Raw genomic sequence first — 43,826 nt, 5'->3', positions numbered from 1 at the left:
AGCTCGCACTCCACTCGGAGGTCTTCGTCTTGTCACCTCACCACGCCGTCACCAACGTCCGTGGTCAGTACAGCTAGCCGAGCAGCGCGTCTACGAAGGCGGCGGGCTCGAACGGCGCGAGGTCGTCGGCGCCCTCCCCGAGCCCGACCAGCTTGACCGGAACCCCGAGTTCCTGTTGGACCCGGAAGACGATGCCACCCTTGGCCGTTCCATCCAGCTTTGTCAGCACCGCACCGGTGATGTCGACGACCTCGGCGAACACCTTGGCCTGAGCCAGGCCATTCTGACCGATCGTTGCGTCGAGGACCAGCAGCACCTCATCGACGGCCGCACGGCGGGTGACCACGCGCTTGACCTTGCCCAGCTCGTCCATCAGGCCGACCTTGGTGTGCAGCCGGCCGGCGGTGTCGATGACGACGACGTCAGCGCCGGCCTGGATGCCCTTGTCGACGGCGTCGAACGCCACCGATGCCGGGTCGGCGCCTTCGGCACCACGCACCACTTCGGCGCCGACGCGCGATGCCCAATTTTGCAGCTGGTCGGCCGCCGCGGCCCGGAAGGTGTCGGCCGCGCCGAGCACGACGCGTCGACCGTCGGCCACCAGCACCCGGGCCAACTTGCCGACGGTGGTGGTTTTTCCGGTGCCGTTGACCCCCACCACCAGCAGCACCGAGGGGTGGTCGGCGTGCGGCAGGGCGCGTATCGACCGGTCCATCTCGGGCTGCAGTTCTTTGATCAGCACCTCGCGCAATACGGCCCGAGCATCGGCTTCATTGCGGACATTGCCGCTGGCCAAGCGGCTGCGCAGCTGGGACACGACCGCTTCGGCGACCACTGGGCCCAGGTCGGCAATCAACAGGGTGTCCTCGACGTCCTGCCAGGAGTCCTCGTCCAGGTCGCCGCCGCCGATCAGGCCCAGCATGCTGCGGCCCAGGGCGTTCTGCGAGCGGGCCAGGCGCCCGCGGAGCCGCTCCAATCGCCCTTCCGGCGGTTCGATGGCTTCGATCTCCGGTGCGGCGGGCTCCGCGGCAACCTCAGGCTCGGGCTCGAGCTCCGGTTCGGCTGCAACTTCGGGCTCGGGCAGCTGAACCTCGGAGATGGTGCGTTTGGGCGCGTCGCGCGGGATGGTCGCGTCGTCGCCGACGGCCGGCAGCCCGGTGGTGTCGACCACCGGTTCGGGTCGGTCCAGCGTCGGAGTCTGGCTGAAGGTGATGCCCGACGAAGCGGTGTAACCCCCGGAGCGGTCGACGGCATCCGGTTTCGGCCCAGGCGCCAGGCTGATGCGACGCTTGCGGTAGCGCACCAGGCCGACGACCAGCGCGGCGATAATGACCAGGGCGGCGGCGACCGCGATCGCGATCCACAGACCTTCAGACACGCTGACTATCCTTCCCCGTACTCAAACTGGTTATTCGCCGCCGTTGCGGTGGGCTACGACGGACTCGCGACCAGCCGGTCCACCTGCTGCCCCCGGATCCGCTGCGAGATGACCGCGGTGATTCCGTCGCCTTGCATCGTGACGCCGTACAGCGCGTCGGCCACCTCCATGGTGGGCTTCTGGTGGGTGATGATGATCAGCTGCGAGCGGTCCCGCAGCATTTCGAACAGGCCGATGAGCCGGCGCAGGTTGGTGTCGTCCAGTGCCGCTTCCACCTCGTCCATGATGTAGAACGGCGACGGACGGGCCCGGAAGATCGCGACCAGCATCGCCACCGCGGTCAGCGCCTTTTCACCACCGGATAGCAAAGACAGCCTAGTGACCTTCTTGCCGGGGGGACGGGCCTCCACCTCGATGCCGGTTTTGAGCATGTCGTCGGGCTGGGTCAGCCGCAGCCTTCCCTCCCCGCCCGGGAACAGCGCGGTGAACACCGTTTGGAACTCGCGTTCTACGTCGGTGAATGCGTCACTGAACACTTGCAGGATACGGGCGTCGACGTCGGCGACGACATCCAGCAGGTCCTTACGGGCGCCTTTGACATCTTCGAGCTGGGTCGACAGGAAGTTGTACCGTTCCTCCAATGCAGCAAACTCTTCCAGCGCAAGCGGGTTGACCCTGCCGAGCTCGTTCAGCTCCCGTTCGGCACGCTTGGCCCGGCGTTCCTGGGTAGTGCGGTCGAACGGCATCGGCGCCGGCGCGACCACCTGCTCCCCTCGCTCGCGGGCCTGCTCGAACTCGGCCATCTCCAGGTCGGTCGGGGGCAGCGCGACGTCGGGACCGTATTCGGCGACCAGATCCGCCGGCGCCATCCCGAACTGTTCGAGCACCATCTGCTCGAGTTGCTCGATTCGCAGCGCAGCCTGCGCATTTGCCACTTCGTCGCGGTGCAGCGAATCGGTCAGGGCGGCCACCCGCGCGCCCAGCGTGTTCGTCTCATCACGGACCGCGGCCAGTGCGGCCGACCGTTGCTGGCGTTCGGCGGTCAACTCGTCGCGCAGCTGAGAAGCCGAATCCACCACCCGGTTCAGCCGCCAGGCCAGCAGTCGCCCGGATTCGGCCACCGCCGCGGCCACCGCCGCCGCGCGCATTCGGGCGGCGCGCGCCTGTTCGGCGCGCAGACGGGCATCGCGTTCGGCCGCCGCCGCGCGCCGCAGCGAGTCGGCCCGCCCGCGCACCGCGTTGGCGCGTTCCTCGGCGGTGCGCACCGTCAGCCTGGCCTCGACCTCCAAGCTGCGCGCCATGTCGGCCGCGGCGGCGATCTCCTGCCGGTTATCGGGTTCGGCCTGCTGCACGTGTTCGCTCTGCTGGGCGTTGCGCAACCTGGTCTCGAGTTCGATCACTTCCTCGACGGTCCGCACCCGCCCGGCTTCAAGCTCCTCGCGTTGCTGCAGCAACCTGGTCCACTCGTCGTCGGCCGCGCGCGCCTCCTGCCCCAACCGGCCGAGCTGGTCGTACATGGCCGAGATCGTGGTGTCGGATTCATTGAGTGCGGCCAGTGCGTGCTCGGCCGCATCCTGTCTGGCGGCCTGTTCGGTCAGCGCGCCGGATAGCGCCGCGCTCAACTGAGCGACCTGTGTCTCGGCGGCGGCCAGGTCGTTTCGCGCCTTTTCGATCTCCGAGGCGATCTCGAGGGTGGAAACCTTGCGATCCGATCCCCCGCTGACCCAACCGGCGCCCACCAGATCGCCTTCGAGGGTGACCGCGCGCAGTGCGGGTCGGCTGGCTACCAGATCCAGCGCGTCGCCCAGGTCGTTGACCACCGCGACACCGGACAACATGGCCACCATGGCCCCGCGCAGTCGTGCCGGCGCCTCGATCAGATCCAGCGCCCACAGCGCCCCGCCGGGCAGGGCGCCGCCCGGCGGCGGCTCGGCCGGCCAGTCACTGAGCACCAGTGCGGCCCGGCCGCCGTCGGCCTGCTTGAGCGCGGCGACGGCGGCCCGCGCGGTACTCAAGCTGTCGGCGGCCAGGGCGTCGGCCGCCGAGCCCAGCACCGTGGCCAGCGCCACCTCGTAGCCTGGACGCACCCGGACCAGTTCCGCGACGGAGCCGAAAAGCCCTGTGTCACCGTGGTTTCGGGCTAACCACGCGGTCCCGTCCTTGCGTTCCAGGCTCACCGACAGCGCGTCGATACGGGCGCGCAACGACGCCACTTCGCGTTCCGCGCCGCGTTCAGCGGCCTGCAACTCGGTAACCCGTTCGTCGCTGTGGCGCAGCGCCGCCACCGTGCGTTCGTGCTGCTCGTCGAGTCCAACCTCACCCTGGTCGAGTTGGCCGACCCGGCCTTGCACGCTTTCGAACTCAGCGCGGGACTGCTGTGCTCGGGCGGCGGCATGTTCGATCCGCTCGGACAATTGCGAGACGGTGTTGTCGATCGACTCGACGCGCGCGCGCATGGTTTCCACCTGACCGGCCAACCGCGCCAGGCCTTCTCGCCGGTCGGCCTCGGCGCGGACCGCCGCGAGATGGGCTTTATCGGCCTCGACGGCTCGGCGCTCCCGTTCGGCCAGTTCCGCGCGCGCGGCATCGAGCCGGATACGCGCCTCTTCCAACTCAGCAAGCAGCTGTTCCTCGAACAGGGCCACCTGCTCGGCCTCGGCTTCCAAAGCGTCGGGATCGGTGTCGCTGGTCCGCACCGGCTCGACGTCGAGGTGATGAGCGCGTTCACTGGCGATGCGTATCGTCGCGCCGACCCGTTCGGCCAAGGCGGACAACCGAAACCAGGTCTGCTGTATCGCCTCGGCGCGCTGGGACAGCTCGGTGAGCGATTCTTCGTGCGCGGCAAGCTCTTCGGCAGCGACCGCCAGCCGGGCGGCGGCGTCGTCGTGCTCGCGGCGCATGCTGGTCTCGGTGTCGAAGATCGCCTGACGCTCGGCCCGGCGGTGCACCAGGTCGTCGGCGGCCAGGCGCAGCCGGGCGTCGCGCAGGTCGGCCTGAATGGTCTGTGCGCGACGGGCCACTTCGGCTTGCCGGCCCAACGGTTTGAGTTGACGACGCAGTTCGGTGGTCAGGTCGGTGAGGCGGGCCAGGTTTGCCGCCATCGCGTCGAGCTTGCGCAGCGCCTTTTCCTTGCGCTTGCGGTGCTTGAGCACGCCGGCGGCCTCTTCGATGAACGCGCGCCGGTCTTCGGGCCGGGACTGCAGGATTTCGTCGAGCTTGCCTTGGCCGACGATGACGTGCATTTCGCGGCCGATTCCGGAGTCGCTGAGCAATTCCTGGACATCCATCAAACGGCAACTGCTGCCGTTGATTTCGTATTCACTGGCGCCGTCGCGGAACATCCGGCGGGTGATCGACACCTCGGAGTACTCGATCGGCAGCGCGTTGTCGGAGTTGTCGATGGTGACGGTGACCTCGGCGCGGCCCAGCGGGGCACGCGAGGAGGTGCCGGCAAAGATGACGTCCTCCATCTTGCCGCCGCGCAGTGTCTTGGCCCCCTGCTCCCCCATCACCCAGGCCAGCGCGTCGACCACGTTGGATTTACCCGAACCATTGGGCCCGACGACCGCGGTGATGCCCGGCTCGAAGCGCAGAGTCGTCGGCGCCGCGAAGGACTTGAAGCCCTTGAGCGTCAGACTCTTGAGGTACACGGCGAGCCAGACTACCGCTGATCCCGGCCGCGCCGGCGCACCAAGGGGTGTCGTCGGCTGCGACATGGCCTGGTCACACACAGCCCGACCCACTGGCCACAATGACCCCATCGGTCACTGCCAGCCGGGGGCTATCAGCGTTCGACGAATCCCTGGTATTGCTCGGTGGGCTCCGACCAGTCGGCGCTCACCTTGTCCACATGACCCGGGCGGGCCGGCCACGTGTCACCGCCTTCGAGTAGCTGCAGCAGTTCCTCGGCGGCCGCGCGGGGTCCCTGAGCCACAACCTGCACGCTTCCATCGGCGCGGTTGGCCGCGTAACCGGTCAGGCCCAGTTCGAGCGCGCGACTGCGGGTCCACCAGCGAAAGCCCACGCCCTGGACTTTTCCGTGGACCGACGCCGTGAGCCGGACGTCAGGATCGGACATCTTTGACCTCGAAGTTCACTGTGGTGCCCGACTTCAGCGTCCGTCCGACGGTGCAGACAGCGTCGATCGCCCGGTTGACCACAACCAGCAGCCGTTCGGCGTCTTCCTCGGACAACCCGGACAGGTCCAACTCGAGGACCTCCTCGAGCAGCGGATAGCGCTCCTGGTCGCGGTCCGCCGCGCCGGACACCCGGATCACGGCCTGATAGTCGTCGCCCAGCCGGCGAGCCAGCGGCTGGTCGCTGGACATGCCGGAACACGCGGCCAGCGCGATCTTCATCAGCTCGCCGGGAGTGAACACTCCCTCGACGTCCTCGGAGCCGACGAGCACCTGCGCGCCCCGTGAGCTGTGTCCCGTATAGCGGCGGGTACCGGTGCGTTCGACCCACAGTTCGGTCATGGCTCATTTCTACCGGGTTCTCACCGGACCGCCGGAGGCGCCATGGACGACGGGCATACTGCGTGGCATGGCTACCGTTGTCGCCCTGCACGCCCATCCCGATGACGAAGTGATCCTCACCGGCGGGACGCTCGCGCGGGTGGCTGCAGCCGGGCACCGAGCGGTGGTCGTAACCGCGACCGACGGTCGGGTACACAACGACGAAGACGACCGCCGAATGGACGAGTTGCATTCCAGCACAGGCATTCTCGGCGTACAACGAACGGAGTGCCTGGGCTATGCCGACAGCGGCTTCGGCCCGGAGTTCTACCCGGATCCACCCGGACGGGTCCGGTTCGGGCGCGCCGATGTCGAGGAGGCAGCACAGCGCGTGGCCACCATCCTGCGCGACGAAGACGCCGACGTGCTGCTGAATTACCAGTCCAACGGTGGCTACGGCCACCGCGACCACATCCAGGTCCACCATGTCGGCAAGCGTGCCGCCGAACTCGCCGCGACTCCGCGAGTACTCGAGGTGACCATGCCGCGCGAATTGCTAACCAGGACAGCCGATCTGGCCCACTGGCTGCGGCTGCCAGCTCCTTACGAGCGGGAGGTCGCCCGCAACGCCTATGCGCCGCGCGCGACAATCACCCACCGGGTCGATGTGTTCCGGTATGCGCGACAAAAGCGTAATGCGATGGCTGCCCACCGCTCCCAGGTCGATGGAAATGGCTTGAGCAGCTTGCTGTTCGACGCGATGCTCAAAACGCCGCCGCAACTGTTCGGCCTACTGTTCGGCCGGGAGTGGTTTGTCGATCCGACGCTGCCGGCCGGCACCCGTCGCCGCGACATTTTCGACTGACTTTCTCGTCAACGACGTGGTCGCGGTTGGCATTTCGGGCAATAGAACGACGAGCGGTTCATGAACTTCTCTCGGCGCATCACCGCGCCACACCGCCGGCAGTTCTCGCCTTCCCGCCCGTAGGCGTCCAGTGACCGGTCGAAGTAGCCCGATTCGCCGTTAACGTTGACGTACAGCGAATCGAACGACGTGCCGCCCTTGCCCAGCGCCTCGCGCATCACGTCGGCTGCTGCGGACAGGATGTCGGCCAACCGCCGGCGGGAAAGCGTGTCGGCGATCCGCGCGCCGTTGACCTTGGCTCGCCACAGTGCCTCGTCGGCGTAGATGTTGCCGATCCCGGACACCACCTGCTGATCCAGCAGCTGGCGCTTGATCTCAGAATGCTTGCGGCGCAACACTTCAACCACCGCATCGGCATCGAACCGTGGGTCCAGCGGATCACGCGCCAGGTGCGCGACGGGTGCCGGGACGACGCTACCGTCCACCGTCACCAGGTCGGCGAGCAACCAGCCGCCGAAGGTCCGTTGATCGGCGAAACTCAGCACCGTCCCGTCGTCGAGCAGTGCGGAAATCCGGACGTGATCGGCGCGCGGCACCGTCCCCAGCAGCATCTGCCCGCTCATCCCCAGGTGCACGACAAGCGCGACGTCTGGATCGCCAGGCTTGTCCAACGTCAGCCATAGGTACTTGCCACGCCGATCGGTGCCGGTGATGCGCGCGTCGAGCAGCCGCGCGGTCAGGTCGGCGGGCCCGGCCTCGTGGCGTCGCACCGCCCGTGGGTGGTGGACCCGGACCGCGGTGATCGTCTTGCCCACTACGTGGGTTTGCAGACCGCGCCGCACCACCTCGACTTCCGGTAGCTCAGGCACCTAGTGATGATCGCAAGCCCGGCGAAGCCGGGCGCGGCGGGGCAAGGCGGGGCAGGGCGCGGGCAAGGCTCAGCCGGAGGACTTTCCGGCCGTGTCCAGCGCGGACGAAGTCGGCGAGCCGGCCTCGAGCGCCTTGTAGGCGGCCGAGGCCGCCTTCTGCTCGGCTTCCTTCTTGGTGCGCCCGACACCCGACCCGTATTCGGTCTCCATCACCACGACCACCGCGGTGAATTCCTTGTCATGGTCCGGACCGGTCGAGGTGACCAGGTAGGACGGCGCGCCCAGCGTCCGTGCCGCGGTGAGCTCCTGCAGGCTGGTCTTCCAATCCAAGCCGGCACCGAGCGTGGGCGCGGTGTCCAACAGCGGTCCGAACAAGCGCAAGATCGTTTCGCGCGCCACCTCGATGCCATGCTGCAGATAGATCGCACCCAGCAGCGATTCCATGCCGTCGGCCAGGATGCTGGATTTGTCGGCGCCGCCGGTGTTGGCCTCGCCACGGCCCAGCAGCACGTGTACGCCCAGGCCGTCGTCGCTCAGGTTGCGCGCGACATCGGCCAGCGCCTGGGTGTTGACGATGCTGGCCCGCAGTTTGGCCAGGTCGCCTTCCGAACGTTCCGGGTGGCGACGATAGAGCTCGTCGGTGATGGTCAGGCCGAGTACCGCGTCGCCGAGGAACTCCAAGCGCTCGTTGGTGGGCAGCCCGCCGTTCTCGTAGGCGTAGCTGCGGTGCGTCAGCGCCAATCCCAGCAGTTCGTCGGGCAGATCGACACCCAGCGCATCGAGCAGTTTCTGCCGCGATGGGGTCACCGCTCACCTCGCTGTTCGGTGTCCGCGTCGTCTTGGTTAGGCAACATCGCAGCCAGTTTGGCCCACCTGGGGTCGATCAGATCGTGCTGGTGCCCCGGTTCGGCGGCCAGCGAGACGCCACACTGCGGGCACAGACCTGGGCACTCGGACGAGCACACCGGTGAGAACGGCAGTTCCAGTCCGACGGCGTCGATGATCTGCTGCTCGAGGTTGATGGTCTGGTCGACCACGTGACCGACCTCGTCTTCCTCGGTGGTCGCCTCGGTAGCACTGTCTGGATACGCGAATAGTTCGGTCAGCTCCACCTGCACCCGGCCCTGGATGGGCGACAGACAGCGCGAGCACTCCCCGGTGGTGGGACCGCTCACCGTCCCGGTCACCAGCACCCCTTCAGAGACCGATTGCAAGATCAGGTCGAGGTCAAGTGGGGCGCCGCGTTCGATCGCGATCAGTTCCACGCCGATGCGCGACGGGCTGGGCACGGTCTCGCGCTCCGCCACCATTGCTCCCGGGCGCCGGCCCAACCGGGTTACATCAAAGGTCAACGGACCCAGCGCGGAGCCTCGGTTGGACCGGTGTGCCGTGTGGCTGTGCTGCTTGGCCATACCGGGAATCCTACGGCGCGCGGAGCGCAGATCCACGGCCTGCGGCCGCATCGGTTTGATCGAGCGCTTAACGAGTCACGTAGTCGTGGGTGCCGGCCGCCGTCCGAAGTTGGTGGCGGCCACGGCCGACGGAACGCAGGGTGCCGTTGAGGAACTCCTCGAATTCGGCGAGTTTGGCGTCGACGTAGATGTCGCATTCCCCGCGCAACCGGTCGGCCTCGGCATGCGCGGTGTCGATGAGCCGGGTTGATTCCGCGTGGGCGGCCTGCACTACCTCGTTCTGCGACACCAGCCGCTGCTGTTCTTTGATGCCTTCTTGCACGGCCTTCTCATAGGAGATGTTGCCGCTCTCGATCAGCCGGTCACATTCGGTCTTCGCGCGGCTGACGCTGGCCTCGTACTCACGCTTTGCCGACGCCGCGATGCGCATGGCCTCCTCGCGCGCCTCGCCGACCATCCGCTCGCTGTGCTGGCGCGCCTCGCTGACCATCCGGTCGGCCTGCGCTTTGGCGTCCGACAGCAGCCGGTCGGCCTCGGCGCGGGCATGGTTGACCATCGATTCCGACTCGGTCGTCGCCGAAGACACCATCGAGTCGGCGTGCGCTTTGGCGTCATGCAGCATGGAATCGCGTGCGTCGAGCACGTCCTGGGCGTCGTCGAGTTCGCCGGGGATCGCATCCTTGATGTCGTCGATCAACTCCAGCACGTCGCCGCGGGGTACCACGCACCCCGCTGTCATCGGAACGCCACGGGCTTCTTCGACGATGGCGCTCAATTCGTCGAGCGCTTCAAAGACTCGGTACACGGCCAAACCCTCCTGGCGTCTTGCAAAAATCCCTGTTGTGACCAGTGTGCCTGGTGTTACGTCTGTGACAGCGGTGATGGCGTCGGTGTGTCGGGTCCAATTTTGATGTGCAGACCGCATCTAGAGTTCGCCCGGCACCCCAGACCATCCCGATTGGCACGTGGTTTGCCTTCCACACTATCTCCGTCGCGCGGCTGTGGGCAGCCCAAGTACGCAGCCGACCAGCATCTTTGCCCGCTGCGGCGTCGATCAGCGCGGCTGGGAGTCACGTATGCTGGCTCGGTGCAGGCCAGTTCGACCAACAGCAATATAGACGAAAATCGAAATAAGCCCACGCTCTACATTTTCCCGCATGCCGGCGGAACCGCCAAAGACTATATCGCTTTCTCCAAAGAATTTTCCGGTAGCCTGGCGCGCATCGCTGTCCAATATCCCGGTCAGCGAGATGGTGCCGGTCTGCCGCCGCTTTCGAGCATTCCCGCACTGGCCAACGACATTTTCGCGATGATGAAGCCGGCCGCGCGAGTCGATGTTCCGGTCGCGTTCTTCGGCCACAGCATGGGTGGGATGTTGGCATTCGAAGTCGCGTTAAGGTTCCAGGCCGCGGGATATCAGGTGCTCGCATTTTTTGTGTCGGCATGTTCGGCGCCCGGGCATATCAGGTATAAGCAGATAAAAGAAATGTCCGATAGCGAGATGTTGAATCTGGTCGCTCAGATGACGGGCATGAACCCAGAATTTTTCGACGACGAAGAATTCTTGGTCGGCGTGCTGCCCACCTTGCGCGCGGCACGGGCAATCGCGGGTTATGACAGTCCGCCCGAGAAAAAGCTGACGTGTCCCATTTACGGCTTTATCGGGGATAAGGATTGGATAACCACCCGGGAAGACATGAACCCGTGGGGCGATCGGACGAGCTCCGAATTTGCGATGCGGGTATTTCCCGGCGACCACTTTTACCTCAACAACAATTTGCCAGAACTGGTCAACGACATCGAGACCAGAACGCTGGAGTGGTCGGACTCCTATTAGCTGGCCGGGTCGGGCCGGCTAAGCGAACCCGGTGGTCGCGCAGCCGCACTGCGCCACACGGGCGTCGACGCAGACTGGACCCCCGCACCCATACGAGACCGTCCCGAACGAGGATGCGGTGGCGTGCCAGCCCCCTGGGGTAGACCGCGCGTGCAGGCGATCCGGCGGACGCGGTCGCCGGAGGTGTTACCCTCGTCACAACGGGACGCTGGTGCCAAAAGCGGGCGGCCCCCGAGCGCACGAACCACTGGCTCAGTTCTCACACCGCCCACAGCCACCACAGATGTATCAGGAATCACAACAGTCACAGCAGCGAGCCGGCCCTTATGAGTCTTAGCGCAGATCAGGGCACTGCGCCCCCGGGCAGCGACCTCAAAGCTGGCTGTGTAAAGCATGAAAATTTTCCGATAACCCCCGCACCCCTACCGAGAGATGATTACCGTTGAACACGCGACTAGTTGTTCGGGGAGCGGGATTAGTCCAGGGTCGATCATCAAGGCGGCACACAGGCGTGCCCGGGTGGGGACGTAGGAAATCGTTAGATCGGTCTGGTCTGCACACACCTACCGGTTTCGGGGCAGCGGTCGCACCGCCCAGCGGTCCGATAAGCAACTCATCGGGTCAGCAGCAAAGAAAATGCGCATGCAGTCGAATGGGAGTTTAAACGCGATGCCGGTGACCGACGGTTCCCTCCCCGCTTTGCTCAAGCAGCGGGCCGATCAACAGGCGGACACCGCGGCATACACATTCATCGATTACGGTTTGGATCCTAAAGGGTTTGCTGAAACGCTGACTTGGTCGCAAGTATACGGTCGGGCGTGCGTTATCGCCGAGGAATTGACATTGTGCGGTGCGCCCGGCGATCGTGTGGCGATTCTGGCTCCACAGGGCTTGGAATATGTCGTTGCGTTCCTCGGTGCGCTACAGGCCGGATTTATCGCGGTTCCGCTTTCGACGCCGCAGTACGGCATTCACGACGATCGCGTCTCGGCGGTTCTGCGCGACTCCAAGCCGGTCGCCATTCTCACCACCTCGTCGGTGGCGGGTGATGTTTCGAAGTATGCGTGTGCGCAGAACGGCCAAACAGCTCCGGTCGTCATCGAAGTCGACCTGCTGGACCTCGACTCACCATGCGAGTCGACGGGTGTCCCGCGCCTGTCCAGTGGGGCCGCGTATCTGCAATACACCTCTGGATCAACGCGCACCCCGGCAGGTGTGATCGTTTCGCACAAGAACGTCATCGCAAATGTGACGCAGAGTCTCTACGGGTATTTCGGGGATCTCGCAAAAATCCCGAACGGCACCGTGGTCTCATGGCTGCCTTTGTTTCACGACATGGGTTTGATTCTCGGAATTTGCGCTCCGATGGTCGCGCAGCGAAGTGCGGTGTTGTTGAGCCCGATGGCGTTTCTACGGCGTCCCGCGTGCTGGATGCAGTTGCTCGCGACCAATCCGTCGTGCTTTTCCGCGGCGCCGAACTTCGCGTTCGAATTGGCGGTGCGCCGGACCTCCGACGATGACATGGCCGGATTGGACCTGGGCGACGTGGTGGGCATCGTCAGCGGCAGTGAGCGGATCCACGTCGCAACCGTGAAGCGTTTCACCGAGCGGTTCGCCAAATACAACCTCAGCCCCACCGCGGTTCGACCGTCCTACGGTCTGGCCGAGGCGACGCTGTACGTGGCGGCCCCCGAACCGGCAACCGCTCCAAGCACGGTTCGGTTCGACTACGAACACCTGACCGCCGGACAGGCCAAACGCTGCGGCACCGACGGTTCGGTCGGCACCGAACTCATCAGTTACGGATCGCCCAGTTCGTCTGCTGTTCGGATTGTCAACCCGGACACCATGGTTGAGAACATGTCCGGCGACGTCGGCGAGATCTGGGTGCACGGCGATCATGTGGCCCTGGGGTACTGGCAGAAGCCGGAGCAGACCAACCGCATCTTCAACGCCAAGATCGCCGATCCCGCGCCGGGAACACCGGAAGGCCCGTGGCTGCGCACCGGCGATCTGGGCGTCCTGTCCGAGGGTGAGCTGTTCATCATGGGCCGCATCAAAGACCTGTTGATCGTCGACGGCCGGAACCACTACCCCGACGACATCGAAGCAACGATCCAGGAGATCACCGGCGGCCGGGTCGCGGCGATCTCGGTGCCGGACGACATCACCGAACAGTTGGTGGCGATCATCGAACTCAAGAGACGCGGCGCGTCGGCCGAAGACGCCATGCTCAAACTGCGCTCGGTCAAACGCGAGGTCACCTCGGCGATCTCGAAATCGCACAGCCTGCGCGTCGCCGACCTGGTCCTGGTTTCTCCCGGCTCGATACCGATTACCACCAGCGGCAAGATCCGGCGTTCGGCCTGCGTGGAGCGCTACCAGAGCGACGGATTCAAGCGGCTGGACGTTGCGGTATGACGGCCAGCATCGGCGGCGAAGCCGATTTGCGCCACTGGCTGGTCGACTACCTGGTAACCAACATCGGCTGCACCCCCGACGAGGTCGATCCCAATCTGTCTTTAGCCGATTTGGGCGTGGGCTCTCGCGACGCGGTCGTGTTGTCCGGTGAGCTGACCGAACTGTTGGGCAAGACGGTGTCCCCGATCGACTTTTGGGAGCACCCAACCATCAACGACCTGGCCGCCTACCTCACCGCACCGGAACCCGACCCGGAATCTGCGGCCGCGCTCCGTCGCCCGGCGCACAACTCCCTCGAGGAGCCGATCGCCGTCATCGGAATGGGATGCCGCTTCCCGGGTGGCATATCTGGACCAGATGCGTTGTGGGACTTCCTGTGTGAGCGCCGTTCCTCGATCGGAAAGGTCCCCGACGAGCGCTGGGAGCTGTTCGACGACGGCTCGGCGGAGGTCAAGGCGGTGCTCGCCCGTACCACCCGGTGGGGCTCCTTCCTGACCGACATCGACGCGTTCGACGCGGAGTTCTTCGAAATCTCTCCCAGCGAAGCCGACAAGATGGACCCGCAGCAGCGCCTGCTGCTGGAGGTGGCGTGGGAAGCGTTGGAGCACGCGGGAATTCCGCCCAGCTCGTTGCGCCGTTCGCAGACGGGCGTGTTCGCGGGATCCTGCTTGAGCGAATACGGCGCCATCGCCTCCACCGATCTGGGGCAGATAGACGGCTGGAGCAATACCGGTGGCGCGATGAGCATCATCGCCAACCGGCTGTCGTACTTCCTTGACCTGCGCGGCCCGTCGGTGGCGGTGGACACCGCGTGCTCGTCGTCGTTGGTGGCCATCCATCTGGCCTGCCAGAGCCTTCGCACCCAGGACTCCCAGCTGGCGATCGCGGCCGGGGTCAATTTGTTGTTGTCGCCGGCGGTTTTTCGCGGTTTCGACCAGGTGGGGGCGTTGTCGCCGACGGGTCATTGCCGCGCCTTCGATGCGGCCGCCGACGGCTTTGTGCGCGGCGAGGGTGCCGGGGTGGTGGTGCTCAAGAGGTTGACCGACGCGCAGCGCGACGGCGACCGGGTGCTGGCGGTGATTTGCGGCTCGGCCGTCAACCAGGACGGCCGCTCGAACGGACTGATGGCCCCCAACCCAGCGGCGCAGATGGCGGTGCTGCGCGCCGCGTACAGCAACGCGGGCATGCAGCCCAACGAGGTCGACTACGTCGAAGCGCACGGTACCGGCACCCTGCTGGGCGACCCGATTGAGGCGCGCGCCTTGGGCACCGTCCTGGGCCGCGGACGCTCCCTCGACGCTCCCCTGCTGCTCGGCGCCGTCAAAACCAACCTCGGGCACACCGAGGCGGCGGCCGGGATCGCCGGGTTCATCAAGACGGTACTTGCGGTGCAGCGCGGCACAATTCCGCCCAACCAGCGCTTCGAGAGCCCCAACCCCCACATTCCTTTCGCCGACTTGCGGATGAAAGTCGTTGACGCGCAGACCGACTGGCCCGAAACCGGACACCCACGTCGGGCGGGTGTGTCGTCGTTCGGGTTTGGTGGCACCAATGCCCACGTCGTGATCGAACAAGGGCAGGAAGCACTTTCGCCAACCGAGCGACTTGCCGATCCGGTGTCGACGCTCGTGGTCGCGGGCAAGACGGCGCAGCGGGTTGCGGCGACGGCAGGGGTATTGGCCGATTGGTGGGAGGGTGCCGGGGCCGGGGCGGGTTTGGCGGAGGTGGCTCACACCGTTAATCACCACCGCTCCCGGCAGACCAAGTTCGCCACGGTGGTGGCGCGTGATCGTGAGCAGGCGGTGGCCGGGTTGCGCGCCCTGGCCGCCGGTCAACGGGTGCCAGGTGTTGTCGGCCCTCAGGACGGTTCGCCCGGGCCGGGCACGGTGTTCGTCTACTCCGGTCGCGGATCCCAGTGGGCCGGGATGGGTCGGCTTTTGCTGGCCGAGGAACCGGCATTTGCCGCCGCGGTCGCCGACCTGGAGCCAGATTTCGTTGCCCAGGCCGGTTTTTCGCTGCACGAGGTGCTGGCCGACGGTCGGGAACTAATCGGCATCGAGCACATCCAGCTGGGTCTGATCGGTATTCAGTTGGCGCTCACCGAACTGTGGCGCTCCTATGGCGTGCAACCAGACCTGGTCATCGGGCACTCCATGGGCGAGGTAGCCGCGGCCGTAGTCGCCGGCGCACTGACCCCCGCCCAAGGCCTACGCGTCACCGCCACCCGGGCACGGCTAATGGCCCCGCTGTCAGGCCAGGGCGCCATGGCGTTGCTCGAACTCGACGCCGCGGCCACCGAGGCACTGATCGCCGACTACCCGCAAGTGACTCTCGGCATTTACAACTCGCCACGCCAAAGCGTGATCTCCGGACCCACCACCGAGATCGAGGAGCTGATCACCGCGGTCCGCGCCCAAAACCGCTTCGCCGGCCGGGTCAATATCGAAGTGGCCCCGCATAATCCGGCCATGGACGCCCTGCAGCCGGCCATGCGCGCCGAGCTCGCCGACCTCACACCGCGCACCCCCACCATCCCGATCATCTCCACCACCTACCAAAACCCCACCGACACCCCGGTTTTCGACGCCCAACACTGGGCCACCAACATGCGCAACCCAGTACATTTCCAACACGCCATCACCCACGCGTCGGATCGCCACACCTGCCACACTTTTGTAGAAATCAGCCCCCACCCGCTACTCACCCAAGCCGTCATCGACACACTGCACGGAGCGCAGCACGGCACCAAATACATCAGCATCGGCACGCTGCACCGGGATACCGACGACACCATCACTTTTCACACCAATGTCAACACGGTGCACAGCGCCCACCCGCCGCACACTCCACACCCGCCGGAGCCGCACCCGGTCATCCCCACCACCCCCTGGCAGCACACCCGGCACTGGATCGACACCAAACGTGCTGTCAACTCCGTGGTTTCGGCCCCTGCCGCCGGCACACTGCTCGGCCAGCACAGTAGGGTTACCGCGGTAGACGGCGGCCTGCCGTCCCATCTCTGGCAGGCCCGGCTAGCACCGGACGCCAAGCCGTATCGGGGTCGGCACCGCTTTCACGGTGCCGAGGTGGTTCCCGCCTCGATCGTGCTGCGCACACTGCTCTGCGCCGCAAGAGAATTGGGCTACTCGGCGCTGTCTACGGTGCATTTCGACCAGCCCGTTTTCGCCGACCGGCCCCGACTGATTCAAGTGGTTGCCGACGACCAGTCGGTCAGCGTGGCCTCCCGCGCTGCCGACATCCCGTCGGATCGTTGGGTACGGCATGCGACCGCGCGGCTGTCGTCAGCGGAGCCTGTCCCGACTCAGACGGGCGTCGGCGGTCGGGTGTCTGCGGACGACATTCCAGACGTCACCGAACAACTCGCCATGCGCGGGGTCGACGGTCTGCCCTTCAAGTGGACATTGGACTCGTGGATCCCGACATCGACCGGCGTGCACGCGGCGGTTCAGCTGCCCGACGCGCTGCCCGACGGGTCGCTCGGGCCGCTGCTGGATGCGGCCGTTATCGTCGGGGCGCTGTCGGACGTGACCGATGGGCGCCTCTATGTTCCGGCCAGCATCGAAGCGGTGTCGCTGCACGGCGAGGCCACCGAAGCTCGCGGAAGCGTGACCCTCAGCAACATCGGCCCACACGATGACCACCGCGGTGTCGATGTCAGCGTCGCGCCACACGGCGGCTCACCGTGCTTGTCGATGCGGTCACTTCGGTATCGGGTATTGGATTTCGAAGCGGCGCCCGAGGGCCACCGCGACGTCGTGGGCCCCACGGACGCACGGAAGTTCGTGCACACACTGGACTGGCGGCCGCGCCCCGAACCGGTTGGGCTCGGAAGCGGCGCGGGTTCGCTGGCGGTTCTCGGCGCCGAGATGCTGCGAGATCGCCTCGCAGAGCGAGGTTTTGCGCCGGCGTCTGTTGCCGGGGCCCGCTACACACTTTACGTCGCCGAGTCGGCGGCCGACGACAGCCGCGAGAGCGATGTCGACTTCGCCGTGCGGGTCTGCGCCGAAATCGCCGACGTGGTACGGACGTTGGCGCAGCGCGCCGAGCCTGCCGCGCTGTGGATCGTCACGCGCGGCGTGCACGAATCAGCCACCCCCTCGGCACTGCGCCAGAGCTTTTTGTGGGGCTTGGCCGGGGTCCTGGCCAGCGAACACCCCGACCTGTGGGGCGGATTGGTTGACCTGCCCGAGGCGCAGTCCGAAGCACTTGACGAAGCCGCACCAACGCTGGCCACCCTGATACCGACTGCCAGCAAACAGATTCTGGTGCTGCGTGACGGCATCGTGCTGGCGGCGACGCTAGCGCCACTACGCGGCGAGCCAGCACGCCGGTCGGTGCAGTGCCGGCTCGACGCGGCCTACCTGGTGACCGGTGGAATGGGGGCGCTGGGCCTGCTGATGGCCGACTGGCTTGCCGACCGCGGCGCGCGCCGGCTGGTCCTGACCGGCCGAACCCCGTTGCCCGCCCGGCGCGAGTGGGATCTCGACTCGGATGATGCCGAGCTGCGTCGCAAGATCGCCGCGATCCGGGCGCTCGAAATGCGCGGTGTGACAGTCGAAGCCGTCGCTGTCGATGTCGGATGCCGCGACGAGGTACAGGCGCTACTGGACCGACGGGACCGTGACGGCGCCGCTCCCATCCGCGGCATCATCCACGCCGCGGGTGTCATCAACGATCAGCTGGTGACGACCATGACCGAGGACGCCGTTCGCGAAGTGGTGTGGTCCAAGATCGGCGGCGGCCAGGTACTGCACGAGGTGTTCCCGCCCGGCAGCGTTGACTTCTTCTTCCTGACCTCCTCGGCCGCAGCGGTTTTCGGCATCCCGGGACAGGGCTCCTACGCTGCTGCCAACGCCTACCTGGACGCCCTGGCGCGTGCCCGCCACCGACAGGGTTGCCACACCATGAGTCTGGACTGGGTGGCCTGGCGTGGACTCGGATTCGCTGCTGATGCGCAGATAGTCAGCGACGAGCTGCAGCGGATGGGCTCACGCGACATCACCCCGGCCGAAGCGTTCACCGCCTGGGAACACGTCGACGGCTACGACGTTGCGCAGGCTGTAGTCATACCGCTGCCCTCCGCAACGGACGAAACCACCACCGAGGAGAACTACCTGATCCCGACCCGGGACTGGACGCATCTGTCGGCGAGCGAGTTGGGCGCGGAGTTCGAAACTGGACTGCGCAGCATCATCGCGCGCGAACTGCGCATTCCCGAAACAGATTTGGACAGCCAGCGACCGTTTGCCGAGCTCGGGCTCAATTCCCTGATGGCAATGGCGATCCGACGTGAGGCCGAGCAGTTCGTCGGCATCGAGCTGTCGGCGACCATGCTGTTCAACCATCCGACGGTGGCGGCCCTGGCCGAGTATCTGGCCAAGCGCGTTGCACCGCAACACGATTCGCAGGAAAGCGAGATGGCCGAGCTGTCCGCCTCGGCCGGCAGTGTGTTGGACAGCCTCTTTGACCGCATCGAGTCGACGTCGTCTGACGCCAGCAAGGCCGAAAGGCCCGTTTGATGCGAACGGCTTTCAGCCGGATCTCCGGTATGAGCGCGCAGCAACGCGCCACTCTCACCAACGAATTCGAGAAGATCTCTCGAATCGCGGTAGCCGAACCAATCGCGGTGGTGGGGATCGGTTGTCGATTTCCCGGCGACGTGGTGGGACCGGAGAGCTTCTGGGATTTGTTGGTCGAGGGCCGCAACGCGATCTCGCCGGTGCCCGCCGACCGGTGGGATGCGGAGGCGTTTTACGACCCCGACCCGTTGACGCCGGGGCGGATGACTACGAAGTGGGGCGGTTTCGTCCCCGACATCGCGGGCTTCGATGCCGAGTTCTTCGGAATCACTCCCCGTGAAGCCGCGGCGATGGATCCCCAGCAGCGGATGCTGCTCGAGGTGGCGTGGGAAGCCCTCGAACATGCCGGCATCACACCGGATTCCCTGTCCGGCACCCGCGCCGGGGTGATGATGGGCGTCTACTTCAACGAGTACCAGTCCATGCTGGCCGCCAACCCGGACAACGTGGATGCCTACACCGGCACCGGAAATGCGCACAGCATCACGGTGGGCCGTATCTCCTACCTGCTCGGGCTGCGGGGCCCGGCAGTAGCGGTGGACACCGCGTGCTCATCGTCGTTGGTGGCCATCCATCTGGCCTGCCAGAGCCTGCGATTGCGGGAGACCGACCTGGCGCTGGCCGGCGGAGTGAGCGTCACACTTCGCCCGGAAACCCAAATCGCCATCTCGGCATGGGGTTTGCTGTCCCCGCAAGGCCGTTGCGCCAGTTTCGATGCGGCGGCCGACGGCTTTGTGCGCGGCGAGGGTGCCGGCGTGGTGGTGCTCAAGCGGCTCACCGATGCGGTGCGCGACGGCGACCGGGTGCTGGCTGTGGTGCGTGGTTCCGCGGTCAACCAGGACGGCCGCTCCAACGGTGTCACCGCTCCAAGTACCGCCGCCCAGCGCGACGTGATCGCCGATGCGCTGCGCTCCAGCGACGTCGCACCCGAGACCGTGCACTACGTCGAGGCCCACGGAACCGGCACGGTGCTCGGCGACCCGATCGAATTCGAAGCGCTGGCTGCCACTTACGGTCTCGCCAAAGATCAGAGCACGTGCGCACTGGGCGCGGTGAAAACCAATCTTGGTCATTTGGAAGCCGCGGCCGGGATCGCTGGGTTCATCAAGGCCGCACTGGCGGTGCAGCGTGGCCAGATCCCGCCGAATCTGCACTTCTCGCAGTGGAATCCGGCGATCGACGCGGCCGCGACCCGATTCTTCGTGCCCACCGAGAACAGCCGATGGCCGACCACCGAGGGTCCCAGGCGAGCGGCGGTGTCGTCGTTCGGGTTGGGCGGTACCAATGCCCACGTCGTGATCGAACAAGGTCCAGACCTGGCGCCGGCAACCACGGCCGACACCGACACCGTGGTTTCGACGCTGGTGATCTCCGGTAAGACAGCGCAGCGGGTTGCGGCGACGGCGGGGGTGTTGGCCGACTGGCTGGAAGTTGCGGATCTGCCGCTCGTCGACGTGGCCCACACCCTGAACCATCACCGCACCCGTCATCCCCGGTTCGGCACCGTGGTGGCTCGTGATCGTGAGCAGGCGGTGGCCGGGTTGCGCGCCCTGGCCGCCGGTCAACGGGTGCCAGGTGTCGTCGGCCCTCAGGACGGTTCGCCCGGGCCGGGCACGGTGTTCGTCTACTCCGGTCGCGGATCCCAGTGGGCCGGGATGGGTCGGCTTTTGCTGGCCGAGGAACCGGCATTTGCCGCCGCGGTCGCCGACCTGGAGCCAGATTTCGTTGCCCAGGCCGGTTTTTCGCTGCACGAGGTGCTGGCCGACGGTCGGGAACTAATCGGCATCGAGCACATCCAGCTGGGTCTGATCGGTATTCAGTTGGCGCTCACCGAACTGTGGCGCTCCTATGGCGTGCAACCAGACCTGGTCATCGGGCACTCCATGGGCGAGGTAGCCGCGGCCGTAGTCGCCGGCGCACTGACCCCCGCCCAAGGCCTACGCGTCACCGCCACCCGGGCACGGCTAATGGCCCCGCTGTCAGGCCAGGGCGCCATGGCGTTGCTCGAACTCGACGCCGCGGCCACCGAGGCACTGATCGCCGACTACCCGCAAGTGACACTGGGCATTTACAACTCGCCACGCCAAAGCGTGATCTCCGGACCCACCACCGAGATCGAGGAGCTGATCACCGCGGTCCGCGCCCAAAACCGCTTCGCCGGCCGGGTCAATATCGAAGTGGCCCCGCATAATCCGGCCATGGACGCCCTGCAGCCGGCCATGCGCGCCGAGCTCGCCGACCTCACACCGCGCACCCCCACCATCCCGATCATCTCCACCACCTACCAAAACCCCACCGACACCCCGGTTTTCGACGCCCAACACTGGGCCACCAACATGCGCAACCCAGTACATTTCCAACACGCCATCACCCACGCGTCGGATCGCCACACCTGCCACACTTTTGTAGAAATCAGCCCCCACCCGCTACTCACCCAAGCCGTCCTCGACACACTGCACGGAGCGAGCCACCGAAGCATCGGGACGCTGCACCGCGACGCCGACGACACCATCACCTTCCGCACCAACCTCTACACGCTTCGCGCCCCGGACGCACCGCACCCGCCGGAGCCGCACCCCGCCATCCCCACCACCCCCTGGCAGCACACCCGGCACTGGATCGATATCGACGAGCCATCGTCAGAACGATTGAGCCGCAATCAGATTGCAATGTCGCCACCGCCCGGCGGCGGCAATACGGTCGCCGATTGGAGTTACCAGCTGGATTGGACCGTCGACCCGGCGCCGGCTGCCGAAGAGGTCAGCGGCGCCACCTGGCTGGTGTGTGCGGACCCGGCGCTAACCGCGGCGATCGTCGATGCCGCGCCATCGGAGGTCAGGACGCTGGTCTCGCCGATAGCAGACACCGACGCTTTGCACGACGCACTGCGCGGAGTGGACAGCGTGCTCTACGCTCCGCCGGTCACCGGCGAATTGCTGGATATCGACGCGGCCTACCGGTGGTTCCACGAGGTCCGCAAGCTCGCCGCGGAGATGGTCACCACGGGCTCGTCACAAAAGCTGTTCATCGTGACCCGCAACGCCCAACCGGTCTCCGAAGGCGACCGCGCCAATCCCACCCACGCGGTGCTGTGGGGCTTCGGTCGCTCCCTGGCATTGGAACATCCCGAGATTTGGGGCGGACTTCTCGACATCGACGACTCGATGCCAGCGGAGTTGGCAGCGCAGCAGGTGCTCGCCCACGCGTCCGGGACCGCGGAGGATCAAGTCGTCTTCCGCGCGGGCAACCGCCTGGTACCCCGGTTGCACTGGCGGCCGCTGCCCGCCGCCGCTCCGGCCGAACTCAGCGGCGACACCAGCCAATTGGTCATCGGCGCCACCGGCAACATCGGACCACACCTGATCCGTCAGCTCGCGCAAATGGGGGCGAAAACGATCGTCGCGGTCGCCCGCAAGGCCGGGGCGCTGGCCGAGCTGGCCAACAGCCTCGAAGGGACTGAACTGATCGAGGTGGCCGCCGACGCCACCGACGCCGCCGCAATGAGCGCACTGTTCGACCGGTTCGGAACCGACCTTCCGCCGCTGGAGGGCATCTATCTGGCCGCCTTCGCGGGCGGCCCGGTGTTGCTCTCGGAGATGTCCGACGACGACGTGGCCGCCATGTTCGGCCCCAAGCTCGACGCGGCGGCGCTGCTACACCGACTCTCGGTGCGGCAACTGCGCAAATGCCCAGTGCGGCACTTTGTTTTGTTCTCCTCGGTCTCGGGGATTCTGGGCTCCCGCTGGCTGGCGCACTACACCGCCACCAGCACCTTCCTCGACACGTTCGGTTATGCGCGTCGCGCCATGGGATTGCCGGCCACCGTAGTCGACTGGGGATTGTGGAAATCTCTTGCCGCGCAAAGTGATGCCAGCCAGGTCAGCACGGAATCCGGGTTGCAACCGATGGATGACACCATCGCCATAAGCGCACTGCCGCTGGCGATGAGCCTCGATGCCGGCGTGCGCTCGGCTGTCGTCGCTGCCGATTGGCCGTTGCTGGCGGCGGCTTTTCGCACGCGGGGCTCACTGCGCGTCGTCGAGGACCTGTTGCCCGTGGCCGACGTCAAGCTGCCGGAAAGCGAGTTCCGCAAGGCATTACGTGCCTGCGATGTTCACCGGCGCCACGATATGTTGCTCGATCAGGTCGGCCTGCTGGCCGCCGCGGTGATGGGAATGGCGGCCACCGAGACGCTCGATCCATCGACCGGCTTCTTCCAGCTCGGCATGGACTCGTTGATGAGCGTGACGCTGCAGCGGTCGTTGTCGGACAGCCTCGGCGAATTCCTGCCCGCTTCGGTGGTTTTCGACTATCCGAGCGTGTATGGCCTCACCGATTATCTGGCCACCGTGCTGCCCGAGTTCGCGGAGGTAACGGTCACCGCGGCCGAGCAACCCGATGACGTCTACGACGAGCTGAGCGAAGACGAGTTGTTGGCGCAGCTCTCAGAGAGACTGAGCCAGTGACCAATTCGTCTGCCCCGACACCGGACCGCCGGGCTATCATCACCGACGCGCTGCGCAAGATCGACGATCTGACTACGCGCCTGGAGATCGCGGAAAAGGCGGGTACCGAACCGATCGCGATCATCGGAATGGGGTGCCGCTTCCCGGGCGGAGTCAACAACCCGGATCAATTCTGGGACTTGTTGCGCGACGGTCGAAGTGGCATCGTGCGGGTGCCGGAGCAGCGGTGGGACGCCGGCGCGTACTACACCGACGACCACACCGTTCCGGGCACCATCTGCAGCCGGGAAGGCGGCTTCCTCACCGGGTGGCAGCCGGACGAGTTCGACGCGGAGTTCTTCTCGATCTCACCGCGCGAAGCGGCGGCAATGGACCCGCAACAACGGCTGCTGATCGAGGTCGCCTGGGAAGCGCTGGAGCACGCCGGCATCCCACCGCAGACCATTCGCGGGACGCAGACCGGAGTATTCGTCGGCGTCACCGCCTATGACTACATGCTCACGCTGGCCGGCCGATTGCGGCCCGAAGACCTCGATGCCTATATACCGACCGGGAATTCGGCGAACTTCGCCGCGGGACGCCTGGCCTACATCCTCGGGGCTCGCGGCCCCGCCGTAGTTCTCGACACGGCCTGCTCGTCGTCCCTGGTGGCCGTGCATCTGGCATGTCAGAGCCTGCGCCTGCGCGAAAGTGACATGGCGCTGGTCGGTGGCACCAACCTGCTGCTCAGCCCGGGACCCAGCATCGCGTGCTCGCGCTGGGGCATGTTGTCCCCGGAGGGCCAGTGCAAGACCTTCGACGTGTCTGCCGACGGCTACGTGCGCGGCGAGGGTGCCGGCGTGGTGGTGCTCAAACGGTTGGACGACGCGGTGCGCAACGGCAACCGCATCCTTGCCGTGGTGCGCGGTACGGCGGTCAACCAGGACGGTGCCAGCAGTGGGGTCACGGTTCCGAACGGGCCGGCGCAACAGGCGCTTCTGCGCACCGCGCTGACGTCGTCGAAGCTGGCCCCGGCCGAGATCGACTACATCGAGGCCCACGGCACCGGTACCCCACTGGGCGATCCCATCGAACTCGATTCCCTCAGCAAGGTTTTCGACGACCGGGAAAATTCGGCTCCGTTGGTGATCGGGTCGGTGAAGACGAACATCGGTCACCTGGAAGCCGCGGCGGGTGTCGCCGGCCTGATGAAGGCCGTGCTCGCCATCCGCAATGGCCACATTCCGCGCCACCTGAACTTCCAGCAATTGACGGCGCACGCCGGCGCGGGTGCGACCCGGCTGAACATCGCGGCCCAGCCGGTCCAATGGCCGGCCACCGGTCGGCCCCGCCGGGCGGGGGTGTCGTCGTTCGGCGTAAGCGGGACCAATGCGCACGTGGTGATCGAACAGGCGCCCGAAACCGTTGTACCACCAGCCTTTCAAGGCTTCCCCGAGCCTGCCGTGTCGACGTTGGTGGTTTCGGGCAAGACACCACAGCGCGTGGCGGCGACGGCGGCGGTGCTGGCCGACTGGATGGAAGGGTCCGGTGCCGAGGTGCCACTGGCCGACATCGCCCACACCCTCAACCATCACCGGCCACGGCAAACCAAGTTCGGCACGGTGGCCGCCCTGGACCGCGACCAGGCGCTGGCCGGCTTGCGTGCCCTCGCCTCGGGCGAACCGGGTCCCGGAGTGGTGGGCCCGCGCGAAGCCGCCGTCGGACCGGGCACCGTGTTCGTCTACTCCGGACGCGGATCACAGTGGGCCGGAATGGGCCGTCAACTGTTGGCCGACGAACCGGCTTTCGCCGAAGCTGTTGCCCAATTGGAGCCGGATTTCGTTGCCCAGTCTGGTTTTTCGCTGCATAACGTCCTGGCCACCGGTAGCGAACTTCTCGGCATTGAGCAGATCCAGTTGGGCCTGATCGGGATGCAGTTGGCGTTGACCGCGTTGTGGCGCTCCTACGGGGTGACACCCGACGCGGTGATCGGCCATTCGATGGGCGAAGTGGCCGCCGCGGTGGTGGCCGGGGCGCTGACTCCTGCCGAAGGGCTGCGGGTGACCGCTACACGGTCACGACTGATGGCGCCATTGTCCGGGCAAGGCACGATGGCACTGCTGGAACTACCTGCCGCCGCCACCGAGGCGCTGATCGCCGACTATCCGCGAGTTACGTTGGGCATCTACGCTTCGCCGCGCCAAACGGTGATCTCCGGACCCACCGCCACCATCGACGAAGTCATCGCCAAGGTGCGCGCAGATGGCGGCTTCGCCAGCCGGGTCAACATCGAAGTCGCCCCGCACAACCCGGCGATGGATGCACTACAGCCCCAGATGCGTTCGGAATTGACCGATCTCACTCCGCGCCCCCCGACCATCCCGATTATCTCCACCACCTACGCCGACCTCGGTAGCCGCCCGAGGTTCGACGCCCAACACTGGGCGACGAACATGCGCAACCCGGTGCGCTTCATGCAGGCTATCGAGGCCGCGGCCGAGCAGCACGCCTGCCACACGTTCATCGAGATCAGCGCCCACCCACTACTGACCCACTCGATCAGCGACATCCTCAGCAGCACCGGCGAGGCGTCCAACTTCGTCAGCATTGGCACGCTGCAACGCGATACGCACGACACCCTGACCTTTCACACCAACCTCAACGCCGCCCACACCACCCGCCCGCCTGTCACCCCGCATCCAGCCGAACCGCACCCCGTGCTGCCCACCACCCCGTGGCAACACGGCCGGCACTGGATCGACGCAACATCGTCGGCGTTCCATACCGGCGACACACACCCGCTGCTGGGCATCGGCGTCACCGACCCCACCAACGGAACCCGCGTGTGGGAAAGCGAACTCGGACCGGATCTGCTGTGGCTCGGCGATCACGTCATCGACGATCTCGTGGTGCTGCCGGGTGCCGCATACGCCGAGGTCGTGCTGGCGGCTGCGGCCGACACCTACCCCGACGATGGGCCCTGGACGATCAGCGAGCTGGAGCTTCATCAGATGCTGCACGTGACCGAGGGCACCGTCCTGGTCACCACGCTCTCCGGAGACGAGCAACGGTGCCGGGCCGAAATACGCACCCGCAGTGGAGCTTCCGGATGGGTCGTGCACGCCACCGCCGCTCTGACGCGTGCGACCGACGATGCGGTACCGCCGGCCCAGGCGCCGGTCGCCGAGCAGCCCGATCGGCTAGACCCCGACGATCTGTATCAACGGCTGCGCGGCGCCGGTCAGCAACACGGACCGGCGTTTCAGGGAATCACCGGGCTGGTCCTCATGGGATCGGGCGCGGCCCGCGCCGAAGTGCGACTACCGTCGTCGGCCCGAACGGGTTCCCGAAACTTCCTGCTACACCCGGTGATGATGGACATCGCGTTGCAGACGCTCGGCGCCACCCGGGTCGCAACCGAGCTGGCCGGCGGCCACGGCGCTCGGCAGACCCTGGTGGTGCCAGTGCGTTACGCGGGCGTGCACGTGTACGGGGACGTCACCCGCGGCACCCGCGCGGTCGGTTCGCTAACCGCTACTGACGGTCGGCTCGTCGGCAACGTGGTGCTGACCGATTCCGACGACCAACCGCTGCTCGTGATCGACGAAGTCGAGATGGCGGTGCTCGGATCAGGCGGCGGGGCAACCGAAGTCACCGACCGCCTGTATTCCTTGGAGTGGGAGCCCGCACCGGCGCCGATGGCCGGCGAGCCTCCGAAAGCTTTGTTGTTGATCGGCGACAACACTTCCGGCGACGCGCTGCGCTCGACGCTGCGCGAGCGCATCGCCGAGGTCGAGTTGGTCTCCCCGGATGACGAAGCGAGATTGCACGCGGCGCTCACCCGACCCTGGGACGGCATCGTCGTGGTCTGCCCGCCACGATCCAGCGACGAAGCGTTGCCGGCCGAGACGCAACTGGACTTGGTGCAGACGCGCACCCTGCTGGTCGCGAAAGTCGTCGAAAAGCTGACGCGGATGGGTGCCCGCAAGAGCCCGCGGCTGTGGATCGTGACCCACGGCGCGGCCCAACTGCATCCCGGCGCACCGGTCACGCTGGCGCAGACGGGGTTACGTGGCCTTGCCCGGGTGCTGGCCTTCGAGCATTCGGAGCTTCGGGCTACCCTGGTCGATGTCGAACCGGAAGGTTCACTGGCCGACCTGACCGAGGAGCTGCTCGCCGGTTCCGACCACGACGAGATCGCCTACCGCGACGGCCAACGTTACGTGAACCGACTGGTGCCTGCGCCCACCACGCCTAAAGGTGAACTGGTCAATGAAACCCGCTACACCGTAGTCGATCTCGATGGGACCGCGGCGGTGCGACTGCAGGTCGATCAGGCCGGACGGCTGGACGCACTGAACCCGCACCAGGTGCGGCGGATCACGCCGCACGCCGATCAGGTCGAAGTTCGGGTCGTGGCAGCGGGACTCAACTTCAGCGACGTACTCAAGGCAATGGGCGTGTACCCCGGGCTGGACGGGGCCGCGCCAGTGATCGGTGGCGAATGCGTCGGCTACGTGACCGCGATCGGTGACGAGGTCGACTCGGTCGAAATCGGCCAGCGGGTCATCGCTTTCGGCCCCGGCACATTCGCGACTCACCTGGGCACGATTGCCGACCTCGTAGTTCCCATCCCGGACACGCTGCCCGACCACGAGGCCGCCACGTTCGGCGTCGCATACCTAACGGCCTGGCACTCGCTGTGTGAGGTCGGGCGGTTGGCGCCGGGTGAACGTGTGCTGATCCATTCCGCCACTGGCGGAGTCGGATTGGCGGCGGTCTCGATCGCGAAGATGGTTGGTGCGCGGATCTATACGACCGCGGGAACCGACGCCAAGCGTCAGATGCTAGCCGGGCTCGGCGTCGAATACGTCGGCGACTCGAGAAGTGTCGACTTCGCCGACGAGATTCTTGAGCTCACCGACGGCTACGGCGTCGATGTCGTACTCAATTCGCTGACGGGCGAGGCGATTCGGCGTGGCGTGCAGATGCTCGCGCCCGGCGGCCGATTCATCGAACTGGGCAAGAAGGACGTCTACGCCGACGCAAGTCTGGGATTGGCCGCGCTGGCGAAAAGTGCGTCGTTCGCCGTCGTCGACCTCGACCTCAATCTCAAGCTACAGCCGGCGAAGTACCGCCGCTTGCTGCAGGACATCCTCGAACACGTGGCCGACGGGCGACTGGAGGTGCTTCCGGTCACCGAATTCAGCCTGCACGACGCAGCCGACGCGTTCCGGCTCATGGCCTCCGGTAAACACACCGGCAAAATCGTGATCTCGATACCGAACACCGGCAGCATCAAGGCGATCGCGTCGCCGCCTCCGCAACCACTGGTCAGCCCCGATGGGGGTTACCTGATCGTCGGCGGCATGGGCGGGCTGGGTTTCGTGGTAGCCCGGTGGCTCGCCGAGCAAGGCGCAGGATTGATTGTCCTAAACGGCCGTTCGGAGCCCGCCGACGATGTGCGGGCGGCCATAGAGGAACTCAGCGCGGCGGGACACCGGGTCGAGGTGGTGACCGGGGATATCGCCGAACCCGGCACCGCCGACCGACTGGTACGCACGGTCGAGGATGCCGGTTTCCGGTTGGCCGGCGTGCTGCACAGCGCAATGGTTCTGGCCGACGAGATCGTGCTGAACATGACGGCTTCGGCCGTCAGAAAAGTGTGCGCCCCCAAGGTGATCGGCAGCTGGCGGCTGCATCAAGCGACCGCCGATCACGATGTCGACTGGTGGCTGACCTTCTCTTCGGCCTCGTCATTACTCGGCACGCCCGGGCAAGGCGCGTACGCCGCCGCGAACTCGTGGGTCGACGGCCTTGTCGCGCAACGGCGTGCGGCCGGGCTCGCGGCCGTCGGGATCAACTGGGGCCCATGGGCCGAGGTCGGTCGCGCGCAGTTCTTCAAAGATCTCGGCCTCGCGCTGATCTCTATCGAGGACGGTCTGGCGGCGATGCAGACGGTGCTCGCCGCCGACCGTGCGCGCACCGGCGTGCTCAATCTCGATGCGCGGCAGTGGTTTCAGTCGTTTCCGGCCGTCGCGGGGTCGTCGTTGTTCGCCAAGTTGCACGACGCGGCGGCCCTCAACGGGGCACAACGCCGGGGCGGCGGCAAGGTCCGGGCCGAATTGGATGCCCTCGACGCGGCCGAACGCCCCGCCCATTTGGCAGCCGCGATCGCCGAGGAGATTCGCGCGGTGCTGCGTTCTGGCGACCCTATCGACCACAACCGGCCGTTGGAAACGCTCGGCCTCGACTCGCTGATGGGCCTCGAACTGCGGAACCGACTGGAAGCGAGCCTGGACATCACCTTGCCGGTCGCGTTGGTCTGGGCCTACCCGACGATCAGCGATCTGGCAACCGTCCTGTGCGAGCGAATGGATTACGCCCCACCAGTGCTGGCCCAGGAACTCTCCGACTCCTGCGAACCCGAATTGTCCGAGGAGGAGTTGGAGTTGCTCGCCGATCTGGTTGATGCGAGCGAGCTCGAAGCCATGACGAGAGGCGATTCATGACGAGTCTGGCGGAGCGCGCGGCACAGCTGTCGCCGAACGCCCGGGCGGCCCTGGCGCGCGAGTTGGTCCGGGCCGGGACTCCCTTTCCGACCGATATCGCGGAGCCGGTTGCCGTTGTGGGCATCGGTTGTCGCTTCCCGGGCAATGTCACTGGGCCGGACGGCTTTTGGCAGTTGTTGGTCGACGGTGTGGATGCCATCACCGAAGTGCCGCCGCAGCGGTGGGATGCCGACGCGTTCTACGACCCGGACCCGCAGGCCTCTGGGCGGATGACCACCAAGTGGGGCGGTTTTGTCTCCGACGTCGACGCGTTCGACGCCGACTTTTTCGGCATCACGCCGCGCGAGGCCGTGGCGATGGATCCGCAGCACCGCATGCTGCTCGAGACCGCCTGGGAGGCGCTGGAACACGCCGGCATCCCGCCGGATACGTTGAGCGGCAGCCGAACCGGCGTCATGATGGGGCTGTCGTCGTGGGATTACACGATCGTCAACATCGAACGCCGAGCCGATATCGACGCCTACCTGAGCACCGGCACCCCGCACTGCGCGGCAGTAGGACGCATTTCGTACCTGCTGGGATTGCGCGGTCCGGCCGTGGCAGTGGATACCGCTTGCTCGTCGTCCTTGGTGGCAATTCACTTGGCGTGCCAGAGCCTACGGCTGCGCGAGACCGACGTGGCCCTGGCCGGCGGGGTGCAGCTCACCTTGTCACCGTTCACCGCGATCGCCCTGTCCAAGTGGTCGGCGTTGTCGCCGACCGGACGGTGCAACAGCTTTGACGCCAACGCGGACGGATTCGTGCGCGGTGAGGGCTGTGGCGTGGTGGTGCTCAAGCGTCTGGCCGATGCGATCCGGGATCAGGATCAGGTGCTGGCGATCGTCCGCGGGTCGGCGACCAACTCCGACGGTCGATCCAACGGCATGACCGCACCGAACGCGCTGGCCCAACGCGATGTGATCACCTCAGCACTACGGCTCGCCGACGTCACCCCCGAGAGCGTCCACTACGTCGAAACACACGGCACCGGAACTATTCTGGGTGACCCCATCGAGTTTGAGTCGCTTGCCGCCACGTACGGGCTTGCTAAAGGCCAGACCGGCACCACGTGCGCGTTGGGCTCGGTCAAAACCAACATCGGCCATCTCGAGGCAGCCGCCGGTGTGGCCGGGTTCATCAAGGCGGTGCTCGCGGTCCAGCATGGGCACATTCCGCGCAACCTGCACTTCAGCCGCTGGAACCCCGCCATCGACGCGGCCGCGACGCGTCTGTTCGTGCCCACCGAAGGCACCCCGTGGCCGGCAGCCGCGGGTCCGCGCCGAGCGTCGGTCTCATCGTTCGGCCTGAGCGGTACCAATGCGCACGTAGTGATCGAGCAGGCGCCGGACACGCCCACCACAGACATCTCTGCACCCGTTGTGGCACAGCATGTTTCGACACTGACCGTGTCAGGCAAGACGACGCGGCGGGTAGCCTCGATGGCGGGCGCACTGGCCGACTGGATGTCCGGGCCGGGCGCCACCGCGCCGCTGGCCGACGTGGCGCACACACTCAACCGGCACCGGGCACGGCATGCCAAGTTCGCCACCGTGGTCGCGCGCGACCGCGCGGAGGCGATCGCCGGGCTACGCGCGCTGGCAGCGGGTGAGCCGCGTGTCGGTGTGGTGGGTTGCGAGCAGCATGCGTTCGCACCTGGCCGGGTCTTTGTGTATTCGGGTCAAGGCTCCCAGTGGGCCGGCATGGGACGGCAGTTGCTTGCCGAGGAGCCGGCGTTCGCCAAGGCTGTTGCGGAGCTGGAGCCGATATTTGCTGCGCAGGTTGGCTTTTCGCTGCAGCAGACGCTTGCCGACGGCGACGAGGTGGTCGGTATTGACCGCATCCAGCCGCTGCTGGTGGGGATGCAGTTGGCGCTGACAGAGCTGTGGCGGTCCTACGGAGTGTCTCCGGATGCGGTGATCGGTCACTCGATGGGCGAGGTTACCGCGGCGGTGGTGGCCGGCGCATTGACGACCGAGCAGGGCTTGCGGGTGATCGCCACCCGGTCGCGGTTGATGGCGCGGCTATCCGGGCAGGGCGCCATGGCCCTACTCGAGGTAGACGCCTCGGACGAGCAAGGAATCACCTCGTTTCTCGCCGACTATCCGGACGTGACGCTCGCGGTGCATGCCTCGCCGCGCCAGGCGGTGATCGCCGGTCCGCCGGAGTCGGTGGACGCGGTGATCGCCGCGGTGGCGAGCCACAACCGGTTGGCGCGCCGCATCGAAGTGGACGTGGCCTCACACCACCCGATCGTCGATCCGATACTGCCCGAGTTACGCACCGCGCTGGCGGATTTGGTTTCGCAAAGCCCGAGCATCCCGCTTTTCACCACCGTTTACGAGAGCGATCCGCCGGCGATGGATGCCGCCTACTGGTCGGCCAACCTGCGCAGTCCGGTGCGCTTCCACCAGGCCGTGACTCGAGCGTTTGCCGCAGGTGCCCGACCCATCTTCGTCGAGATGAGTCCGCACCCGGTGCTGACCCACGCCATAACCGACACCCTGGACCCCGACTCCGTCCATACCGTAGCCCACACCGTCTTAGGGGCGATGAACCGTGATCAGGACCAGACTTTGTTCTTCCATGCTCAACTCGCCACGGTCGGGGTGGCAGCACCCGAGAACGGCGGTCGCCTCGTCGACCTGCCGCCCACACCGTGGCAACGCAGCAGGTTCTGGGTTGCGGATCGTTCGGCGATGGCGGAATTGGCCGCCAGCCATCCCCTGCTCGGCGCGCACATCGAAATGCCCTCGGGCGCAAGCCATGTCTGGCAGTCCGATGTGGGCACCGACACCTGCCCCTGGTTGGGCGACCACAAGGTGTTCGGTCAGCCCATCATGCCGGCCGCGGGATTTGCCGAAATCGCCTTAGCTGCGGGCCGAGAAGCACTCGGCGCGGACGGCGCAAACACGATCATCCGCCAGCTGGAAGTCGAACAGATGCTTCCACTGGCCGGCCACACCCAGCTGACCACACAGTTGGTTCGCAACTCCGACAGCACGATTCGGGTGGAGATCTATTCCCGCTCGACTTCCGGTGAGTTCATCCGGCACGCCGTGGCCAGGGTCGAACAGGAGCCTGTGACAGCGCCGCGCGGTTACGACGAGCCAACTGCTGCTTCGCTGGCGGCCACCGTGTCGCCTGCCGACTTCTACACTTTGTTGCGTCAGACCGGTCAGCACCACGGTCCCGCCTTCGCGGCTCTGACCCGAATCACGCGAATGCCCGATGGCTCTGCCGAAACCGAGATCACCGTTCCCGACGAGGTTCCCCGGCATCCGGGGTACCGACTCCACCCCGTCGTGTTGGATGCGGCCCTGCAAAGCCTGGGCGCCGCGTTGGCCGACTCCGAGACCGCGGTTTCGGTTGAATCCAGTTACCTGCCGGTGTCGTTCGAGACGATCCGGGTGTACCGCAATCTCGGCCGGCAGGTCCGTTGTCGCGCGTATCTGACCAGTCTTGAGGACGGGTCGGGCAAGTTGGGCAAGGTCGCGTTGATAGACGGTGCCGGCCACGTTGCGGCCGAGGTGGACGGCATCTACCTACGCCGCATCGAACGGCGCGCGGTGCCACTGCCGCTGACGCAGAAGGTCTTCGACGCGCAATGGGTCGAGAGCCCCATCGCGGCCGAGTCGGCGTCGGAGGCCCAGCGCGGTAGTTGGCTGATTCTCAACACTCAAACCGGCTCTCTGGCAGATGAATTCGCCGAATCGTGGCGCTCACCGGCGCGGCGCGTGCACACCGCCGATCTGCACGACGAGGCCGCCGTGCTCGCGGCTTTTGCCGAAACGGCAAGCGATCCGCAACACCCGCCGTTGGGCCTCGTCGTTTTCGTCGGCGGCGCGCCGGCCAACTTGGACGACGCCTTGGTGGCGGCGCGCGAGGCGGTGTGGTCGATTACGACCGTCATTCGCGCGGTGGTCGGCACCTGGCACGGCCGATCACCGCGGCTGTGGCTAATCACCGAGGGCGGACTTGCCGTGCATGACGGCGATCCGGTGTCCCCCGCGACCGCCGCCTTGAAGGGTCTGGTTCGCGTCCTGGCTTTCGAGCATCCGGACCTGCGCGCCAGCTTGCTGGATCTGGATATCGCACGACACCCACTTTCCGCGCTGAGTGCTGAGCTGCATGCCGGCGGCGCACAGAACATCAACGACGACGTGATTGCCCGACGAGGTGACCGCCGATTCGTCGAACGGCTTTCGCACGCCAATCTCGATACGGGCAAGCACAATCCGGTGGTGCGCGGCGGCGCGTCCTACATCGTCACGGGCGGTCTCGGCGGCCTCGGTCTGGTGGTCGCGCGCTGGCTGGTGGACCGCGGCGCGGGCCGCGTCATCCTCAACGGCCGCAGCGAGCCCACTGACGATGCGCGCAAGGTGCTCGACGAGTTGGAAGCTCGCGCCGAAATCGTGGTTATACCAGGCGATGTGGCGGCACCGGGTGTGGCCGAGTGCCTCATCGAGACAGCCGGCAAAGCGGAGTTGCGCGGTATCGTGCACGCCGCGGCGGTGATCGAAGACAGCCTGGTCTTCTCCATGACCAAAGAGAACCTGGCGCGCGTGTGGGCGCCCAAGGCGGCCGGGGCGCTGCGGTTGCACTACGCCAGCATCGACTGCGAGCTGGACTGGTGGCTCGGATTCTCCTCCGTCGCTTCGCTGTTGGGCTCTCCCGGGCAGGGCGCATATGCGTGTGCCAGCGCGTGGCTGGACGCTCTGGTTGCCTACCGCCGCTCGTGCGGTCTTCCGGCGGCGGTGATCAACTGGGGACCGTGGTCGGAAGTGGGCGTCGCCCAGGCGCTGGTGGGCAGCGTGCTGGACACGATCACTCCGGCCGAGGGCATCGAGGCCCTCGACACGCTGCTGGCCGCCGACCGCGCGCTGACCGGGGTTGCCCGGCTGCGTGCGGACCGGGCCCTGATCGCGTTCCCCGAGATGCGCGAAATCGGCTATTTCACCGAGGTGGTCGAGGAACTGGACACCGCGGGCGACCTCGGCGACTGGGCCGGTCCCGAAGCGCTTGCCGGTCTGGACTTCGCCGAAGCCCAACGCGTCGCGACCGAGCGAATGTGTGCGCGCATCGCGGCGGTGATGGGCTACCCCGACCGTTCCATGGTCGATCCGGCGGTGGCCCTGACCGAGCTCGGCCTGGATTCGCTGATGGCGGTGCGCATCCGCAACGGCGCGCGAGCGGACTTCGGGGTCGAGCCACCGGTGGCCCTCATCCTGCAAGGGGCGTCCCTGCAAGATCTGACGGCTGACCTATTGCGCCAACTCGGGCTGTCGAACCCCGAAATAGCTTCTGCAGCAACCGATACCGTTCGCGACCGGGCCCAACAGCGCGCGGCAGCGAGACGTGGCGCCGCGATGCGGACTCGAACCAGACCCAGACCTGAAGTACAGGGAGGACAAAACCAGTGAGCATTCCCGACAACGCGATCGCGGTCGTCGGCATGGCTGGCAAATTCCCAGGAGCCAAAGACCTTTCGGCCTTCTGGAGCAACCTGCGCCGCGGCAAGGAGTCGATCGCCACCCTGTCCGAGCAGGAACTGCGCGACGAGGGCGTCAGCGACCAGACCCTGGCCAATCCCGCGTATGTGCGTCGCGCACCGCTGCTCGACGGAATCGATGAATTCGATGCAGACTTCTTCGGACTGCCGCCGCTGGCCGCCCAAGTGCTGGATCCCCAACATCGCTTGTTTCTGCAGTGCGCGTGGCATGCACTCGAGGATGCCGGTTGCGACCCGGCCCGCTACGACGGCTCCATCGGCGTGTACGGAACCAGTTCTCCCAGCGGCTATCTCCTGCACAACCTGATGTCCCACCGCGACCCGAACGCCATGCTGGCCGAAGGACTCAACTTCGACCAGTTCAGCTTGTTCTTGCAGAACGACAAGGACTTTCTGACCACCCGGATATCGCACGCGTTCAATCTGCGCGGTCCCAGCATCGCCGTACAGACCGCATGCTCTTCGTCACTGGTGGCGGTGCACCTGGCCTGCCTGAGCTTGCTGTCCGGCGAATGCGACCTGGCGCTGGCCGGCGGGTCGTCGCTGTGCATCCCGCACCGCGTCGGCTATTGGACCTCGCCAGGCTCGATGGTGTCCGCGGTCGGCCACTGCCGGCCCTTCGACGTACGCGGTGACGGCACGGTTTTCGGCAGCGGCGTCGGCATGGTTGCCCTCAAGCCGCTGCAGGCCGCCCTGGACAATGGGGACCGGGTTCACGCCGTCATCCGCGGGTCGGCGATCAACAACGACGGGTCGGCGAAAATGGGATTCGCCGCACCGAGCGCGTCGGCGCAAGCGGACTGCATCGCCGAAGCCCACGCCGTAGCCGAGGTCGACGCCTCGACCATCGACTATGTGGAGACTCACGGCACCGGCACTCCGCTGGGCGATCCCATCGAAATCCAGGGATTGCGAACGGCATTCGAGGTTTCCGAGCAGCCCCGGTCCCGCCCATGCGTTATCGGTTCGGTCAAATCCAATATCGGCCACCTGGAAGTAGCCGCCGGCATCGCGGCCCTGATCAAGACGATCCTCTGTCTGAAGAACAAGGCGATCCCGGCGACGCTGCACTTCACCAGCCCCAACCCGGAACTGCATCTCGACGAGACGCCGTTCACCGTGCAAAGCCGTTATGGTGCTTGGGAATCCGATGACGTGCGCCGCGCCGGAGTGAGTTCCTTCGGGATCGGCGGCACCAACGCGCACGTCGTGCTCGAGGAGGCGCCGCAGCTCGAGCCGCACGCCGAACCAGCCGGGCCTCAGGTGCTGCTGCTATCGGCGCGAACGGCAGCAGCCCTCGGCGAGGCGCGGACCGCCCTGGCCTCAGCACTGGAGCACCCGAACGCACCGGACCTGTCCGACGTCGCGCACACGCTGGCCGGCCGGCGCAGACACGAGGTCACCATGGCCGCCGTCGTCGCCGACCGGGCGCAGGCCGTCACCCTGCTGCGGGCCGCCGAGCACGATAACGTCTTCGTCGGCAAAGGCGCAGCAGATAACGCCGGCACCGACCGGGTGGTCTTCCTGTTCCCGGGTCAGGGCGCCCAGCACGTTGAGATGGCCAAGGGCCTCTACGAGACCGAGCCCGTTTTCGCCGAACATTTCGACGCCTGCGCGACGGCCTTTCAAACCGAGATGGGCCTGGACCTACACGACGCCGTTTTCCCGTCCGGCCAAGGCAACCCAGCAGACCTGGAGCGCATCGACCGGTCGCAGCCGGCGTTGTTCACCGTCGAGTACGCGCTGGCGAAACTGGTCGAGAGCTACGGCGTGCGGGCCGGCGCCTACATCGGTTACAGCACCGGCGAATACATCGCTGCCACGCTGGCCGGGGTGTTCGACCTGCAGACCGCGATCAAGACGGTGGCGTTGCGGGCGCGCCTGATGCATGAGGCGCCGCCCGGCGCCATGGTCGCGGTCGCGCTGAGCCCCACTGACATCGCCCAGCACCTGTTGCCCGGCGTTGAAGTGTCCGCGGTCAACGATCCCGGCAACTGCGTTGTCGCCGGCCCCAAGGACGCGATCCGCGCCTTCACCCAACGTCTAGGCGAGCACGGCATTCCGGTGCGGCGGGTGCGCGCGACGCACGCGTTCCACACCAGCCAAATGGATCAGATGCTGCCCGAATTCGAAGAATTCCTGTCCGGTCAGCGGTTAACGGTGCCGAACACGCGACTGCTGAGCAACCTCACCGGAACCTGGCTGACCGACGAGCAGGCCACCGACCCGGCCACCTGGACCCGTCAAATCCGGTCCACCATCCGGTTCGCCGACGAACTCGACGCCGTGCTCAACGATCCCGATCGGATTCTGGTCGAGGTCGGCCCAGGCGGCAGCCTGACCGTTTCGGCGATCCGGCACCCCAAGTGGTCCAACGGTAACCGCTCGGTTCGGCTGATGCGCCACCCCATCCAGCAGGCCGACGACCGCGACACCTTTCTGCGCGCACTCGGCGAACTATGGTCGGCGGGTGTCGAAATCGATTGGACGCCCAGGCATCCGGAAGCACCGCGGCTCGTCTCGTTGCCCGGCTACCCGTTCGAGCGGCAGCGACACTGGGTCGACGCGAAGGCAGCCGTACCCGCACCCGCAGCCAATAACGGCGCGTCGGTCGGTGCACACGCCCCCGCCGCGGCCACCGTGGACGCGACCGGCCCATCCCAGACCGCGGTGACGTTACAACGCATCTGGGAGCAGTGCCTGGGAGTCAGCGCGATCGAACCCACCGCCAACTTCTTTGACCTGGGCGGTGATTCGCTGATGGCGATCAGCATCGCGATGACAGCCGCCAACGAGGGCTTGACCATCACACCGCAGGATCTCTACGAACACCCCACCCTGATATCGCTCACCGCCGCCGTGGACGCCGCGTTCGCGGCCAGCGGGCTGGTCAAACCACCAGCGCCGGAGGCAGATCCGGCCGTCCTGCCGAACACCACCTACTTTCTGGAACGTGGGTTGCGCGACGGCGGCCGGTGGCGAGTGCCGCTGCTGCTACGCCTGGACCCCAAGGTCACCCCGGAGGACATCCGCACGGTGCTGACCGCAGTAATCAACCACCACGACGCATTGCGCCTGGAACTCGTCGACAACGCCGGCGTGTGGGAACAACGTATCGGCCCGAAGACGGAATTCACCGCGCTGGCTACCCGATCGCTGCCCGCCGCAGGTGAGCAGGCCGCCGTCCTGGCCGAAATGGTTGCCGAACAAGGTGATTCGACCGCACCACTGGTCGCGGTACACATCGTCAGCACCAACGGCGGCCCCAACTATCTCGGTCTGGGCATCCACGCCATGGTCGCCGACCCCGCCTCACACCAGATCCTGGGTGGCGACCTCGTCGTCGCCTTCGGACGGCATCTGGCGGGTCAGGACATCACGCTGGAGCCGCCGGTGACCGGCTGGCGCGAATGGTCGCAGCGCTCGGCCGCACTGGCCACCCATCCGGCGGCACTGGACACTCGGTCCTTCTGGATCGACAACGCCGCCAAGGTGACTCGTTGGCTGGACGGTTCGGATACCCCGGCTGCCCAACCCACTGCCGACGATCTGGCCAAGCTGTCCTGCACGCTCAATGTCGAGCAGACCTCCGAAGTCGACGACGCCCGGCGCAAGTTCCGGCGCTCCATTCAGGAGATCCTGCTCGCCGCGTTGGGCCGCGCGATCGCCCAGACGATCGGTGCGGGCGTCGTCGCCGTCGAACTCGAAGGCGAGGGGCGCTCGGTGCTGCGGCCGGACGTCGATCTGCGCCGCACCGTCGGCTGGTGCACGACGTACTATCCGGTGTCGCTGGCCTGCGCCACCGGCGAGGGCACCGCTGTGCTCGAGCAACTCGACGCGCTGCACAACACGCTGAAGTCGGTTCCGCACTATGGAATTGGCTATGGTCTGCTGCGGTATGTCTACGCACCTACCGGACGGATTCTCGGCGCCCAGCGCACCCCTGACATCCACTTCCGTTATGTGGGAACGGTTCCCGAGTTGCCGCCGATGGATGCCCCGGTCCAGTTCGATGCCGACGTGACAATGCCGCTGCGCGAGACGATCCCGCGAACCGACACGGCGGGTTCGTTATTGGGCATGCGAGTCTCCTCAGTCCAGCCTCGACAGGTCCACCAGGGCGCCGGCCGCGGCGACGATGGAGGCGCTGGTGCAGGCCTTCCCGCGTGCGCTGAGCGAGTTGATCCAGGAAGGCCAGGACGGGCTGGCCGCACAGCAGAGCGAGAGCGAAATGGTCGGCGTCGCCGCGGCCGGCGCCCTGGTGGACCTGTCGAGGCTGGACTGAGGAGACTCGCATGCCCAATAACGAACCCGCCGTGTCGGTTCGCGGGATCGGCAAGACGTTCGGCACCCGATCGGGACAGGTCGTGGCGTTGGACGACGTCAGCTTCGAGGTGGGCCGCGGCGAAGTGATCGGCCTGCTCGGGCCCAACGGCGCGGGCAAGACCACCATGGTGGACATCCTGTCGACACTGACCAAGCCGACCAAAGGCTCGGCGAGCGTCGCCGGTCATGACGTCGTTGCCGACCCGGCCGGCGTGCGCCGCTCCATCATGCTCACTGGACAACAGGTCGCGCTCGACGACATGCTCTCCGGGCAACAGAATCTGGTGATGTTCGCCCAGCTGTACGGGCTCAGCAAGTCGGCTGCCCGCGCCCGTGCGGCCGAACTGCTCGAACAGTTCGACCTGGTGGACGCGGCCAAACGGCGGGTCAGCACCTACTCCGGCGGGATGCGTCGGCGCATCGACATTGCCTGCGGACTGGTCGTCCAACCCCAGGTGGCGTTTCTGGACGAGCCCACTACCGGTCTGGATCCGCGTAGCCGACAAGCCATTTGGGATCTGGTCGGCAACTTCAAGAAGCTGGGCATCGCCACACTGTTGACCACGCAGTACCTCGAAGAGGCGGATGCGCTCAGCGACCGCATCATCCTCGTCGACCGCGGCAAGATCATCGCCGAGGGCACCGCCAACGAACTCAAGCACAGCGCCGGCGGCACCTTCTGCGAGATCGTGCCACGCGACGTCAAGGAACTGCCTGCCATGGTTGCGGCCCTGGGATCGCTGCTGCCCGAACAACAAAGGTCGATGCTGACACCCGACTCCGACCGAATCACCATGCCGGCACCCGAGGGCACCGGCACGCTCATCGAAGCCGTCCGACTGCTCAACGAGGCCGACATCGAACCCGCCGACATCGCGCTGCGCCGTCCGTCGCTCGACGACGTATTCCTTTCCATGACAGCCGATCCCAGCGAGTCCCGCACGCTGAGTCACCTCACACCCGAGGCGGTGCGGTGAGCGCGCCGGCATTGGCTCAGCCGGTCCAGAGACCCAGGCCGTCGATGCTCGCCCAGTGGCGGGTGTTGACCGTCCGCTTCATCGCCCCCACGCTGCGCAACGGTGAACTGATCACCGCGATCGGCGCGTCGTTGTCCTTCGCGGTGGGCTTCTACATTCCGTTCTCCATACCGTGGGCCCACTACGTGGGCGGCGCCAGCAGCGGCGTCGCCAGTAGTCTCGGCCAATACATCACACCGCTGATCACTATGCAGGCCATTGCATTCGCGGCGATCTCGTCGGGGTTTCGCGCGGCAACCGATTCGCTCAACGGCATCAATCGACGGTTCCGGTCCATGCCGATCGCGCCAATAACGCCGGTGCTTGCCCGGGTGACTGCCAGTGTGTACCGATGCTGCGTGGGTCTGGCGGTATCCCTGCTCGCTGCGCACATCATCGGATTTCGGTTCCACCGCGGCGCGCTGTACATCGCGGGCTTCTGCCTACTGGCGATCGCGATCGGAGTGGTGTTGTCCTTCGGCGCCGATTTGCTCGGCACCGCCACCCGCAACCCCGACGCCATGCTCCCGCTGGTAACCATGCCCATCTTGATCTTCGGGTTGTTGTCCACCGGCATCCAACCGCTGAAGATGTTCCCGCACTGGATCCAGCCTTTCGTGCGTAACCAACCGATCTCCCAGTTGGTGCTCGGCTTGCGCGCCCTGGCCGGCGACACCACCAAGTCGCCGGTGCCGGTGACCTGGGCGGTCATGACTCCTTCGCTGCTGTGGCTGCTCGGGTTCGCGGTGCTGCTGGTTCCGGTGTCCATCGTCGTCTTGTCCCGACGCCCATGACGGCTCAGAGTCTTCCGGAAAGCTCCCTGCGGCTGCTGGTGTCGCAGACGCGGGTGCAGACCAAGCGGATCCTGACCCGATGGGGACGCGACCTGATCACCGTCTCAGAAGCCCTGGTGCTGCCGGTGGTGTTCATGGTGGTGCTCTACATCGTGCTCGGCAACCTGATCTACGCGATGACTCACGACAGCGCGCTGTACAGCATCGTCCCGCTGCTTGCGCTGGGCGGCGCCGTCAGTGGTTCCGCTTTTGTCGCCATCGATTTGATGCGTGAGCAGCAGAGCGGATTACTGACCCGACTCTGGGTGATGCCGGTGCACCGGGCATCGGGTCCGCTGTCGCGGATTATCGCCGAGGCGGTCCGCATCCTGGTCACCACCGGGGTCATGCTGGGCGCGGGCGTGCTGCTGGGATTCCGGTTCCGGGGCGGCGTTTTCGCGACGGTGCTGTGGTTTGCCGTCCCGGTGATCTTCGGCATGGCGTTCGCCGCCGTGACCACAGCGGTCGCGCTGTTCGTGTCGAAAACCCTTGTGGTGGAAGCCGTTGAGCTGTGGCAGCTGCTGTTGATCTTCTTTTCCACCGGGCTGCTTCCGCTGAACCAGTATCCGCAGTGGGTGCGACCTATCGTCGAGCACCAGCCGGTGAGCTACGCGGTCACCGCGATGCGCGGGCTCGCCGCCGGCGGACCGGTGCTGGCACCGATGATCGCGACACTGTTGTGGAGCGCCGGAATAGCCGCCGCGTGCGTCATACCCATAGCGATCGGATACAAGCGGGCCAGCACGCGCTGACCCTGACCAGAAAGCGGAGTTCTGCACATGTTTGCCGGATCGGTGATCCGAAAGCTCTCGCACAGCGAGGAAGTTTTTGCACAGTACGAGGTGTACACCGCCGTGACGGTGCACCTGCGTGGTCGTGTGGATGCCGACGCGCTTGCCGAAGCCTTCGATGCCCTCGTCGACGCCCACCCGATCTTGGCCAGCCACCTTGAGCCGAGCGAGGACGGTGGTTGGAATCTGGTGTCCGACGACATGATGCACGCGGGGATCGTGGTGGATGACGGCGACTTTCCGTCAGAAATCAAGCTCAATCAGGGTGAGACGCTGCTGAATCTGCGGCTTACCTTGCACGAGGACACGTCGGACTTGACGATCTTCCTGCACCACAGCATCGCCGACGGGCACCACGGCGCAGGCCTTTTCGACGAGCTGTTCTCTCGATACACCGATGTGGTGACGACCGGTGACCCCGGCCCGGTGCACCCGCAGCCCGCGCCGCAGCCGCTGGAAGTCGTGCTCGAACAACGTGGCGTCAAGAAGCTCGGCATGACCGGCGTCGAGCGATTCGTGCCGGTGATGTTCGCCTACGATCTGCCGCCCGCGGTGAAACCGACGCTCATCGCGACCCCTGGTCTCCCCCAACCGGTTCCGGTCTCCCGGGTCCGGCTCACTGAGCAGGAGACCGCGGACCTGGTGGAATTCGGCCGGGAGAACCGGGTGAGCGTCAACACCCTGGTGGCCGCAGCGATCCTGATGACCGAGTGGCGGCTGCGTGAAACCCCGCACGTGCCAATCCCGTACGTCTACCCGGTCGACCTGCGGTATTTCCTGAGTCCCCCGGTGGCCCCGACGGAGGCCACCAACCTGGTGGGGGTGGCCACCTACCTCGCCGAGATAGGCCCCGACACCGACATCATCGATCTGGCAGCCGATATCGGCGCCACGTTCCGGGCCGACATCGCCGACGGGGTGGTCCAGCAGTCGGGACTCAACTTCGGTGTGGCCTTCGAGGGGACCCCAGCCGGGTTACCGCCGCTGGTCTTCTGCACCGACGTCAGTGCGCTGCCCAGCGTGCGGATGCCGGCCGGGATCGAGCTGGAAACTTTTGCCGGACAGTTCTATTGCTCGATCACCGTCCCATTGGACTTCTACGGCTGCGGGCTGTCCGGCAACCAGCTGGTGCTGGAGAACCACGGGCACGCGACGCAGCGAACAAACTCCCTGGAAGACATCCGCGAGTTGTTGTGCGCCGCCCCGTCCGACTACGGCTGGGACATCGAGTAAAGGGAGCGTAAGAGACTCGCGCTAGGCCGGCACTTCCTCGGCCAAAGTCTCCGCCAGGTGCTCGGACAACGTGCGGGCCGTGTTGTGGGTGGCGATCACCTTGGGACTCAACCGGATACCGGTCTCGGTCTCGATGTGCGTTCGCATCTCGAGCATGCCCAGCGAGTCCATGCCGTACTCGACGAACGGGCGGTCGGCATCCACGGTGCGCCGCAGGATTACGCCGACCTGCTCGGTGATCAGACGCCGCAACCGCGCCGACCACTCCTCACGCGGCGCAGTC

The 43,826-nt window shown here is 66.3% G+C and carries 20 protein-coding genes and 1 pseudogene; 12 read left to right on the top strand and 9 right to left on the bottom strand.

Annotated features, from left to right (window positions below; all coding sequences use genetic code 11):
• Nucleotides 1-73: 73 nt before the first annotated feature.
• The 4 genes from ftsY to A5634_RS19035 form a co-directional block, all read right to left on the bottom strand.
• Nucleotides 74-1,378 carry a signal recognition particle-docking protein FtsY gene (gene ftsY, locus A5634_RS19050; protein WP_065145587.1) on the bottom strand — a complete coding sequence of 435 codons (1,305 nt, stop codon included), beginning with the start codon at nt 1,376-1,378 and terminating at the stop codon, nt 74-76.
• A gap of 53 nt (nt 1,379-1,431) precedes the next feature.
• On the bottom strand, nt 1,432-5,028 hold the full coding sequence (gene smc / locus A5634_RS19045) for a chromosome segregation protein SMC (protein ID WP_065145586.1): 3,597 nt from the start codon (nt 5,026-5,028) through the stop codon (nt 1,432-1,434).
• Nucleotides 5,029-5,162: 134 nt separating this feature from the next.
• Nucleotides 5,163-5,456, bottom strand: a complete 294-nt coding sequence (locus A5634_RS19040) for an acylphosphatase (RefSeq protein ID WP_065145585.1) — start codon at nt 5,454-5,456, stop codon at nt 5,163-5,165.
• Entirely contained in the window at nt 5,443-5,856 is a 414-nt protein-coding gene (locus tag A5634_RS19035; protein WP_065145584.1) for an OsmC family protein, read from the bottom strand. The genes A5634_RS19040 and A5634_RS19035 overlap by 14 nt, the downstream gene beginning before the upstream one ends.
• A gap of 67 nt (nt 5,857-5,923) precedes the next feature.
• Here A5634_RS19035 and A5634_RS19030 point away from each other — a divergent pair, with 67 nt between their 5' ends.
• Nucleotides 5,924-6,700, top strand: coding sequence for a PIG-L family deacetylase (locus A5634_RS19030; protein WP_065145590.1), 777 nt, complete (start codon nt 5,924-5,926; stop codon nt 6,698-6,700).
• Between the two features lie 8 nt (nt 6,701-6,708).
• Here the strand turns inward: A5634_RS19030 and mutM are convergent, their stop codons facing one another.
• The 4 genes from mutM to sepIVA all read right to left on the bottom strand — a co-directional run bounded on the left by mutM (nt 6,709) and on the right by sepIVA (nt 9,786).
• Nucleotides 6,709-7,569, bottom strand: a complete 861-nt coding sequence (mutM, locus tag A5634_RS19025) for a DNA-formamidopyrimidine glycosylase (RefSeq protein WP_065145583.1) — start codon at nt 7,567-7,569, stop codon at nt 6,709-6,711.
• A 69-nt stretch (nt 7,570-7,638) separates the two neighbouring features.
• Nucleotides 7,639-8,376 (bottom strand): ribonuclease III, encoded by a 738-nt coding sequence (gene rnc / locus A5634_RS19020; protein ID WP_065145582.1) that lies wholly within the window; start codon nt 8,374-8,376, stop codon nt 7,639-7,641.
• On the bottom strand, nt 8,373-8,981 hold the full coding sequence (locus A5634_RS19015; RefSeq protein ID WP_216638751.1) for a YceD family protein: 609 nt from the start codon (nt 8,979-8,981) through the stop codon (nt 8,373-8,375). Before A5634_RS19015 ends, rnc begins: the two co-directional genes overlap by 4 nt.
• Before the next feature lie 67 nt (nt 8,982-9,048).
• Complete coding sequence (sepIVA, locus tag A5634_RS19010; protein WP_065145581.1) at nt 9,049-9,786, bottom strand: cell division protein SepIVA; 738 nt, start codon at nt 9,784-9,786, stop codon at nt 9,049-9,051.
• Between the two features lie 237 nt (nt 9,787-10,023).
• On the opposite strand from sepIVA, the gene A5634_RS19005 reads away from it, so the two are divergent.
• The 11 genes and pseudogenes from A5634_RS19005 (at nt 10,024) to A5634_RS18955 (ending at nt 43,543) form a co-directional block, all read left to right on the top strand.
• Nucleotides 10,024-10,818 (top strand): thioesterase II family protein, encoded by a 795-nt coding sequence (locus A5634_RS19005; protein WP_437339990.1) that lies wholly within the window; start codon nt 10,024-10,026, stop codon nt 10,816-10,818.
• Nucleotides 10,819-11,487: 669 nt separating this feature from the next.
• A complete protein-coding gene (gene fadD26 / locus A5634_RS19000; RefSeq protein ID WP_065145580.1) occupies nt 11,488-13,239 on the top strand; it encodes a long-chain-fatty-acid--AMP ligase FAAL26/FadD26 in 1,752 nt (583 codons plus the stop codon).
• Entirely contained in the window at nt 13,236-18,779 is a 5,544-nt protein-coding gene (locus A5634_RS18995) for a type I polyketide synthase (RefSeq protein ID WP_065145579.1), read from the top strand. Before fadD26 ends, A5634_RS18995 begins: the two co-directional genes overlap by 4 nt.
• The gene (locus A5634_RS18990; protein WP_155769617.1) at nt 18,776-23,305 is read left to right on the top strand and encodes a type I polyketide synthase; all 4,530 of its coding nucleotides are present in this window, start codon (nt 18,776-18,778) and stop codon (nt 23,303-23,305) included. Before A5634_RS18995 ends, A5634_RS18990 begins: the two co-directional genes overlap by 4 nt.
• Complete coding sequence (locus tag A5634_RS18985) at nt 23,302-29,796, top strand: type I polyketide synthase (protein ID WP_065145577.1); 6,495 nt, start codon at nt 23,302-23,304, stop codon at nt 29,794-29,796. Before A5634_RS18990 ends, A5634_RS18985 begins: the two co-directional genes overlap by 4 nt.
• The gene (locus tag A5634_RS18980; protein WP_065145576.1) at nt 29,793-35,255 is read left to right on the top strand and encodes a type I polyketide synthase; all 5,463 of its coding nucleotides are present in this window, start codon (nt 29,793-29,795) and stop codon (nt 35,253-35,255) included. Before A5634_RS18985 ends, A5634_RS18980 begins: the two co-directional genes overlap by 4 nt.
• Nucleotides 35,252-39,395 (top strand): annotated as a pseudogene (locus tag A5634_RS18975) (beta-ketoacyl synthase N-terminal-like domain-containing protein); the annotation flags it as partial. The gene A5634_RS18980 and the pseudogene A5634_RS18975, both read left to right, overlap by 4 nt.
• A 244-nt stretch (nt 39,396-39,639) precedes the next feature.
• Nucleotides 39,640-40,647, top strand: a complete 1,008-nt coding sequence (locus tag A5634_RS18970; RefSeq protein WP_065145575.1) for a daunorubicin/doxorubicin resistance ABC transporter ATP-binding protein DrrA — start codon at nt 39,640-39,642, stop codon at nt 40,645-40,647.
• 44 nt (nt 40,648-40,691) lie between these two features.
• Nucleotides 40,692-41,480 (top strand): ABC transporter permease, encoded by a 789-nt coding sequence (locus tag A5634_RS18965; protein WP_081290524.1) that lies wholly within the window; start codon nt 40,692-40,694, stop codon nt 41,478-41,480.
• Nucleotides 41,477-42,271 (top strand): ABC transporter permease, encoded by a 795-nt coding sequence (locus A5634_RS18960; RefSeq protein WP_065145573.1) that lies wholly within the window; start codon nt 41,477-41,479, stop codon nt 42,269-42,271. Before A5634_RS18965 ends, A5634_RS18960 begins: the two co-directional genes overlap by 4 nt.
• Before the next feature lie 27 nt (nt 42,272-42,298).
• Nucleotides 42,299-43,543: a phthiocerol/phthiodiolone dimycocerosyl transferase gene (locus A5634_RS18955; RefSeq protein WP_065145572.1), complete on the top strand. Its 1,245-nt coding sequence runs from the start codon at nt 42,299-42,301 to the stop codon at nt 43,541-43,543.
• Between the two features lie 21 nt (nt 43,544-43,564).
• On the opposite strand, the gene A5634_RS18950 is transcribed toward A5634_RS18955, so the two are convergent.
• Nucleotides 43,565-43,826 (bottom strand): acyl carrier protein (locus A5634_RS18950; RefSeq protein ID WP_172831743.1); only part of this gene is annotated, 262 nt, incomplete at its 5' end.

This window comes from Mycobacterium asiaticum (genome assembly GCF_001673365.1).
GTDB classification, from domain to species: domain Bacteria; phylum Actinomycetota; class Actinomycetes; order Mycobacteriales; family Mycobacteriaceae; genus Mycobacterium; species Mycobacterium asiaticum_A.
Note: the sequence above shows the minus strand (reverse complement) of the source record. Positions and strands in the feature narration are given on the sequence as shown.

Coding starts and splice junctions, on each gene's coding strand:
- A5634_RS19015 (WP_216638751.1), bottom strand. CDS start 8,981: ATGGCCAAGCAGCACAGCCACACGGCACACCGGTCCAACCGAGGCTCC.
- A5634_RS18980 (WP_065145576.1), top strand. CDS start 29,793: ATGACGAGTCTGGCGGAGCGCGCGGCACAGCTGTCGCCGAACGCCCGG.
- A5634_RS19040 (WP_065145585.1), bottom strand. CDS start 5,456: ATGTCCGATCCTGACGTCCGGCTCACGGCGTCGGTCCACGGAAAAGTC.
- fadD26 (WP_065145580.1), top strand. CDS start 11,488: ATGCCGGTGACCGACGGTTCCCTCCCCGCTTTGCTCAAGCAGCGGGCC.
- A5634_RS18995 (WP_065145579.1), top strand. CDS start 13,236: ATGACGGCCAGCATCGGCGGCGAAGCCGATTTGCGCCACTGGCTGGTC.
- A5634_RS18970 (WP_065145575.1), top strand. CDS start 39,640: ATGCCCAATAACGAACCCGCCGTGTCGGTTCGCGGGATCGGCAAGACG.
- A5634_RS19030 (WP_065145590.1), top strand. CDS start 5,924: ATGGCTACCGTTGTCGCCCTGCACGCCCATCCCGATGACGAAGTGATC.
- A5634_RS18955 (WP_065145572.1), top strand. CDS start 42,299: ATGTTTGCCGGATCGGTGATCCGAAAGCTCTCGCACAGCGAGGAAGTT.
- A5634_RS18965 (WP_081290524.1), top strand. CDS start 40,692: ATGCTCGCCCAGTGGCGGGTGTTGACCGTCCGCTTCATCGCCCCCACG.
- A5634_RS19035 (WP_065145584.1), bottom strand. CDS start 5,856: ATGACCGAACTGTGGGTCGAACGCACCGGTACCCGCCGCTATACGGGA.
- A5634_RS18960 (WP_065145573.1), top strand. CDS start 41,477: ATGACGGCTCAGAGTCTTCCGGAAAGCTCCCTGCGGCTGCTGGTGTCG.